48 protein-coding genes and 1 tRNA gene (1 of these 49 only partly in view) are annotated in these 57,186 nt (G+C 73.8%); 41 read left to right on the top strand and 8 right to left on the bottom strand.

What is annotated here, in order from left to right; translation table 11 throughout:
* On the bottom strand, positions 1-913 hold the 5' portion of the coding sequence (locus ACFWJO_RS12875) for an ATP-binding protein (protein ID WP_384408794.1). It extends 74 nt beyond the left edge of the window; only the first 913 of its 987 coding nucleotides appear in the window; the start codon lies at positions 911-913; its stop codon lies beyond the left edge, outside the window.
* 102 nt (positions 914-1,015) lie between these two features.
* Between ACFWJO_RS12875 and ACFWJO_RS12870 the strand changes: the two genes are divergently transcribed.
* Positions 1,016-1,834, top strand: coding sequence for a Fic family protein (locus ACFWJO_RS12870; protein ID WP_386864745.1), 819 nt, complete (start codon positions 1,016-1,018; stop codon positions 1,832-1,834).
* Between the two features lie 399 nt (positions 1,835-2,233).
* Here ACFWJO_RS12870 and ACFWJO_RS12865 read toward each other — a convergent pair whose 3' ends face one another.
* A complete protein-coding gene (locus ACFWJO_RS12865) occupies positions 2,234-3,106 on the bottom strand; it encodes an HAD family hydrolase (RefSeq protein ID WP_386864744.1) in 873 nt (290 codons plus the stop codon).
* A gap of 544 nt (positions 3,107-3,650) precedes the next feature.
* Between ACFWJO_RS12865 and ssd the strand changes: the two genes are divergently transcribed.
* From ssd to ACFWJO_RS12830, 7 genes are all read left to right on the top strand, one after another.
* A complete protein-coding gene (gene ssd / locus ACFWJO_RS12860) occupies positions 3,651-4,694 on the top strand; it encodes a septum site-determining protein Ssd (RefSeq protein ID WP_386864803.1) in 1,044 nt (347 codons plus the stop codon).
* Positions 4,691-5,842, top strand: coding sequence for a TadA family conjugal transfer-associated ATPase (locus ACFWJO_RS12855; protein WP_386864743.1), 1,152 nt, complete (start codon positions 4,691-4,693; stop codon positions 5,840-5,842). Before ssd ends, ACFWJO_RS12855 begins: the two co-directional genes overlap by 4 nt.
* Positions 5,839-6,702 carry a type II secretion system F family protein gene (locus ACFWJO_RS12850; RefSeq protein ID WP_386864742.1) on the top strand — a complete coding sequence of 288 codons (864 nt, stop codon included), beginning with the start codon at positions 5,839-5,841 and terminating at the stop codon, positions 6,700-6,702. The genes ACFWJO_RS12855 and ACFWJO_RS12850 overlap by 4 nt, the downstream gene beginning before the upstream one ends.
* A gap of 14 nt (positions 6,703-6,716) precedes the next feature.
* Positions 6,717-7,463, top strand: a complete 747-nt coding sequence (locus ACFWJO_RS12845; RefSeq protein ID WP_386864802.1) for a type II secretion system F family protein — start codon at positions 6,717-6,719, stop codon at positions 7,461-7,463.
* Between the two features lie 178 nt (positions 7,464-7,641).
* Positions 7,642-7,779: a DUF4244 domain-containing protein gene (locus tag ACFWJO_RS12840; protein ID WP_361585035.1), complete on the top strand. Its 138-nt coding sequence runs from the start codon at positions 7,642-7,644 to the stop codon at positions 7,777-7,779.
* Between the two features lie 10 nt (positions 7,780-7,789).
* The gene (locus ACFWJO_RS12835; RefSeq protein WP_386864741.1) at positions 7,790-8,122 is read left to right on the top strand and encodes a TadE family type IV pilus minor pilin; all 333 of its coding nucleotides are present in this window, start codon (positions 7,790-7,792) and stop codon (positions 8,120-8,122) included.
* Positions 8,119-8,559 (top strand): Rv3654c family TadE-like protein, encoded by a 441-nt coding sequence (locus ACFWJO_RS12830; protein ID WP_386864740.1) that lies wholly within the window; start codon positions 8,119-8,121, stop codon positions 8,557-8,559. Before ACFWJO_RS12835 ends, ACFWJO_RS12830 begins: the two co-directional genes overlap by 4 nt.
* Here the strand turns inward: ACFWJO_RS12830 and ACFWJO_RS12825 are convergent.
* Positions 8,556-11,336 (bottom strand): DEAD/DEAH box helicase, encoded by a 2,781-nt coding sequence (locus ACFWJO_RS12825; RefSeq protein ID WP_386864739.1) that lies wholly within the window; start codon positions 11,334-11,336, stop codon positions 8,556-8,558. The two genes, ACFWJO_RS12830 and ACFWJO_RS12825, sit on opposite strands and share 4 nt — an antisense overlap.
* A gap of 80 nt (positions 11,337-11,416) precedes the next feature.
* On the opposite strand from ACFWJO_RS12825, the gene bldG reads away from it, so the two are divergent.
* The 15 genes from bldG (at position 11,417) to ACFWJO_RS12750 (ending at position 31,389) form a co-directional block, all read left to right on the top strand.
* Complete coding sequence (gene bldG / locus ACFWJO_RS12820) at positions 11,417-11,770, top strand: anti-sigma factor antagonist BldG (RefSeq protein WP_386864738.1); 354 nt, start codon at positions 11,417-11,419, stop codon at positions 11,768-11,770.
* 53 nt (positions 11,771-11,823) lie between these two features.
* On the top strand, positions 11,824-12,282 hold the full coding sequence (locus ACFWJO_RS12815; RefSeq protein ID WP_386864737.1) for an ATP-binding protein: 459 nt from the start codon (positions 11,824-11,826) through the stop codon (positions 12,280-12,282).
* A gap of 342 nt (positions 12,283-12,624) precedes the next feature.
* On the top strand, positions 12,625-14,979 hold the full coding sequence (locus ACFWJO_RS12810; protein ID WP_386864736.1) for a sodium-translocating pyrophosphatase: 2,355 nt from the start codon (positions 12,625-12,627) through the stop codon (positions 14,977-14,979).
* Positions 14,980-15,168: 189 nt separating this feature from the next.
* On the top strand, positions 15,169-15,822 hold the full coding sequence (locus ACFWJO_RS12805; protein ID WP_386864735.1) for a small secreted protein: 654 nt from the start codon (positions 15,169-15,171) through the stop codon (positions 15,820-15,822).
* A gap of 279 nt (positions 15,823-16,101) precedes the next feature.
* Positions 16,102-17,649: a methyltransferase gene (locus ACFWJO_RS12800; protein WP_386864734.1), complete on the top strand. Its 1,548-nt coding sequence runs from the start codon at positions 16,102-16,104 to the stop codon at positions 17,647-17,649.
* Positions 17,646-18,656, top strand: a complete 1,011-nt coding sequence (locus ACFWJO_RS12795) for an ArsR/SmtB family transcription factor (RefSeq protein WP_386864733.1) — start codon at positions 17,646-17,648, stop codon at positions 18,654-18,656. The genes ACFWJO_RS12800 and ACFWJO_RS12795 overlap by 4 nt, the downstream gene beginning before the upstream one ends.
* 60 nt (positions 18,657-18,716) lie before the next feature.
* The gene (locus tag ACFWJO_RS12790) at positions 18,717-19,799 is read left to right on the top strand and encodes an ATP-binding cassette domain-containing protein (RefSeq protein ID WP_386864732.1); all 1,083 of its coding nucleotides are present in this window, start codon (positions 18,717-18,719) and stop codon (positions 19,797-19,799) included.
* The gene (locus tag ACFWJO_RS12785) at positions 19,796-20,578 is read left to right on the top strand and encodes an ABC transporter permease (protein ID WP_386864731.1); all 783 of its coding nucleotides are present in this window, start codon (positions 19,796-19,798) and stop codon (positions 20,576-20,578) included. Before ACFWJO_RS12790 ends, ACFWJO_RS12785 begins: the two co-directional genes overlap by 4 nt.
* A 10-nt stretch (positions 20,579-20,588) precedes the next feature.
* The gene (locus tag ACFWJO_RS12780) at positions 20,589-21,383 is read left to right on the top strand and encodes an ABC transporter permease (RefSeq protein WP_386864730.1); all 795 of its coding nucleotides are present in this window, start codon (positions 20,589-20,591) and stop codon (positions 21,381-21,383) included.
* Positions 21,384-21,549: 166 nt separating this feature from the next.
* Positions 21,550-21,747, top strand: coding sequence for a hypothetical protein (locus ACFWJO_RS12775; protein ID WP_386864729.1), 198 nt, complete (start codon positions 21,550-21,552; stop codon positions 21,745-21,747).
* A gap of 262 nt (positions 21,748-22,009) precedes the next feature.
* Positions 22,010-24,847 (top strand): type I DNA topoisomerase, encoded by a 2,838-nt coding sequence (topA, locus tag ACFWJO_RS12770; RefSeq protein WP_386864728.1) that lies wholly within the window; start codon positions 22,010-22,012, stop codon positions 24,845-24,847.
* A gap of 106 nt (positions 24,848-24,953) precedes the next feature.
* Positions 24,954-28,301: a dTMP kinase gene (gene tmk, locus ACFWJO_RS12765; RefSeq protein WP_386864727.1), complete on the top strand. Its 3,348-nt coding sequence runs from the start codon at positions 24,954-24,956 to the stop codon at positions 28,299-28,301.
* 60 nt (positions 28,302-28,361) lie between these two features.
* The gene (locus ACFWJO_RS12760) at positions 28,362-29,564 is read left to right on the top strand and encodes a DNA polymerase III subunit delta' (protein WP_386864726.1); all 1,203 of its coding nucleotides are present in this window, start codon (positions 28,362-28,364) and stop codon (positions 29,562-29,564) included.
* Positions 29,565-29,705: 141 nt separating this feature from the next.
* Positions 29,706-31,241 carry an alpha/beta hydrolase gene (locus ACFWJO_RS12755; RefSeq protein WP_386864725.1) on the top strand — a complete coding sequence of 512 codons (1,536 nt, stop codon included), beginning with the start codon at positions 29,706-29,708 and terminating at the stop codon, positions 31,239-31,241.
* Positions 31,242-31,315: 74 nt separating this feature from the next.
* A tRNA-Thr gene (locus ACFWJO_RS12750) sits at positions 31,316-31,389 on the top strand.
* Positions 31,390-31,499: 110 nt separating this feature from the next.
* On the opposite strand, the gene ACFWJO_RS12745 is transcribed toward ACFWJO_RS12750, so the two are convergent.
* Genes ACFWJO_RS12745 through ACFWJO_RS12735 form a run of 3 tightly spaced genes read right to left on the bottom strand, consistent with a single transcriptional unit; the run spans position 31,500 to position 36,965 of the window.
* A complete protein-coding gene (locus ACFWJO_RS12745) occupies positions 31,500-33,602 on the bottom strand; it encodes a protein kinase (RefSeq protein WP_386864724.1) in 2,103 nt (700 codons plus the stop codon).
* Positions 33,603-33,629: 27 nt separating this feature from the next.
* Positions 33,630-35,855, bottom strand: a complete 2,226-nt coding sequence (locus ACFWJO_RS12740; RefSeq protein ID WP_386864723.1) for a PQQ-binding-like beta-propeller repeat protein — start codon at positions 35,853-35,855, stop codon at positions 33,630-33,632.
* Between the two features lie 9 nt (positions 35,856-35,864).
* Positions 35,865-36,965, bottom strand: coding sequence for a serine/threonine protein kinase (locus tag ACFWJO_RS12735; RefSeq protein ID WP_386864722.1), 1,101 nt, complete (start codon positions 36,963-36,965; stop codon positions 35,865-35,867).
* 476 nt (positions 36,966-37,441) lie between these two features.
* On the opposite strand from ACFWJO_RS12735, the gene ACFWJO_RS12730 reads away from it, so the two are divergent.
* From ACFWJO_RS12730 to ACFWJO_RS12655, 16 genes are all read left to right on the top strand, one after another.
* Positions 37,442-40,546, top strand: coding sequence for a BTAD domain-containing putative transcriptional regulator (locus tag ACFWJO_RS12730; protein WP_386864721.1), 3,105 nt, complete (start codon positions 37,442-37,444; stop codon positions 40,544-40,546).
* A gap of 329 nt (positions 40,547-40,875) precedes the next feature.
* Positions 40,876-41,922: a LuxR C-terminal-related transcriptional regulator gene (locus ACFWJO_RS12725; RefSeq protein ID WP_386864801.1), complete on the top strand. Its 1,047-nt coding sequence runs from the start codon at positions 40,876-40,878 to the stop codon at positions 41,920-41,922.
* A complete protein-coding gene (locus ACFWJO_RS12720; RefSeq protein ID WP_386864720.1) occupies positions 41,919-42,674 on the top strand; it encodes a pyridoxamine 5'-phosphate oxidase family protein in 756 nt (251 codons plus the stop codon). The genes ACFWJO_RS12725 and ACFWJO_RS12720 overlap by 4 nt, the downstream gene beginning before the upstream one ends.
* Positions 42,675-42,773: 99 nt before the next feature.
* Complete coding sequence (locus tag ACFWJO_RS12715) at positions 42,774-43,646, top strand: diiron oxygenase (protein WP_386864719.1); 873 nt, start codon at positions 42,774-42,776, stop codon at positions 43,644-43,646.
* A complete protein-coding gene (locus ACFWJO_RS12710) occupies positions 43,643-44,599 on the top strand; it encodes a hypothetical protein (protein WP_386864718.1) in 957 nt (318 codons plus the stop codon). The genes ACFWJO_RS12715 and ACFWJO_RS12710 overlap by 4 nt, the downstream gene beginning before the upstream one ends.
* Entirely contained in the window at positions 44,596-44,994 is a 399-nt protein-coding gene (locus tag ACFWJO_RS12705) for a holo-ACP synthase (protein ID WP_384408571.1), read from the top strand. Before ACFWJO_RS12710 ends, ACFWJO_RS12705 begins: the two co-directional genes overlap by 4 nt.
* Before the next feature lie 10 nt (positions 44,995-45,004).
* Positions 45,005-45,298 (top strand): acyl carrier protein, encoded by a 294-nt coding sequence (locus ACFWJO_RS12700; protein WP_386864717.1) that lies wholly within the window; start codon positions 45,005-45,007, stop codon positions 45,296-45,298.
* A 21-nt stretch (positions 45,299-45,319) separates the two neighbouring features.
* Positions 45,320-46,144, top strand: a complete 825-nt coding sequence (locus ACFWJO_RS12695; RefSeq protein WP_386864716.1) for a class I SAM-dependent methyltransferase — start codon at positions 45,320-45,322, stop codon at positions 46,142-46,144.
* A complete protein-coding gene (locus ACFWJO_RS12690) occupies positions 46,144-47,202 on the top strand; it encodes a 3-oxoacyl-[acyl-carrier-protein] synthase III C-terminal domain-containing protein (protein ID WP_386864715.1) in 1,059 nt (352 codons plus the stop codon). Before ACFWJO_RS12695 ends, ACFWJO_RS12690 begins: the two co-directional genes overlap by 1 nt.
* Positions 47,199-47,465, top strand: coding sequence for an acyl carrier protein (locus tag ACFWJO_RS12685; protein ID WP_384408563.1), 267 nt, complete (start codon positions 47,199-47,201; stop codon positions 47,463-47,465). The genes ACFWJO_RS12690 and ACFWJO_RS12685 overlap by 4 nt, the downstream gene beginning before the upstream one ends.
* Positions 47,462-48,292, top strand: a complete 831-nt coding sequence (locus tag ACFWJO_RS12680) for a hypothetical protein (protein ID WP_386864714.1) — start codon at positions 47,462-47,464, stop codon at positions 48,290-48,292. Before ACFWJO_RS12685 ends, ACFWJO_RS12680 begins: the two co-directional genes overlap by 4 nt.
* The gene (locus tag ACFWJO_RS12675; RefSeq protein ID WP_386864713.1) at positions 48,289-49,659 is read left to right on the top strand and encodes a condensation domain-containing protein; all 1,371 of its coding nucleotides are present in this window, start codon (positions 48,289-48,291) and stop codon (positions 49,657-49,659) included. Before ACFWJO_RS12680 ends, ACFWJO_RS12675 begins: the two co-directional genes overlap by 4 nt.
* 14 nt (positions 49,660-49,673) lie before the next feature.
* The gene (locus tag ACFWJO_RS12670; protein ID WP_386864712.1) at positions 49,674-50,819 is read left to right on the top strand and encodes a polysaccharide deacetylase family protein; all 1,146 of its coding nucleotides are present in this window, start codon (positions 49,674-49,676) and stop codon (positions 50,817-50,819) included.
* Positions 50,820-50,825: 6 nt separating this feature from the next.
* Entirely contained in the window at positions 50,826-52,199 is a 1,374-nt protein-coding gene (locus ACFWJO_RS12665; RefSeq protein WP_386864711.1) for an MFS transporter, read from the top strand.
* Positions 52,180-52,989 (top strand): 4'-phosphopantetheinyl transferase family protein, encoded by an 810-nt coding sequence (locus tag ACFWJO_RS12660; protein WP_386864710.1) that lies wholly within the window; start codon positions 52,180-52,182, stop codon positions 52,987-52,989. The genes ACFWJO_RS12665 and ACFWJO_RS12660 overlap by 20 nt, the downstream gene beginning before the upstream one ends.
* A gap of 53 nt (positions 52,990-53,042) precedes the next feature.
* Positions 53,043-53,732 carry a pyridoxamine 5'-phosphate oxidase family protein gene (locus ACFWJO_RS12655; RefSeq protein WP_386864709.1) on the top strand — a complete coding sequence of 230 codons (690 nt, stop codon included), beginning with the start codon at positions 53,043-53,045 and terminating at the stop codon, positions 53,730-53,732.
* 61 nt (positions 53,733-53,793) lie between these two features.
* Here the strand turns inward: ACFWJO_RS12655 and ACFWJO_RS12650 are convergent, their stop codons facing one another.
* A complete protein-coding gene (locus tag ACFWJO_RS12650; RefSeq protein ID WP_386864708.1) occupies positions 53,794-54,633 on the bottom strand; it encodes a sigma factor-like helix-turn-helix DNA-binding protein in 840 nt (279 codons plus the stop codon).
* 4 nt (positions 54,634-54,637) lie between these two features.
* Positions 54,638-55,039, bottom strand: coding sequence for a DUF6479 family protein (locus ACFWJO_RS12645; protein ID WP_384408881.1), 402 nt, complete (start codon positions 55,037-55,039; stop codon positions 54,638-54,640).
* 178 nt (positions 55,040-55,217) lie between these two features.
* On the opposite strand from ACFWJO_RS12645, the gene ACFWJO_RS12640 reads away from it, so the two are divergent.
* Together ACFWJO_RS12640 and ACFWJO_RS12635 are read left to right on the top strand one after the other, a co-directional pair.
* Positions 55,218-55,727 (top strand): SigE family RNA polymerase sigma factor, encoded by a 510-nt coding sequence (locus tag ACFWJO_RS12640; protein ID WP_386864707.1) that lies wholly within the window; start codon positions 55,218-55,220, stop codon positions 55,725-55,727.
* A gap of 69 nt (positions 55,728-55,796) precedes the next feature.
* Complete coding sequence (locus ACFWJO_RS12635) at positions 55,797-57,080, top strand: hypothetical protein (RefSeq protein WP_386864706.1); 1,284 nt, start codon at positions 55,797-55,799, stop codon at positions 57,078-57,080.
* The last annotated feature ends 106 nt before the right edge of the window (positions 57,081-57,186 follow it).

Here is a 57,186-nt window from a genome sequence, read left to right as displayed (position 1 = left end):
CCGTCTTGGCGTTGCCCCAGCTCTCCGCGTTCCGCAGGTGGAAGTGGACCATCTGGTGCGTGTAGCGCTCCCAGTCGCGGTGGGCGTACGAGTCGTCCGCCGCGTTCTGGAGGGTCTGCAGGGCCGTGCGGTTGGCCGCCTCGAGGAGATCGAAGCGGGGCGGGCGGCCCTTCTCCATGGAACGGACCCAGTCCGAGTGGCCGACCGTCACCAGCAGGTCCTCGCCGACCTCGGAGCGCAGGAAGTCGACGTCGTCCGCGCCCTGCACCTTGTTGCCGACGACCTTCAGGGCGACTCCGAAGTCCCGCGCGTACTCCTTGTACTGGCGGTAGACGGAGACGCCCTTGCGGGTCGGCTCGGCCACCAGGAACGTCATGTCGAAGCGGGTGAACATGCCGGAGGCGAAGGAGTCCGAGCCGGCCGTCATGTCGACCACCACGTATTCGTCCGGCCCGTCCACCAGGTGGTTCAGGCACAGCTCCACCGCGCCGACCTTGGAGTGGTAGCAGGCCACACCGAGGTCGGACTCCGTGAACGGGCCCGTCGCCATCAGCCGCAGCTCGCCGTCGTCGAGCCGTACGGGCCGTGCGCAGGCCTCGTACACCGGGTTGTCCTCACGGACCCTGAGCAGCCGCGAGCCCTCCCCGGGCGGCGTCGTCTTGATCATCGTGTCGGCGGAGGCGATCCGCGGATTGGAGCCCCGCAGGTACTCCTTGATCAGCGGCAGGTGCGCTCCCATCGCGGGCAGCGCGGAGGCCTCTTCGTCGCTGAGGCCGAGTGCGGCTCCGAGGTGCTGGTTGATGTCCGCGTCGACCGCCATGACGGGGGATCCGGCGGCGGCGAGATGGCGGATGAAGAGCGAGGACAGCGTCGTCTTGCCGCTGCCGCCCTTCCCTACGAAAGCGATCTTCATGTTCACCTAGCGTAGTGGCATGAATGCCGCGCGTGGTCAAGGTGCGTGAAGAAGACCACTCCAACGTGGGGTGCGGGCCGTGGGCGCGTAGCCTCGCTACTTATGAGTACGCACGCCTCTGACCCCCTGGCCGCCCTCGGCTCCCTGCCGGGCGTCGCCGACTCGGTGGACTCCGTACGCAAGGCCGTCGACCGGGTCTACGGCCACCGCGTGATGCGCCGCCGCAGCAACGAGATCACCTCCGAGGCGGCGCTGCGCGGAGCCCGCGGCTCGGCCGCCCTCGCGGGCGCCGACTGGGCCCTGGAGGAGGTCCGCCGACGTACCGACTTCGGCGCGGACCCGGAGGCCCGCACCGTCGGCGCGGCGCTGCGGCTGACCGCCGAATGCGGACAGCTGCTCTCCATCTGGCGCCAGTCGCCGCTGCGGGTGCTCGCCCGGCTGCACCTGGTCGCCGAGGGCGAGCCGCTCGACTCGACGGGGCGGCCGCGGCAGGCGGGCGAGCCGGTCGACGACACGCTGGTCGAGGCGCCGCTGCCGGACCCGGCCGAGGTGTCCGGCAGGCTCGACGGGCTCGCCGACCTGATCATCGCGGGCGGCAACGCCCCGGCGCTGGTCACGGCCGCCGTGGTGCACGGCGAGCTGCTGGCCCTGCAGCCCTTCACCTCCCACAACGGCCTGATCGCGCGGGCGGCTGAGCGGATCGTGCTGATCGGCAGCGGTCTCGACCCGAAGGCGATCTGCCCGGCCGAGGTCGGTCACGCGGAGCTGGGGCGGGCGGCCTATCTGGCGGCCTTCGACGGCTATCTGTCGGGGACGCCGGACGGCATGGCCGCCTGGATCGCGCACTGCGGGCGCGCGGTGGAGCTGGGTGTCCGCGAGTCGACGGCCGTCTGTGAGGCGCTGCAGCGCGGCGCGGCCTGAGAAGCCCCTGACATGGGTTGCGGCGGTACCAGACTTCGGTACCGCCGCTGGCACGTCCACCCAGTTACCAAGCGTCCTCGATATGTGCCCATCAGGCGGGGAACTTTGCCCTTCGCCTGGTGCGGCTGGCCCTTAATCGAAGGGTCGACGTCGCGTGGGTGCCAGGTTTCTGTGCGTCAGGTCCGTGGGGCCGTTCTGCTCAACAGGTGATCCTCTCGGATGTCCTAGGTCTCGCGGGCCTGATTCCTTTCTACTCCTGTCGGCGAGGAAGCGAAAGTCCTGGCTCCGCTTCTTTGCGTTCCGTTCAAATCCGGGCAAAGCGAGTGGCAAGTTCCGAGGTCGGGGCGCCGGCCGGGCGGCGGGGGCGCCGGCCGGTGAGGCGCCGGCTCAGGGTGCGGTTCAGGCGGTGGCCCCGGCCGCGAGCCTCGCCAGTGCGGCCTGCCGGCGGCGGCTCGCGTACCAGACGAGCCCGGCGGTGGCGGCCGCCGCGCCCACGGCCGCCGCGGCGACGAGTGCCGGGCGCGGCGGCAGGCGGAACTCGGGCAGTCGCTGCTTGAGCCGCACCGGCCGGTCGAAGACGAGGACCGGCCAGTCCCGGGCCGTCGCCTCGCGCCGCAGGGCCCGGTCGGGGTTCACCGCGTACGGGTGGCCCACCGCTTCCAGCATCGGCAGATCGGTCGCCGAGTCGCTGTACGCGTAGCAGCGGGACAGGTCGTAGCCCTCGGACTCGGCGAGCTCCCTCACCGCCTCCGCCTTGGTCGGGCCGTACGCGTAGTACTCCACCTCACCCGTGAAACAGCCGTCCTCGCCGACCACCATGCGGGTGGCGACGACGCGGTCCGCGCCCAGCATCTCGCCGATGGGCTCGACGACCTCGGCCCCGGAGGTCGAGACGATCACGACGTCGCGGCCGGCGGCGTGGTGGTCCTCGATGAGCGAGGCCGCCTCGTCGTAGATGAGCGGGTCGATCAGGGCGTGCAGGGTCTCGGCCACGAGCTCCTTGACCTGGGCGACGTTCCAGCCTTTGCAGAGCGCGGACAGATATTCGCGCATCCGCTCCATCTGGTCGTGATCGGCGCCGCCGATCAGGAACACGAACTGGATGTACGCCGTCCGCAGTGCGGCACGGCGACTGATCAGTCCGCCCCGGTAGAAGGACTTGCTGAAGGTCAGCGTCGAGGACTTCGCAATGACCGTCTTGTCCAGGTCAAAGAAGGCGGCTGCGCGCGGCATCGAGTGGTTTTCCACGAGCTGAGCATAGGTGCCCGCCATTCGGCGTACGCTGGGGCGCGTGGGTTTGCCTGAGAAGGCTCTCGGGTACACCATGGAAGTCACGGATCGTTCGCGACCGTGCTAACCCGGACCGGCTCCTCCCCCCCCCGAGTCGGCCGGAGAGACGACCCCCGCTCTCCCCCCCGGCGGGGGTCGTCGCATGTCCGGACCTGGTCCGGACCTGTTTTCTCCTCGGCCTTCCCTCATCTCTGCCCCTCCTTGCCCGACTGTGTCACCGCGCGGCCGGGTGGACGCGCGACACCCGTTTTCGTCACTCAGCGTAGTCGAGAGGCTGCTCTCCGGGCAGTACCGGTTCAGGTGGCGAAGTTATTCACAGGCGGCGGGTTATCCACAGTTTTTGACCAAGATCCACAAGTTTTTCCCGATGGCTGCACGGTGATTCCGGTCGCGAAGTCCGCGAACCGCAGGAATCACGTGAGGGGTGTGTGCCGTGGAGGGACCGAAGACTTCCGGAACGCCGACGCGAGGCGCGGCGACGGAGCGGGCGGTCGCGGGAGAGGGAGGCGGGCGGGCAGCCCGGCCGCTGCTCGTCACCGAGGACCTGGCACTCCTCGACGACCTGCTGCGGCTGTGCGCCGCCGCAGGCGCCGAGCCCGAGGTGCACCACACCGTGCCCGAGCGCCGCGCGGCCTGGACGGACCCGCCCCTGGTCCTTGTCGGAGACGACGCGGCGGCCCGCTGCCGCGGCGCCACGCGAAGGCCCGGAGTGCTGCTCGTGGGACGTGACCCCGACGACCCGGGCGTATGGCGGCGCGCTGTCCGGATCGGCGCGGAGGACGTGCTGACCCTGCCCGACGACGAGGGCCGTGTCGTCGACCTCATCGCCGACGCCGTCGAGGGCGTGGGGCGGCAGGCGCTGACCGTCGGCGTCATCGGCGGTCGAGGCGGCGCCGGAGCGTCCACGCTGGCCTGCGCGCTGTCGCTCGCCGCCGTCCGGGCCGGGCAGCGCACCCTCCTCGTCGACGGCGACCCGCTCGGCGGCGGACTCGACGTGCTGCTCGGCGGCGAGCGCGCCGAAGGGCGGCGGTGGCCCGACTTCGCCGCGTCGAAGGGACGGGTGGCCGGCGCGGCCCTGGAGGAGTCGCTGCCGTCGGTGCGGGGGCTGCGGGTGCTGAGCTGGGACCGGGGTGACCCGGTGCCCGTGCCGCCCGAGGCGATGCGCTCGGTCCTCGCCGCGGCCCGGCGGCGCGACGGAGTCGTCGTGGTCGACCTGCCCCGCCGGATCGACGACACCGTCACCGAGGCCCTCGCCCAGCTCGACCTCGGCCTGCTTGTCGTCCCCGGCGAGCTGCGGGCCGTCGCCGCCGCCCAGCGGATGGCCGGAGCCGTCGGCACGGTGCTGCGCGATCTGCGCGCGGTCGTACGCGGGCCCTACGCGCCCGGGCTCGACGAGCAGTGGATCGCCGACGCCCTGCGGCTGCCCCTCGCCGGCGAACTTCCCTGCGACACCGGCCTCGCGACGACCGGGGACGGCGGACCTCCGCCCGGCTCCGAGGTCCGCGGCGGCCTCGCCCGCTTCTGCTCCGCCTTCTGGGAGCGCGTTCTCGTACCGGAGCGTGCGGCATGAGCGGCACGGGACTTCTCGACGCCGTGCGCCAGCGGCTCGCGGAGAGCGGCGCCGAACCGACCCCGGCACGCGTCGCGGCGGCACTGCGGGCCCAGGGGCGGCTGCTCGGCGACGCCGAAGTGCTGGGCGCGGCGGAGGAACTGCGCTGCGAACTGATCGGCACGGGGCCGCTGGAGCCGCTGCTCGCCGACCCGAGGGTGACCGACGTCCTGGTCTCCGCGCCCGACCGGGTCTGGGTGGACCGCGGCGCCGGCCTGGAGGCGACCGGCGTGACGTTCCCCGACGCCGCGGCGGTACGGCGCCTGGCGCAGCGGCTCGCGGCGGTCGCGGGGCGCCGGCTCGACGACGCCAGGCCCTGGGTGGACGCACGGCTCCCGGACGGCACACGCATGCACGCCGTCCTGCCGCCGGTCGCCGTCGGCTCGACCTGTCTTTCGCTGCGAGTGGTGCGGCCGAGGGCGTTCTCCATGAGCGAGCTGGCCGAGGCGGGCACCGTCCCGCCGGGCGGCGAGCCGGTGCTGCGGGCACTGGTCGAGGCCCGTGTCTCCTTCCTCGTCAGCGGCGGCACGGGCTCGGGCAAGACGACTCTCCTGTCCACCCTGCTCGGCCTGGTCGGTCCGCGCGAGCGGATCGTCGTCGCCGAGGACTCGGCCGAACTGCGCCCCGACCACCCGCACGTCGTGCGACTGGAGGCTCGACCGCCCAACCAGGAGGGCGCGGGGCTCGTCACCCTGCGGGACCTGGTGCGGCAGGCGCTGCGGATGCGGCCTGACCGGCTCGTGGTCGGCGAGGTCCGCGGCCCGGAGGCGGTCGACCTGCTCGCAGCCCTCAACACGGGCCACGAAGGAGGCTGCGGCACGGTCCACGCCAACACGGCCGCGGACGTGCCCGCCCGGCTCGAGGCGCTGGGCACGGCCGCCGGGCTCGACCGTGCCGCCCTGCACAGCCAGTTGGGCGCCGGGCTCTCGGCGGTGCTGCACGTGGTGCGGGACCGATCCGGACTCCGGCGGATCGCCGAGGTGCACGTCCTCGAACGCGACCCGCAGGGCCTGGTGGTGACGGTTCCCGCCCTGAGCTGGGCACCGGGCGGCTTCCGGCGGCAGCGGGGCTGGGAGCGACTGCGGTCGCTGACCGGAGGCGGACGATGACGACGACGGGCGCGGCGGCGCTGTGCGCGGTTCTCGCGCTGTGGTGGACGGCTCGTCAGGAGCGGGCGGCCCGCAGGGACCGCGCGGTCCTCGCGGCGCCGGGAGGACCGGTGGAGAGCTGGACCTGGACCTGGGCCGCGGCGCCCGCGGTCGCCGCGGGGTGGTGGAGCGGGCTGCGCGGCCGGCCGGAGTGGTTGTGCCTGCCGGTGGCGGCGCTGGTCGCCCTGCTCGGCTCCTCACCGCTGCCGCTGCTCGCGGGGGCGGTCGGGGTTCCGCTGACCGGACGCCGGCTCCGGGCGGCGAGGGCGCTACGGGAGCGGAAGGCACGCGCCGACCGGGTCGTCGCCCTGTGCGGGACGGTCGCGGGAGAGCTGAGAGCCGGCTGGCAGCCCGCCCAGGCACTGGCGTTCGCCGCGCGCACCACGGGCGCGCTCGGCGGCCAGGAGGCGGCGGTTCTCGCAGCGGCCCGCTTCGGCGGGGACGTGCCGGAGGCGCTGCGCCGGGCGGCCCGCGATGAGGGTGCCGAGGGCCTGGCCGGGATGGCCGCCTGCTGGCAGGTCGCCGTGGACGGAGGTGCGGGCCTCGCCGCCGGCCTCGACCGGCTGGAGGCCGCGCTGCGGGCCCACCAGGACCAGCGGGAGCGGCTGCGGGCCCAACTGGCCGGGGCCTGGGCAACGGTGGCCGTCCTCGCCGTCCTGCCCGTCGCCGGACTCGGCCTCGGCGCCGCACTCGGTGCCCGCCCGCTGTGGGTGCTGCTCCACACGCCCGCGGGTCTCGCCTGTCTTGCCGTCGGCGGTGCCCTGGAGGCGGCGGGGTTGTGGTGGGCGGCCCGGATCGTGCGGGGAGGCGAGCGGTCGTGACAGCCGTCCTCACCATGCTGTGTGCCCTCGCGGCGGCGGCTCTGGCCCTGGCCGGCCGACGCCGAGACCGGCGGGCCCGCGCCCGGACGGCGGCCCTGCTGGGAGTGGGGAAGCCGCCAAGGAAGTCGGCGGATAACAGACGGAGACCGGTTCTTCCGGCTCGGGTACGGGCCTGGGGTGTGCCGTGTGCGGCGGGCCTCGCCGGGTTCGCGCTGATCGGCGGCCTTCCCGGGTTCCTGGTCGGAGTCGGCGTGGCCTGGGCGCTGTGGCGGTGGCGAGCACAGCGGCCGCACGCAGAGCACGAGGAACGGGACGAGGAGACGGCACGTCAGCTTCCCCTTGCTGCAGACCTTTTGGCGGCGTGCGCCTCAGCTGGGGCGCCGCCCGGGGAGTCGGCGGACGCGGTGGGCCGGTCGCTTGGCGGCCCGGTGGGCGAGCGGCTCGTCCGCGCCGCTGCCGAGCTGAGGCTCGGCGGCGAACCGGCCGATGTGTGGCGGAGGTTCGGCGAGATACCCGGTGCGGAAGGGCTGGCCCGCTGTCTGGAACGCGCGGCCTCTTCCGGGGCGCCCGCGGCCGATGCCGTGGCACGCCAGGCGGAGGCACTGCGCGCGGCCCGCGCCCGAACGGCGGCAACCCGGGCACAGCGCGCCGAGGTGCTGATCACCGCGCCGGTGGGGCTGTGCTTCCTGCCCGCGTTCCTGGCGGTCGGGGTGGCTCCGGTGGTGATCGGCCTGGCGAGCGGACTGCTCGGAGGCCGGTGAGAACGAAGTGGACGAGAGATCACGAGGAGGTACGGAAATGAAGCTCAGCGAGTCCAGGGAGTGCAGGAAGCACAGGGAGTCCAGGAAGTGCAGGAAATGCGAGAAAGGCGGGGGCTCGGGGAGCCGGCTGCTCGGATGGTGGCGGGACCGGACGGCGGCGGCACGCCGCGACACGGGCATGAGCACGACGGAGTACGCGATGGGCACGATCGCCGCCGCGGCCTTCGCGGCCGTGCTCTACAAGGTGCTCACCAGCGGCACGGTGAGCAAGGCGCTGGAATCGGTGATCGGGAAGGCTCTCGATGCGCCGTTCTGACCGGGGATCGGTGACCGCGGAGACGGCGGTCGCGCTGCCCGCCCTCGTCCTCTTCACCGCGGCCCTGCTCTGGGGACTGGCCGCAGCCGCCGCACAGATCCAGTGCGTCGACGCGGCCAGGGCCGGGGCACGGGCGGTCGCCCGCTCCGAGCCCGTCCCGGCCGCCGAGGCAGCGGCCCGGGCCGCGGCTCCCGAGGGCGCGAACGTCACGGTGGTACGGGAGGGCGAGCTCTGGCGGGTGGACGTCGAGGCGACCGCACCGGGGCCTGGTGGACTCGGGCTGACGTTGCGGGCCGGGGCGGCGGCGCTCGCCGAGGACACGGTAGGGGAGGCGATCCCATGAGGAGCGCCCGCCGGACCCGTCAGGCCGACAGGGGTGCGGCCACGGTGTGGACCGCGTTCGCGGCCTGCGCGCTCTGCGTCGTCTTCGGCGCGGTGCTGGCCCTCGGCCAGGCCGTCGCGGCCCGTCACCGCGCGGGCGCGGCCGCCGACCTGGCGGCCCTGGCCGCTGCCGGCCGCACGTTGTGGGGCGAGCAGGACGCCTGCGCGGCCGCGGCCCGCGTCGCGGCGGCGCAGGGCGCCACCCTGGTCCACTGCCACGTCCGCGATGACATCGCCGACGTCACCGCGCGCGTGGCGCACCCTCCATGGCATCCGCAGTCCCGCGCCCGCGCGGGCCCGCCTGCCCGCCCACCGGCCGGAAGCGCCTCTCCGGTCGTCCCTGCCCCTCCGGCCGTCCCTGCCCCTCCGACCGGCCCTGACCCGCCGGGAACGCCTTAGCTGCCGCTCGCCCGCCGGGGCCGGCCGGGCTCGTCCGTGGTCTCGGAAGAGGCGGCCTCCGCAGATGCGGTGTCCCCAGACGTGGCGGCCGCAGACGCCTCGGCCGCAGACGCCTCGGCCGCAGACGCCTCGGACGGAGACGCCTCGGACGAAGACGCGCCGGCGGCAGACGCGCCGCCTGCGGCCCCACCGTCCCGGGCCCCACCGTCTCCGGACCCGTTGCCCCGGGCCCCACCGTCTCCGGACCCGTTGCCCCGGCCCCCACCGTCCCCGGACCCGCTGCCCCGGGCCCCACCGTCCCCCGACAGGTTCTCCTGCGCCGCGGACTCCTCGGGGGCGCCTCGCAGGAGTTCCGTGAGGAGGCGGACGGCGCCGCGTTTGTGGAGGGGGTCGTTGCCGTTGCCGCATTTGGGGGACTGGATGCAGGAGGGGCAGCCGGCGTCGCACTCGCAGGAGGCGATGGCCTCGCGGGTGGCGGTGAGCCAGGCGCGGGCGGTTTGGAAGGCGCGTTCGGCGAAGCCGGCGCCGCCGGGGTGGCCGTCGTACACGAAGACGGTCGGGAGCAGGGTGTCGGGGTGGAGCGGGACGGAGACGCCGCCGATGTCCCAGCGGTCGCAGGTGGCGAAGAGCGGCAGCATGCCGATGGAGGCGTGTTCGGCGGCGTGCAGGGCGCCGCCGAGGATCTCCGGGTTGATCCGGGCGGCGTCGAGCTGGTCCTCGGTGACCGTCCACCACACGGCCCGGGTGCGCAGGGTGCGGGGCGGCAGGTCGAGCTTGGTCTCGCCGAGCACCTCGCCGGTGATCAGACGGCGGCGGAGGAAGGAGACGACCTGGTTGGTGACCTCGACGGAGCCGTAGCAGAGGCGGCCGGCTCCCCAGGGGATCTCGGTGTCGGTGGACAGGACGGAGATGGAGGTGGTGTCGCGGGCGGTGGTCGAGTAGGGCGGGTTCGCCTCCTCGACGAGGGCCACGGAGTCCTTCAGGTCCAGCTCGCGGACCAGATAGGTGCGGCCCTGGTGGAGGTGGACGGCGCCCTCGTGGACGGCGGCGTGGGAGGCGGCCTCGTCGACCGTGCCGAGCAGCCGGCCCGTGCCGGCCTCGACGATCCGTACGGGGCTGCCGCCGCCGCCCCGGATGTCGGCGAGGTCGGCGGCGCGCTCGCGGCGGGTCCAGTACCAGCCGGTGGAGCGGCGGCGCAGCAGGCCGGCGGACTCCAGCTGGGGCAGCAGCTCGGGTACGGCCGGGCCGAAGAGCGCCAGGTCGGACTCGGTCAGCGGCAGCTCGGCTGCGGCGGCGCACAGATGGGGGGCGAGGACGTAGGGGTTGTCGGGGTCGAGGACGGTCGACTCGACGGGCTGCTGGAAGATCGCCTCGGGGTGGTGGACCAGGAAGGTGTCCAGCGGGTCGTCGCGGGCGACGAGGACCGCGAGCGCGCCCTCGCCGGAGCGCCCGGCGCGGCCGGCCTGCTGCCACAGGGAGGCGCGGGTCCCCGGGTAGCCGGCGATCACGACGGCGTCCAGGCCGGAGACGTCCACGCCGAGCTCCAGGGCGGTCGTTGCGGCCAGGCCGAGGAGTTCGCCGGAGTGCAGGGCCCGCTCCAGGGCGCGCCGCTCCTCGGGCAGGTAGCCGCCCCGGTAGGCGGCGACCCGGCGGGCGAGGGTGCGGTCGACCTCGGCGAGGCGTTCCTGGGCGATCACCGAGATCAGTTCGGCGCCGCGCCGGGAGCGGACGAAGGCGACCGAGCGGACGCCCTGCACGGTGAGGTCGGTCAGCAGGTCGGCGGTCTCGGCGGTGGCGGTGCGGCGGACCGGGGCTCCCTGCTCGCCGTGGAGCTCGGTCAGCGGCGGCTCCCACAGGGCGAAGACCAGTTCGCCGCGCGGGGAGGCGTCGTCGGAGACCTCGGTGACCGGCAGCCCGGTGAGCCGGCCCGCGGCGCGGGCGGGGTCCGCGGAGGTGGCCGAGGCCAGCAGGAACACCGGCTCGGAGCCGTAACGGGCGCAGACGCGGCGCAGCCGGCGCAGCACCTGGGCGACGTGGGAGCCGAAGACGCCCCGGTAGGTGTGGCACTCGTCGACGACGACGTAGCGGAGGGAGCGCAGGAACGAGGACCAGCGGGGATGGGACGGGAGTATGCCCCGGTGGAGCATGTCGGGGTTGGTGAGGACGTAGTTCGCGTACTGGCGGACCCACTCGCGCTCCTCGACCGGCGTGTCGCCGTCGTAGACGGCGGGGCGGATCCGGTTGCCGAGCGGGGCGGCGAGTTCGCGTACGGCGCGCCGCTGGTCGGCGGCGAGGGCCTTGGTCGGGGCGAGGTACAGGGCGGTGGCGCCGCGACCGTTCGCGGCCTCGCTGCCGTCAAGGAGAGTGGAGAGGACGGGGGTGAGATAGGCGAGCGACTTGCCCGAGGCCGTTCCGGTGGCGATCACCACGGAGGTGCCGTCCAGGGCGTGCTCGGCGGCTTCCGCCTGGTGGGCCCAGGGGTGCTCGATCCCGGCCTTCTCGACTGCCGCGATCACTTCCGCCCGGATGCGGTGCGGCCAGACGGCATGGCGACCCGCACGGGCGGGCAGATGCTCCGTATGAGTGATGCGCGCGGCCCGGCTCTCGCCTCGCGAAAGCCGGTCGAGGACCTCGCCGGGAGAGGGGCGGCTGCCCGTGTCTCCGGCGGGTCGGCTGGGGCGGTGATTCTCTGCCATCGGCACCGAGTGTGTCACCGGCGTGACGGACAATGCTCCCAAGGCGTCGTGCATGGCTGCCGGTAAGTGATTGAATGCCATCGCGGCCGGCGATCCGTCCCGTGGCTCCGCCCGGGAGACCCCGAGGGACGGCCGCTCGATAGCTAGGTGCTGGAGGACCCGTGGACCTGTCTCTGTCGACTCGCACTGTGCCCGGCCCCAACGGCGACCGTACGGTCGTCGAGGTCGGTGGCGAGATTGATGTGTATACCGCGCCCAAGCTGCGCGAGCAGTTGGTCGAGTTGGTGAACGACGGCAGCTACCACCTGGTTGTCGACATGGAAGGCGTGGACTTCCTCGACTCGACCGGCCTCGGCGTGCTGGTGGGCGGTCTGAAGCGCGTGCGCGCGCACGAGGGATCGCTGCGACTGGTGTGCAACCAGGAGCGCATTCTCAAGATCTTCCGGATCACCGGCCTCACCAAGGTGTTCCCGATCCACACGTCGGTGGAAGAGGCCGTCAACGCCGCTGACTGAGGCCACGCGCAGCCGTCGCCCCGTTCAGCAGCCGAGAATCGCAGGGGGATCACATGGCCACCGTTGAACTCCTCTTCAGTGCCCAGCCCGAGCACGTCCGCACGGCCCGCCTGGTGGCCGCCGCGGTGGCGCGCCGGGCCGGGGTCGACGACGCGGTCCTCGACGAGGTCCGGCTCGCCGTCGGCGAGGCCTGTTCCCGCGCGGTCGGTCTGCACCGCAGCAACGGCGTCACCACTCCCGTCCGGGTCGTGCTGACCGAGGAGGAGAAGACCTTCTCCATCGAGGTCGGCGACGAGGTGCCGGGCGCGGGTGTGGCGGCCGCCGACGCCGTCGGGGTGCCCGGCGCGCGCGAAGCGGCTCCGGCCGAGGACTTCGACGATGCCGGTGGTGAGGACGAGATGGGTCTCGCGGTGATCCGTGGGCTCGTCGACGACGTGGAGGTGAGCGCCGGCGAGGACGGCGGCACCATCAGGATGAGCTGGCCCGCCAACCCGGACGCCGCGCTCGGCTGACCCCGGGACCGGCGCGAGGCCCCGGGTAGGACGTGGGGCCGGCGGAGGCCGCAGGGCTTGCGGAGGCCCGCGTCGGCACGAAGGTGCCGGGCGGCGGTTGCGTCGTGGCGCGCCCGTAGGGTGCGGCATCCGAGAACATCAGAACGTGAGAAGAGGCCCTGCCCCGCAGGGCCTCTTTTCATTCCCCGGTGCCGAAATCGGCCACGAATGCTTTGGGCCCATTACCGCATTCGGCCGCACTTGTGAGGTATTCGGGAATTACCATTGCGGCGCCCTGTTTTGATCAGGTTTCCCTCCTTACAATCCGCCTTGTCTTGACCCCTCGACGTCAAGGAGGACGGAATGGCGGGTCTAGCAGCCGCGGTGCTCACCGAGGAGAACCGCGTGATCGTGATCGTCGTCGCGGCCGTCGCGCTCGCGGCGCTGGTCGTGGCACAGCTCCTCGTACGACAGGTCCTCGCGGCGGGCGAGGGCACGGAGACGATGCGGAAGATCGCGGCCGCCGTGCAGGAAGGCGCGAACGCCTATCTCGCCCGGCAGCTGCGCACCCTCGGCGTCTTCGCCGTCGTCGTGTTCTTCCTGCTGTTCCTGCTGCCGGCCGACAACTGGTCGCAGCGGGCCGGACGCTCGCTGTTCTTCCTGGTGGGCGCGCTTTTCTCGGCGGTCACCGGATATGTGGGAATGCGGCTCGCCGTACGCGCGAACGTACGGGTGGCCGCGGCGGCGCGGGAGGCCACCCCGGCCCAGGGCGAACCGGAGAAGGACCTGACCTCGGTCTCCCACAGGGCGATGAAGATCGCCTTCCGCACCGGCGGAGTGGTGGGCATGTTCACCGTGGGACTCGGCCTGCTCGGCGCGTCCTGCGTGGTCCTCGTCTACGCCGCCGACGCGCCGAAGGTGCTGGAGGGATTCGGGCTCGGCGCCGCTCTCATCGCCATGTTCATGAGGGTCGGCGGCGGCATCTTCACCAAGGCCGCCGACGTCGGCGCCGACCTCGTCGGCAAGGTCGAGCAGGGCATCCCCGAGGACGACCCGCGCAACGCCGCCACCATCGCCGACAACGTGGGCGACAACGTCGGCGACTGCGCCGGCATGGCCGCCGACCTCTTCGAGTCCTACGCCGTGACGCTCGTCGCCGCGCTGATCCTCGGCAAGGCCGCCTTCGGCGACCTCGGCCTCGCCTTCCCGCTGATGGTGCCGGCGATCGGCGTGGTCACCGCGATGATCGGCATCTTCGCGGTGGCTCCGCGGCGCGCCGACCGCAGCGGGATGACCGCCATCAACCGCGGCTTCTTCCTGTCCGCGGTGATCTCGCTCGCGCTCGTCGCCGTCGTCGTCTTCACCTACCTTCCGTCCTCCTACGCCGAACTCGAGGGCGTCACCGAGCCCGGCATCCCCGCCCACGACGGCGACCCGCGTGTGCTCGCCCTGGTCGCCGTCGCCATCGGCATCGTGCTCGCCGCGCTGATCCAGCAGCTCACCGGCTACTTCACCGAGACCGGCCGGCGCCCGGTCCGCGACATCGGCAAGTCCTCGCTGACCGGCCCCGCCACCGTCGTCCTCGCCGGCATCTCCATCGGCCTGGAGTCGGCCGTCTACACGGCGCTGCTGATCGGCCTCGCCGTCTACGGGGCCTTCCTGCTCGGCGGCGCGTCGATCATGCTCGCGCTGTTCGCGGTCGCCCTCGCCGGCACCGGGCTGCTCACCACCGTCGGCGTGATCGTCGCCATGGACACCTTCGGCCCGGTCTCCGACAACGCCCAGGGCATCGCCGAGATGTCGGGCGACGTCCAGGGCGCCGGCGCGCAGGTGCTGACCGACCTCGACGCCGTCGGCAACACCACGAAGGCGATCACCAAGGGCATCGCGATCGCCACCGCCGTCCTCGCGGCGTCGGCGCTGTTCGGCTCCTACCGGGACGCCATCGCGACCGCCGTCGCCGACGTCGGGGCGAAGGCGAGCGAGACGAACCTCTCCATGGACATCTCCCAGCCCAACAACCTCTTCGGCATGGTGCTCGGCGCCGCCGTCGTGTTCCTGTTCTCCGGGCTCGCGATCAACGCCGTGTCCCGGTCGGCCGGGGCCGTGGTGTACGAGGTGCGGCGGCAGTTCCGCGAGCATCCCGGGATCATGGACTACACCGAGAAGCCCGAGTACGGGCGGGTCGTCGACATCTGCACGAAGGACGCCCTGCGTGAGCTCGCGACGCCCGGTCTGCTGGCCGTGATGGCCCCGATCGCGGTCGGCTTCACCCTCGGCGTCGGCGCGCTCGGCGCGTATCTCGCCGGTGCCATCGGCACGGGCGCGCTGATGGCCGTGTTCCTCGCCAACTCCGGCGGCGCCTGGGACAACGCGAAGAAGCTGGTCGAGGACGGCCACCACGGCGGCAAGGGCAGCGACGCGCACGCCGCCACGGTCATCGGGGACACCGTCGGCGATCCCTTCAAGGACACCGCTGGACCGGCGATCAACCCGCTCCTGAAGGTGATGAACCTGGTGGCGCTGCTGATCGCCCCCGCCGTCGTGCAGTTCGCCTACGGGGCCGACGCCAACCCCTGGCTGCGGGCGCTGGTCGCCCTGCTCGCGTTCCTCGTCATCGTCGCGGCGGTACGGGTCTCCAAGCGGCGGTCCGTGGCCGTCGGGGACGGCTCGGCGGAGCGGGACGGTTCCTCGAAGGACGCCGCCGTCACTCCTTAAGGGGACGTCGGGCGAAGCTTGATGATGAGCCGTCAAAGAAGGGGGGGCGGCACGTTCTGACGTGACGTCCGCCCCTGTCTGCTTGGTTCAAACGGCTGCAATATCGGATGAATCGGTCGCACGATCGGTGGATGGCGTCCGTGCGGCGTGTATGTTCCGGGGCCGAGAGCCTTGGAAGGGACCGATCCGGTGAACAAGAAGCTTGCGGCCGCACTGTCCGGCGGCGCGGTACTGGTGCTCGTGCTGTCTGGTTGCAGCGACGACGAGGGCGACAAGGTCAACGACTGGGCCAAGACGTTCTGCGACCAGGCGCAGCCGCAGATCCAGAAGCGGGCCAACGCCAACCAGCTGATCATCTCCACGGCCGCCGACAGCAAGCCGGAGGCGATCAAGGCGGCCGACTCGAAGGCCTTCCAGGACATCGCCGCCGCCGACCGGGCCCTCGCCAAGGCCGTCGAGAGCTCCGGGGCGCCGCCGGTCGAGAACGGCGAGAAGGTCCAGCAGGACGCCATCAAGGAGCTCAACGCCACGGCCGTGGCCTACGACGGACTGAAGAAGCAGGTCGACGCGCTCGACACGTCGAACCAGCAGAAGTTCGCCGACGGCCTGAAGGTCGTCTCGGACAACCTGGCGAAGATCCAGAACATGGACCAGGACGCGGTCGCCAAGCTCCAGGCCGGCGAACTCGGCCAGGCCATGGCCAAGCAGCCGGGCTGCCAGACGCCCAAGGCGTCGGTGCCGCCGAGCGCCTCCCCGAAGGCCGGCGCCCCGGCGACCGGCTCCACCGCGCCTTCGGCCAAGCCGTCCGCGAAGCCCTCGGCCTCGGCCAAGAGCGAGGAGTAGGCGCCCGAGGCGCTGCCGCCACGGCGCGCGAGGCCCGTCCGGCGTTCCGCCGGCCGGGCCTCGCCGCAGTCCGGCCCCCGGCCCCCGGCCCTGGGCCCTGCCCCCGGCCCGGCCCTGCCGTGCCTGGCGGCCTGCCCGCTCGGCCCGGCCTGTTCGGCCCGACCCGCCCGCCCGCCCCGCCCGTCCGGTCTGCCGATCGCGTCCCGTCCCGCCCCTCCGGCCCCGCGGAGGCGGGCGCGGTGACGTCGGTGGCTGCCGTTGTCGGTGGCGGCCGTCACAATGGGGCACGTGAGTACGACCAGCACGACCCCCAGCCTTCCGGTGCCCACGCACGCCGCCCGACTGCGCGAGGCCCTGCTCGCCGCCGACTTCACCGCCGACGGTCTGCTCGACCTGCTCGGCGCCCAGGCCTACGCCGCCCTCGCGCGCAGCGAGACCGTGCCCGCGCTGCGGGCCACCCGCGGGGACTCCCCGCTGGAGACCCTCGTCCGCCTCTTCCTGCTCCAGCGCGCCGTCGAGCAGGAGCGGGCCGCCGCCGCGCTGCCCCTGGAGGACGCGCTCGCCGACGGCTGGCTGGTCCGCGAGGACGACACCGTGTACGCCACGGTCGACGTCCGGCCGTACGGCGGACCGGACGGCGAGGACTGGTTCATCGTCTCCGACCTCGGCTGCGCCGTCGGCGGCGCCGGCGGCATCGGGAAGAAGGACGAAGGAGTCGTCCTCGGGGTCGGCGGGGCGTCCACCACCCTCGCCGGCATCACCGTCCGCACCCCGGTGGCCACCGCGCTGGACCTCGGCACCGGCTCCGGCATCCAGGCGCTGCACGCCGCGCAGCACGCCACCCTGGTCACCGCCACCGACCTCAACCCGCGCGCCCTCGACTTCACCCGGCTCACCCTCGCCCTCTCCGGGGCCCGCGGCGCCGAGCTGCTGCAGGGCTCCCTGTTCGAGCCCGTCGACGGCGACACGTACGACCTGATCGTCTCCAACCCGCCGTTCGTGATCTCCCCCGGCGCCGGGCTGACCTACCGGGACGGCGGCATGGGCGGCGACAACCTGTGCCGCACCCTGGTGCAGCAGGCCGGGGACCGGCTCAACGACGGCGGCTACGCCCAGTTCCTCGCCAACTGGCAGCACGTCGAGGGCGAGGAGTGGCAGGACCGGCTCCGCTCCTGGGTGCCGGCCGGCTGCGACGCCTGGATCGTGCAGCGCGAGGTCCAGGACATCACCCAGTACACCGAGCTGTGGCTGCGCGACAGCGGCGAGCACCGCGGCGACCCGGCCGAGTACCGGCTGGCGTACGGGCGCTGGCTCGACGAGTTCGAGGCGAGCAAGACCAAGGCCATCGGCTTCGGCTGGATCACCCTCCGGAAGAACGCGGCCGTCGCCTCGGGCCGGGTGGAGCCCTCGATCGTCATCGAGGAGTGGCCGCATCCCGTCGAGCAGCCGCTCGGCGACACCGTCCGGGCCCACTTCGAGCGTCAGGACTACCTGCGCGGCCACGACGACGCGGCGCTGCTCGCCGGCAGTTTCGTCCTCGCGCCCGAGGTCGTGCAGGAGCAGGTCGGCCTGCCCGGCGCGGAGGACCCGGAGCACGTCCTGCTGCGGCAGAACCGGGGCATGCGCCGCGCCACCCGCGTCGACCACGTCGCCGCCGGGTTCGCGGGCGTGTGCGACGGCACCCTCAGCGCCGGCCGGATCCTCGACGCCATCGGCCAGCTCACCGGCGAGGACCCGGTGCTGCTGCGGGACCGCACGCCGCAGGCCATCCGGCTCCTGGTCGAGGAGGGCTTCCTGCTGCCCGCGACGGGAGAGGAGCCCGCTTGATACGGATCGAGCTCGACGAGGCCGCGCTCGGCGCGACCCGGATCGCGATGAGCCCGCTGCGGGACGCGTTCTGCGCCCTCCACCTGCAACTCCCGCAGCGCAACCCCTCCTGGCCGTACCAGGAGTGGGTCGGGCGCGCGCGGGAGGTGTGGCGCGAGGACGACCGGCTTCGGCCGCTGTGGGACCTGTTCGCCGAAGGGCGGTACGAGGTCTCCGACTTCCTGATGCCCCGGCCGGTCGGCACCGCCGACGTGTACGAGGAGCTGGACCTGCTGCGGTCCACCGACCCGGCGTTCGTCCGCGCCCAGGCCGCCGTCTGCTACCCCGGCATGGCCGAAGCGCCCTTCCTGCGCCCGTATCTGACGGATCCGCAGGCCGCCTGCGCGGCGCTCGCCGACGCGTACGCCGCCTGGTGGGAGGAGGCCATCGCGCCGTACTGGCCGGTCATGCGCCGGCTGGTGGAGGACGAAGTCCTCGTCCGGGCCAGGACCTTCGCCACCGAGGGCGTCGACGCGCTGTTCGGAGGGCTGGAGAGCCGAGGCCGCTGGGAGCGGCCCGTGCTCGAACTGACCAAGTACCTCGACGCGGAGTACGCGGCGGGGGAGCGGCGGCTCGTGCTGGTGCCGCTGGTCTTCGCCGAGGGCTGCCGGCTCTACTCGACCGACGACCCCGAGGTGCTGACCGTCTCCTTCCAGGCCAGGGGCGCCGGAGTGCTGCGGGAGCGGCAGGCCGGGCCCGCCGACGGCGGCGACCGGCTCGGACTGCTCCTCGGCCGGGGCCGGGCCGCCGTGCTCAGGGAGCTGGACGGGCCGCTGACCACGCACGGCCTCGCGGACCGCCTCGGCCTCGCGCCCAGCACCGTCTCCGAGCACCTGTCGCTGCTCACCGGCGCGGGTGTGGTCACCCGCCACCGGGTGGGACGCTCGGTCTACTACCAGCTGACGGACACCGGGCGTTCGCTGCTCGCGCTGCTCGCCGGCGAAGGGGTGCTGACCGAGGCCGCCTGACGATTCGGGGGTTCCCGAATCGTTCGCCCGGCTGCCGGCCGCGCTCCTACCGTCCGGCGCATGCTTGCGATCGAGGCGGACGCGCTGCGCCGCACCTACACCAGCCGGACCGGATGGCTCCGGCCGCGCCGTACCGAGACCGAGGCCGTGCGCGGTGTCACGTTCGACGTGGCGCCCGGGGAGCTGTTCGGGCTCCTCGGGCCGAACGGCGCCGGGAAGACCACCACCATCAAGATGCTCAACACCTTGCTCCTGCCGACCTCCGGCACGGCCCGGGTGTTCGGGCACGACGTGGCCCGCGAGCCCGTGGCCGTACGGCGGCGGATCGGGTACGTCTTCGGCGGTGACCGAGGCCTGTACGAGCGGCTCAGCGCGCTCGACAACCTGCGCTACTTCGCCGAGCTGTACGGGGTCGAGGCCCGCGACCAGAAGCGGCGGATCGCCGGACTCCTCGACCTGGTCGGTCTCGCGGGCCGCGAGCGGGAGCGCGTCGAGGGCTACTCGCGAGGCATGCGGCAGCGGCTGCACATCGCCCGCGGGCTGCTGCACCGGCCCGACGTGCTGTTCCTCGACGAGCCGTCCATCGGCGTCGACCCCGTCGCCGCCCGCGACCTGCGCCGCACCGTCGCCGGCCTCGCGGCCGCCGGCACCACCGTGCTGCTCACCACGCACTACATGGCCGAGGCCGACGAACTGTGCGACCGCGTCGCCGTCATCGCGGGCGGCCGGATCCGGGCCCTCGGCACGCCCGAGAGCCTGAAGTCCCGGGTCGGGGACCGGGACGTCCTGGAGTTCGAGGTGTACGGCGTCGACGAGGAGCTGCTCGGCCGGGTCCGCCGGATCCCGGGCGTACGCGGCGCCGCCGTCGAGGAGCGCGGGACGGCGCAGGCCCTGACCGTGCAGAGCGACCGCGGCGCCGAACCGCACGCGCGGGTCCTTGCGGCGCTCGACGGCGTGCGCGTCGGACGGGTCGTCAGCCGCGAACCCTCCCTGGAGGACGCCTACATCGCGATCGTGGAGGACGCGGTCCGACGCGAGCCCACGGACGCCGCGGAGGCGGAGGCGGAGACCCGGGCGGAGTCCCAGGCGGAGTCCCAGGCGGAGTCTCCGTCCGAGTCGTCGGCGCCGGAGGTGGCCGCGTGATCCGCGCCCCACGGCTGCTGCGGCTCGTCGTCGTCGGCGTGCGCACGCACGTCTCGTACATGTCGCGCTCGCCGATCGAGATCACCTTCGCGGTGCTCGTCCCGCTCGTCTACGCCACCCTCGCCGTCTACCTGTTCCGCGCCGCCGGCGACCCCGACCGGCTCCTCACCGCCTCCGTCGGCGCCGGACTCATGGGCATCTGGGGCTCGGTGCTCTTCGGCTCGGGCGGTGCCGTGCAGAACCAGCGCTGGCTCGGCACCCTGGAGACCCTGGTCGCCGCGCCGACCCCGCTCGCTCTCGTCCTGCTGCCGATCACCCTCGCGACCGCCGTCATCGGCACGTACGCGATGGGTGCGACCGTGCTGTGGGGCGTGGTCCTCTTCGGAGTGCCGCTGGACTTCGCGCATCCGCTGCTGTTCCTGCTCGCCGTGCCGGTCTGCGTGCTGGCCCTCGGCATGACGGGGCTGCTGCTGGCCGCGACCTTCGTCCTGCTGCGCAACGCCAACGCCCTGGTCAACCCGCTCGACACGCCCGTCTGGCTGCTGTCCGGGCTGCTCGTACCGGTCACGGTGCTGCCCTCCTGGACGCACCCGCTCTCCTGGGCGCTGCCCACCACCTGGGGCGCGCGGGCCGTGCACGCGGCGACCTCCGGCGGTGACGTGCTCACGCCGCTGCTCGCCGCCGTGGCGCTCGGCACCGGCTACGCCCTGGCCGCCGTCCTCGTCCTCGGCCGGGTGGAGCGCCGGGCGCGCGCCGCCGCGACCCTCGCCCTCGTCTGAAAGGCCCGCCGTGCTGTTCCGCTTCCTCTCCTCCGCGCGGCTCGTCGTCGTCGGCGGGGCCCTCTCGTACCGCGCCCTGTTCAACTGGACGACGCCGCCCATGTTCATCGGAACTCTGCTGGTCGGCCCGCTCCTTCAGGTTTTCTTCTTCGTCTTCCTCGGGCGGGAACTCGGAGTCGCCGACGACCGTTTCCACCTTGTCGGCAACGCCGTGCTCGCAGCTTCCGCCTCCTGCGTGTACGGCGGCACGATGGCCGTCGCCAACGAGCGCCGGTACGGCACCCTCGGGGCCGTCCTGCTCTCACCCCGGCACCGGGTCCCGCTGTGGGCGGGTCGCGCTCTGCCGTACGTCCTCAACGGGCTGCTCGTCAGCGCGTTCGTGCTCGCCGCCGCCACGGCCGTGCTCGGGCTGCCCGTACCGGCGGAGGCGCTGCCCGGACTCGGCCTGGTCCTGCTCGCCGGAGCCGCGGCCTGCTCGGCGTTCGGGCTCGTGCTCGGAGCGTTCGGGCTGCGCTTCCGCGACGTGTTCCTGGTGTCGAACGTGGCGAGCTCGGCACTGCTCCTCCTGACGGGCGCCGCCGTGCCCCGGGACACCCTGCCCGGCTGGATGCGCACCACCGGGGAGCTGCTGCCGCTGACCCACGCGGCCGACGCGGCGCGCCGGCTCACCGCGGGCGGCGGTCTCGACGGCCGGCTGCTCGGGACCGAGCTGCTGGTCGGTTCCGGCTACGCGGTCGTCGCCGTCGCGCTGCTCGCCGTCTTCGAGCGGGGCAGCCGGCGCCGCGCCACGCTCGATGTGATGTGAGTGACGTGACGAAAGAAGAGAGGAGGAGGGGGGACTACCGGCCATCCTCGTGAAACCGTTCGGGACCGATCGCGCCGTTCACCGGGAATTCGCCCTGATGACGCCGGAAGGTGCCAGCCTCGGCTCCGGGGCCGAAAAGCCATGGGCGAGGGAACGGGGTACGGGCATGGAGAGCGGGCCGGCGATCTTCGCGGGGACGGCGTTCGCGCTGTTCGGAGCCGCGCTGCTGCTCTGGACGGGCGTGCGCGTGCGCTACGGCGAGCCCGTCGCGCTCGGCGTCGCGCCGCGGACGGCCGCGGTGCTCACGACCCTCTTCGGGGCCGGCTTCCTCCTCCTCGGGATCTGGTGCTTCGGGCGGCTGTGACGCGAGCCCGGCCGGATGGCCCGCCCGGTCCGTCCGGGAGTCCGGGCGGCAGGAAGGGCAGGAGTCGGGTTACCGTTCGAGTGGCCGTTGCGGGCTTTTGCCGTTTGACACGGGGGCGGGTTGTACCGTCACACTCCGCAGCGACGACAGCGTCACCGTCCGTGTCGCTGCCGTGCGTGCCAGCGCAGCCCGTACGCAGTGCGTCGTACGGTCGCAGTACGCAGTACGTGCCAGAGAGCGTCGACCGGAGAGAAGAGCGAAGTTGTCCCCGACCAGCGAGACCGCACAGGGCGGCCGCCGACTCGTCATCGTCGAGTCGCCTGCCAAGGCGAAGACGATCAAGGGCTACCTCGGCCCCGGCTACGTCGTCGAGGCGAGCGTCGGGCACATCCGCGACCTCCCGAGCGGCGCCGCCGAGGTGCCCGAGAAGTACACCGGCGAGGTGCGCCGTCTCGGCGTCGACGTCGATCATGACTTCGCGCCCATCTACGTCGTCAACGCCGACAAGAAGGCCCAGGTCAGGAAGCTCAAGGAGCTGCTCGCCGAGTCCGACGAGCTCTTCCTCGCCACCGATGAGGACCGCGAGGGCGAGGCCATCGCGTGGCACCTCCAGGAGGTCCTGAAGCCCAAGGTCCCGGTCCACCGGATGGTCTTCCACGAGATCACCAAGGACGCGATCCAGCAGGCCGTCGCCAACCCCCGCGAGCTGAACAAGCGGATGGTCGACGCCCAGGAGACCCGCCGCATCCTCGACCGGCTCTACGGCTACGAGGTCTCGCCGGTCCTCTGGAAGAAGGTCATGCGCGGCCTGTCCGCCGGCCGCGTCCAGTCCGTCGCCACCCGGCTCGTCGTCGAGCGCGAGCGCGAGCGCATCGCCTTCCGCTCCGCCGAGTACTGGGACCTCACCGGCACCTTCGCCACCGGCCGTGCCGGCGACCCGTCCGACCCGTCGTCCCTGGTCGCGCGGCTCGCGACGGTCGACGGCAAGCGGGTCGCGCAGGGCCGCGACTTCGGCGCCGACGGGCAGCTGAAGACCGCGAACGTGCTCCACCTCGACGAGGAGAAGGCCCGCGCGCTCGCCGCCTCCCTCGCCGACACGCGCTTCTCCGTCCGCTCGGTCGAGTCGAAGCCGTACCGCCGCTCCCCGTACGCGCCGTTCCGCACCACCACCCTCCAGCAGGAGGCCAGCCGCAAGCTCGGCTTCGGTGCCAAGGCGACCATGCAGGTGGCGCAGAAGCTGTACGAGAACGGCTTCATCACCTACATGCGTACGGACTCCACCGTGCTGTCCGACACCGCCGTCTCCGCGGCCCGCGCCCAGGTCACCCAGCTCTACGGCGCCGACTACCTGCCGGAGAAGCCCCGCGTCTACGCGGGCAAGGTCAAGAACGCCCAGGAGGCGCACGAGGCGATCCGGCCTTCGGGTGATCGTTTCCGCACCCCGGCGGAGACCGGTCTGACCGGCGACCAGTTCCGGCTCTACGAGCTGATCTGGAAGCGGACCGTCGCCTCCCAGATGAAGGACGCGACCGGCAACTCGGTCACCGTGAGGATCGGCGGCACCGCCGCGGACGGCCGCGACGCCGAGTTCACGGCCTCCGGCAAGACGATCACCTTCCACGGCTTCATGAAGGCCTACGTCGAGGGCGCCGACGACCCGAACGCGGAGCTCGACGACCGCGAGCGGCGCCTGCCGCAGGTCGCCGAGGGCGACGCGCTCGCCGCCGAGGAGATCACCGCCGACGGCCACGCGACCAAGCCCCCGGCCCGCTACACCGAGGCCAGCCTGGTCAAGGAGCTCGAAGAGCGCGAGATCGGCCGCCCGTCGACGTACGCCTCGATCATCGGCACCATCCTCGACCGCGGCTACGTCTTCAAGAAGGGCACGGCCCTCGTGCCGTCCTTCCTGTCCTTCGCCGTCGTCAACCTCCTGGAGAAGCACTTCGGGCGGCTCGTCGACTACGACTTCACCGCCAGGATGGAGGACGACCTCGACCGCATCGCGCGCGGCGAGGCCCAGGCGGTGCCGTGGCTGAAGCGTTTCTACTTCGGCGAGGGCGGCGGCGAGGGTTCCGGCGCGGCCGACGCCGGCAACGGCGACGGCGACCACCTCGGCGGCCTCAAGGAGCTCGTCACCGACCTCGGCGCCATCGACGCCCGGGAGATCTCCTCCTTCCCCGTCGGCGAGGGCATCGTGCTGCGCGTCGGCCGCTACGGCCCGTACGTCGAGCGCGGCGAGAAGGACCAGGAAGGCCACCAGCGCGCCGACGTGCCCGGTGACCTGGCGCCCGACGAGCTGACCGTCGCCTACGCCGAGGAGCTGCTCGCCAAGCCGAGCGGCGACTTCGAGCTGGGCACCGACCCGGTCAGCGGCAACGTGATCGTCGCCAAGGACGGCCGCTACGGCCCGTACGTGACGGAGATCCTGCCCGAGGACACCCCGAAGACCGGCAAGAACGCGGTCAAGCCGCGTACCGCCTCGCTCTTCAAGTCGATGTCGGTCGACACGGTGACCCTCGAGGAGGCGCTCAAGCTGATGTCGCTGCCGCGCGTCGTCGGCACCGACGCCGAGGGCGTCGAGATCACCGCGCAGAACGGCCGCTACGGCCCGTACCTGAAGAAGGGCACGGACTCGCGCTCCCTGACGGACGAGGAGCAGCTGTTCACGATCACGCTGGAGGAGGCGCTGGCGATCTACGCCCAGCCCAAGCAGCGTGGCCGGGCCGCCGCCAAGCCCCCGCTGAAGGAGCTCGGCACCGACCCCGTCAGCGAGAGGCCCGTGGTCGTCAAGGACGGCCGCTTCGGCCCGTACGTGACCGACGGCGAGACCAACGCGACCCTGCGCACCGGCGACAGCGTGGAGACGATCACGCCCGAGCGCGGCTACGAGCTGCTCGCCGAGAAGCGGGCCAAGGGCCCCGCGAAGAAGACGGCCAAGAAGGCGCCCGCGAAGAAGACCGCCGCCAAGAAGACGGCGGCCAAGAAGACGACGGCGGCCAAGACGACGGCGGCGAAGAAGACCACCGCCGCCAAGAAGACCACGACGGCGAAGAAGACCACCGCCGCTGCCAAGAAGACGGCGGCCGCGAAGCCGGAGTGACGCTCGCGACACCGCGGGGAGGGCAGGGGCCACGGCGCCTGCCCTCCCCGCTTCTTTGTTCGGGCGAAGGCCACGGGGAGCAAGGCCGTCCGGATAGGGTGGACGGATGACGCGAGCAGAGCAGCCAGACACCGACGCCGCACTCGTCGCCGATTCCCGGGAGCGTGCCGTACGGGCCCTCTTGCGCCATCAGCCCCTGCGGAGGCTGTGGAGCGCCCAGTTCGTCGGCGGCACGGGCGACGCCCTCGCCCTCCTCGTCCTCGTCCTGCTCGGCCGCCAGGCCTCCGTCGTCAGCGGCGCGCTCGGCGGCGGTTACCGGGGCGCCGCGCTCGCCGTCGCTGCCGTCATCGGCGTACGGATGCTCGCGGCGGTCCTCTTCGGCGCCGTCCTGCTCGGCCCGCTCACCGCGCTGACCGCGGCCGGCGGCCCGCTCGACCGCCGCTGGACCATGATCGGCGCCGACGCCGTACGGCTCGCGCTGCTCGTCGTCGCCCCGCTGTGGATCGACTGGACCCCCGACAGCGCGCTCTGGTTCCTGCTCGGCACCGTCTTCGTCGCCGGCGCCGCCGAACGCCTGTGGACGATCGCCAAGGAGGGCGCGGCGCCCGCGCTGCTGCCCGCCCCGCCGATCGAGGGCGAGGCCGTCCGGCCGCTGCCCGACCACCTCGGCGCGCTGCGCACGCTCAGCCTGCGCACCGGATTCCTGGCGGTGCCCGCGGCCGCCGCCGTCCTGCTGCTCGCGACGCTGGTGGGCAACCTGCTCGGCAGCGGCATCGACTGGTTCGGCGAGCACCAGGCCGCCCTCGGCTCGTACGTCGCCGCCGGCCTGTTCTCGGCGTCCGTCTCCGTCCTGTGGTTCGTCGAGCTGCCCGGCAGCCACACCCCGCGCCCCCGCTCGCCCCTGGAGGGCCTGCGCCGTCCGTCGAGCGGCGGCCAGGGCCCCGAGAAGGGCCGCACCGGCGCGCTCGGACTGATCGTGCTCGCCTCCGCCACCGTCGCCGGCGCCATCGCCGCCGCGGCGGCCGTCGCCGTGCTCCACGCGTACGACCTGGGCGGCGGGCCCGTCACGTACGCGCTGCTGATCCTCGCGCTCAGCGGCGCCACCGCCGTCGGCATCCGCACCGCCGGATCCGTCCTCACCGTGCTCTCGCGGCGCCGGCTGCTCGCGCTCGCGGTCGCCGTCACCGGCATCGCGCTGCTCGCGATGGGCCTGGTGCCCGACACCGCGACCGTGCTCGCGCTCGCCGTCCTCGCCGGCTACGCCGCCGGAGTCGCCGCCCGCACCGGGCACAGCCTCGCCGACCAGGAGACCGAGGAGGCCCGCAGGCCCCGGGTCACCGCGCACCTCCAGGCCGTCGCCCGCGTCGGCATGGGCGTGGGCGCGCTCGGCGCGCCGCTGCTCGCCGCCGCGATCGGCCCGCACCGGCTCGCCTCCGGCAGCTTCGTCTTCGCCCACGGCGGCGCCGCCTTCACCCTGATGCTGGTCGGCGCCCTGCTGCTGCCGGTCGCCGCGCTCGTCCTCGCCAGGACCGACGACCGGTCCGGCGTCCCGCTCCGCCGCGACCTGCGCGACGCGCTGCGCGGCGCCGACCCGGCCCAGGCGCCCGCGCCGACCGGCTTCTTCATCGCCCTGGAGGGCGGCGACGGCGCCGGCAAGTCCACCCAGGTCGAAGCGCTCGCCGAGTGGATCCGCGCCAAGGGCCACGAGGTCGTCGTCACCCGCGAGCCCGGCGCCACGCCGATCGGCAAGCGGCTCCGCTCGATCCTGCTCGACGTGTCGTCGGCGGGCCTCTCGAACCGCGCCGAGGCGCTCCTGTACGCGGCCGACCGCGCCGAGCACGTCGACTCGCTGGTCCGGCCCGCCCTGGAGCGCGGCGCGGTGGTGATCTCCGACCGGTACATCGACTCGTCCGTCGCCTACCAGGGCGCCGGCCGCGACCTCTCCCCGACCGAGATCGCCCGCATCAACCGCTGGGCGACCGGCGGGCTCGTCCCGCACCTGACCGTGCTCCTCGACGTCTCCCCGGAGACCGCCCGCGAGCGCTTCACCGAGGCGCCCGACCGGCTCGAGTCCGAGCCGCCCGAGTTCCACGCGCGCGTGCGGGCCGGTTTCCTCGCCCTCGCCGCCGGCGACCCCGGCCGCTACCTCGTCGTCGACGCCGGCCAGGAGCCGGCCGCCGTCACCACCGTCGTACGCCACCGGCTCGACCGGATGCTGCCGCTCTCCGCCGCCGAGGTGAAGGCCCAGGAGGAGGCGCGGAAGAAGGCCGAGGAGGAGGCCCGGCGCAAGGCCGAGGAAGAGGCCGCCCGCAAGGCCGAGGAGGAGCGCCTGGAGCGCGAGCGCCAGGAGCAGCTCGCCAAGCTGCGCGCCGAGGAGGAGGCGCGGCGCAAGGCTGAGGAGGAAGAGGCCCGGCGCCTGGAGGCCGAGCGGCAGGCCGAGGAGGCCCGCCGGCGCGCCGAGGAGGCCCGGATCGCGGCCGAGGAGGAGCGCAGGCGGCGCGAGGCCGAGGAGAAGGCCCGCCGCGAGGAGGAGGAACGGCGCCGCAAGCAGGCCGAGGAGGAGGCCCGCCTGCGGGCCGAGGCCGAGGAGCGCCTCAAGGAGAAGCAGCGCAAGGCCGAGGAGGCCCTGCTCCGCGCCGAGGAAGCCCGCCGGCTCGCGGAGGCCGCGGCGGCGAAGGCGGCGGAGGAGGTCGCGGCGCGCAAGGCGGCCGAGGAGGCTGCCGCTCGCGAGGCGGCCGAGGAGAAGGCGGCGGCCGAACGGGCGGCTGCGGAGAAGGCCGCAGCTGAGCGTGCGGCGGCCGAGAGGGCCGCGGCGGAAAAGGCTGCCGCTGAGCGGGCCGCCGCCGGGAAGGCGGAAGCCGAGCGCCAGGCGGAGGCCGAGCGTCGGGCGGAGGCCGCGCGCCGGGCCGCCGCCGAGGCGAAGGCCCTGGAGGAGTCGGCGAACGAGATCACGGTCGCGACGCCGATCGTGAAGCCGGACCCGCGGTCGGGCGATCTGGGGTCGGGCGACCGGCGGTCGGGCGATCCGCGGTCGGGTGTGCAGCCCGCCCCGGAGCCGGACGACGCGCCGACCGTGTCGCCGAACGAGATCACCGTCCCGACCCCGGTCGTCCGGCTCGATGAGGAGACCACGGTCATCCCGCGGATCCGGGAGACCGGACCACGCGAGGTCGACGAGACGGCCGTGCTGCCGGCCGTACGGAACGGCGCCCCGGCCGACCGGGTGCCGCAGGGCTTCTTCCGCGACGAGCGGGACGAGCACGCCGAGCCGGGCGAGCCGGCGGGGGCGAACGACCGCACCCGTGAGCTGCCCCAGCTCGACGAGCAGGGCCGGCCCCGGCGCCGCTCCGACTGGGCCGAGGAGACTCCGCTCGACGACCTGCCGACCCTCGCGGACGAACTGCTCGGCTCCTTCGGCGACGACGACGAGGACGGCCGCGGCCGCCGCCGCTGAGAGCCTGCTGTCAGCGGGGTGCCCCACAATGGAGGGCGTACCTGAGGAGGGGCAGCAGACATGGCCGTATGGGACGACCTCGTGGGGCAGCCGCGGGTCGAGGAGCAGCTGGCCGCCGCCGCGCGCGACGCCGACGCGCTCGTGACCGCGCATGCCGCCGGCGAGCCCGCTCCCGAGGCGTCCAAGATGACGCACGCCTGGCTGTTCACCGGGCCTCCCGGGGCCGGGCGGGACACGGCGGCGCGGGCGTTCGCGGCGGCGCTGCAGTGCGTCAGCCCGGACCGGGCGCTGGGCGGCGCGCCGGGCTGCGGTTTCTGCGACGGCTGCCACACGGCCCTCGTGGGGACGCACGCGGACGTCGAGGTGGTGCGGACGGACCTGCTCTCCATCGGCGTGAAGGAGACCCGCGACCTGGTCCGGCGGGCCCAGCTGTCGCCGGCGGGCGGACGCTGGCAGGTCATCGTCCTGGAGGACGCGGACCGGCTCACCGAGGGCGCGGCGAACGTGCTCCTGAAGGCGGTGGAGGAGCCCGCGCCGCGCACGGTGTGGCTGCTGTGCGCGCCGTCCCTGGAGGACGTGCTGCCCACGATCCGCTCCCGTTGCCGGCACCTGACGCTGACCACGCCGTCGGTGGCCGCGGTCGCCGACGTGCTGATCCGCCGCGACGGTGTCGAGCCGGAGGTGGCGCACGCCGCAGCCCGCGCCACGCAGGGCCACATCGACCGCGCGCGGCGGCTGGCCACCGACGAGCGGGCGCGGGCCCGCCGCTCGGTCGTGCTGAAGCTGCCGCTGCGGGTGGGGGACGTCGGCGGCGGGCTGCGCGCGGCGCAGGAGCTGATCGACGCGGCGGCCGAGGACGCCAAGCAGGTGGCCGAGGAGATCGACGTCAAGGAGACCGAGGAGCTGAAGGCGGCCCTCGGCGCGGCGCAGGGCGGCCGGATGCCGCGGGGCACGGCCGGTGCGATGAAGGAGCTGGAGGAGCGCCAGAAGCGGCGCCGTACGCGGACCCAGCGCGACAGCCTGGACCTCGCGCTCTCCGACCTGACCGGCTTCTACCGTGACGTGCTCGCCCTGCAGCTGCGCGCCACGACACCGCTGGCCAACGAGGACGTCCGGGACTCCGTGGAGCAGATCGCCCGCGACACCGCACCGGAGCGCACCCTGCGCAGGATCGAGGCGGTCCTGGCCTGCCGGGAAGCCCTGGACCGGAACGTGGCGCCGCTGCTGGCGGTGGAGGCGATGACGATGGCGCTCCGCGACTAGACCGTCTCCGGGCCGGCCACGGTCACGTCGTGCTCGGAGTTGTCCACAGGTGGAGGACAACGACGGTGATCGCCTGTGGTTGTCCACAGCCCGACGAGGTGGATTGGACACGATACGTACTCGTGCCGATACGCTCCGGACATGGACTCCCGGCGGTTGCTTCGTAACTCCGCCACCGCCCTCGCGGTCGGTGGCCTCGTCCTTTCCGGCTGTACGGACAGGAGCGGCGCCGTCGCGCCGTCGTCGAGTGCGTCCGGCGCGGCCGGCCCGGCCGCTCTGGGCGCGTACTACGGGCAGAAGGTCACCTGGCGGGACTGCGGGGTTCCGGACTTCCAGTGCGGCACGGTGCGGGTTCCGCTCGACTACGCGAAGCCCGACGGCGAGCAGATCGAGCTGGCCGTGTCGCGGGCGAAGGCCACGGGCCCCGGGAAGCGGCTCGGCTCGCTCCTGGTGAACCCGGGCGGGCCCGGCGGCTCCTCCGTCGGCTACGTGCAGGGTTACGCGGGCATCGGCTACCCGGCGCCGGTCCGGGCGCGTTACGACATCGTGGGCGTCGACCCCAGGGGCGTGGCCCGCAGCGAGCCGGTCGAGTGCCTCACGGGCCCGCAGATGGACGCGTACACGCAGGTCGACGTGACGCCCGACACCGCGGCCGAGCAGGACGCGCTGGCGGGCTCGTACAAGGGCTTCGCGGCGGCGTGCAAGAAGCGTTCGGGCAAGGTGCTGCCGCACGTCTCCACGGTGGAGGCGGCGCGGGACATGGACATCGTGCGGGCGGTGCTCGGCGACGAGAAGCTGACGTACGTGGGGGCGTCGTACGGCACGTTCCTGGGCGCCACGTACGCCGAGCTGTTCCCGGGGCGGGTCGGGCGGCTGGTCCTCGACGGGGCGATGGACCCCTCGCTGACCGCGGAGCAGCTCAACCGTGAGCAGACGGCCGGCTTCGAGACCTCGATCAACGCCTTCGCCGCCGACTGCGTGAAGAAGGCCGACTGCCCGCTCGGCACGGAGTCGGTCCCGGCGGCCCTCGACGCGCTGCGGGGCTTCTTCCGCGAGACCGACGCCAAGCCGGTGCCGACCGGCGAGAGCCGGCAGCTGGGCGAGTCCCTCGCCACGACCGGCGTGATCGCCGCCATGTACGACGAGTCGGCCTGGCCGCAGCTGCGGGAGGCGCTGACCCGGGCGATGGGCGGCGAGGGCTCGGCGCTGCTCGCGCTGGCCGACTCGTACTACGAGCGGGAGTCGGACGGCACGTACGCGAACCTGATGTTCGCGAACGCGGCCGTGAACTGCCTCGACCTCCCGCCCGCCTTCCCCGGCCCGGCGTCCGTCGAGAAGGCGGTGCCGTCCTTCGAGAAAGCCTCCCCGGTCTTCGGCCGCAACCTGGCCTGGGCCGCCCTCAACTGCACCTACTGGCCCGCCCCGGCCACCGGCCGCCCCCACCGCATCACGGCCGAGGGCGCCGCCCCGATCGTCGTCGTCGGCACCACCCGCGACCCCGCCACCCCGTACAAATGGGCCCGCTCCCTCGCCGAGCAGCTCTCCTCCGGCACCCTCCTCACCTACGACGGCGACGGCCACACGGCGTACGGCCGGGGCAGCGACTGCATCGACACGGCGATCAACACCTACCTCCTGGAAGGCACCCCGCCCCAGGACGGAAAGCGCTGCTCATAGGGGTGGTCAGAGCACTCCCGGAAACTGTGTAGACTTGGCGACGCTGCTGCACCCACCATGGGGAGCACGGCGGTGCCGCCTTAGCTCAGTTGGCCAGAGCAACGCACTCGTAATGCGTAGGTCTCGGGTTCGAATCCCGAAGGCGGCTCAGATAAAACCCCAGGTCAGATCCAATCTGACCTGGGGTTTTCTGCTTTCTGAGGGTCCGGTGTGGACGGGCGGTGGCACCCGGGCTTGGGTTGGCCGGGTGCCACGGTGTCAGAACACCGGCAGGGCGGTCAGTGAGGTGCCGTCCAGGAGGAAGACGCGGTTGGCGTCGCCTGTGATCCAGTAGCGGTCGGGGGTCTTGATGATCGGGAAGACCCAGGGCGGACGGTTCTCGGTGGAGAGGTCGGTGACGTTGATGCCGCCCTGCTTCGCGTTGACGGCGACCGACCAGAGGCCGTTTCCCTGGACGACGAGGGGGCTGGGCGGGTCGCACTGGAAGAGGCCGTTGTAGGCCCAGTCGCTCGGTCTGCCGGTGCGGAGGTCGTGGCGGAACGGGTAGGAGAGGACGGACGCGTAGACGTGGGGGCCGTGGATGGTCGGTGGGCCCCAGGAGACGATCTCGGCGTTCGGTACGCGTGGTTGGGCGGCCGTCCAGAGGGGCTTGCCCGTGACGACGTCGACGGCGGCGAGTTCCTTGCCGGTGATGCAGAGGGTGCGGCCCGAGAGGGCGAGCAGGGCTCGGCCGCCCTCGGCGCGGCGGCCGGCGGTCCAGGCCTTGCGGCCGTCGGCGGTGTCGAGGGCGAGGACGGTGCCGTCCGAGGCGTTGAGGACCAGGCGGCCGTGGGCCGCGAGGCCGCGGGTCGCGGCGTTCGTGCCGAGGTCGGCGGGGACGTCGACGGTCCAGCGGATCCCGGCGTCGGCGCGGCCGATGCTCCGGACCCGCCGGTCCTTCGTGATGACGTAGACGGCGTCGTCGTCCGCGGCGAGGAGCGAGGCGGCCTCGGCGGGGGCGGTCCACTTGGGGGCGCCGGTGGAGGCGACGAAGGTCACGAGGGTGCCGTTTCTGTCGGTCGCGGCCACCAGCCGGTCGGAAAGGGACAGATAGCGCCCGCCGGCCACCGTGTCCGGTGCCGACCAGCGCACGGAGCCGTCGACGACGCTGCGCGCGGCGATGCCGCCCTTCGGGGCGCCGGTGATGACGACGTCCCGCACCGGGAGGGGCGCGGGGGTGTCCTCCGCGACGCCCCCGGGGACGCTCCAGAGCGGTTCGGGCGTCGAGCCCAGGAGGTAGTCGCCCTTCTTCGCGTCGAGGACACGGGCCCGCGGGGCCCTTGCGGCCGGCGGGATGTCGAAGGGGCCGCCCCGGCGCCCGTCCCGCAGGTTCCACCACGCGGCGGTGCCGCCGCCGACCGCGAGGACGGAACCGCCGACCGCGAGGCCGGTCAGCAGCCGGCGCCGGGACACGGAGCCCGGCGCGACGCCGCCGGGCACGGTGGTCAGCCGGTGGAGGCCGGTCGCGCGGGTCGTGATGTCCTCGGCGAGCGGGCCCTTCCGCCAGGCCCGGTCCGCGCCCTGCGGCGGGGCCGCCTGCCGCGCGATCTGCTCGGGCAGCGGCCGGGCCGCCGGATCCTTCGCGAGGCACGGGCCGATCAGCGGCTGCAGCGCGGGCGGCACCCGGTCCAGGCGGGGCAGGCCGTGCACGACCTCGTACTGCACGGCCGCGACGTGGGCGCCCTCGAAGGCCGGCCGCCCGCTCGCCGCGTACACCAGGACCGCGCCCAGCGAGAACACGTCGGCCGGCGGGCCGACGCGCTGCCCGAGGACCTGCTCGGGCGCGCCGTAGCCGGGCGTGACCGGGACCTGGCCGCTGGTGGTGAGGGTGAGGCCGTGCTCGGGGCGCGCGATGCCGAAGTCGATGACGTGCGGACCGGCCGCGGTGAGCACGATGTTGGCGGGCTTCAGGTCCCGGTGGACGAGACCTGCGGCGTGGATCTCGCGCAGCGCGTGCGCGAGCGCCGCCGCCAGGGCCCGTACGGCCGGCTCGTGCAGCGGACCGTGGGCGGCGACGGCTTCGGCGAGGGTCGGTCCGGTCAGGAACTCGGTCGCGATCCACGGCCGGCCGCCCTCCGTACGGGCGTCCAGGACGCGCGCCACCGACCCGCCGGTGACCGCGCGGGCCATCTGGGCCTCGCGGACGAAGCGCTGGGTGAGGTGCGGATCGTGCGCCAGGTGCGGGTGCAGCACCTTGACGGCGGCGGGCCGCCCCTGGCCGTCCTGTCCGACGTAGACCTTGCCCATGCCGCCCTCGCCGAGCACGGCGAGGATGCGGTACGGGCCCAGGCGGATCGGGTCTCCGGATTCCAGCGGCTTCATCGTGGGTGCGGCTTTCTGTGAGCTGGCTCAGGCGAGCGGGTATGCGGCGGTGTACTCCCTGCCGACGGCGATCAGCCGCCGCGCGGACGCGTCGATGAGGAACCGGGCTCTGGCCGCCTTCAGCGGGCGGGCCGAGGTGCCGGTGCGGAGGTCCGCGACGATCAGCCCGGACGCCGCCTTCCGGTACGCGTACACGCGCTCCGGTCCGACCACGGGCGGGAAGGCGAGGTCCTCGGCCGTGACCGGCTGTCCCCGCTCCGCCCACCGCGTCGTGCCGCCGGCCGCGTCGACGGCGACCAGGCCGCGGCCTTCCTCCTGCGCGTACACCACACCGCTCCGGACGGCCGCCGGGCTGAACCGCGCCCGCGGGCTCGCCCCGGCGAAGCGCCAGGCCCGCCTGCCGTCGGCCAGGCGGAGCGCGACGAGTTCTCCCGTGGACGGGTAGACGTGCCGGTCGTCGACGGCCGGGAAGGCCCGGACGAACTCCGGCTGTCCGGCGCCGAGCGAGGTGCTCCACCGTTCCCCGCCCGTCCGCGCGTCGTGGACGACCAGGCGCAGGGTGCCGTCGGCCGACTGCTGGACGAGGACCAGGTGATCGCCGGTGACCTGGGCGGACAGATAGTGCAGGCGGTCCGAATCGTCCGGCCGGGCGGGCAGGGGGTGCTGCCAGAGCCGCCGGCCCGAGCGGATGTCGACGGCCAGCAGGAACCAGGACTGGTCCTTGCGGAAGTTGCTGCTCTGCGAGACGGGACCGCGGCCGGCCGTCAGGTAAACGGTGCGGGGAGTCGCGCACAGCATCTGGTTCCCGTTCGAGATGACGTGCAGGTCCGGGAGTTCGGCGAACGGATCGTCCAGCTTCCCGGTGGCCGGGTCGACCGTGGCGAGGGAGAGGGGTTCCTTCTCGTCGGCGTACGTGTCGACCGCGTAGAGCCGCTTGCCGTCCGTGGTGAGGTGGCGCAGGAAGTAGAGCTGGGAATCCTTCCATCTCTCCGCGCCCGTCGCCGGGTTCAGACCCTTCACGCCGTTCTCGCCGACGACGGCCAGTCCGTCCAGGATGATCGGGTCCGACGGCGCCAGGGGTTCGACACTGCCCGTCCGCACCTGCCAGGACAGGTTCCACGCCGGTGCCTTCGACGCGGTGCCGGTGGGGGCGGCGGTGCCGGGCGCCTTCGCGCCGGCCGACGGTCCCCCGTTCCCCAGCCACGCCCACGCGCCGCCCCCGAGCGCTGCCGCGCCGAGGACGCCACCTGCCCCGGCGATGAGCAGCTTCCGGCGGCACGGGCCGGACGGGCGGGCCGCGGGCGTGGCCGGGGCCGGACCCGGGGCGGTCGCGGCGAGGTGCTGGTCCGGTGGGGCGGGAAGGCGCTGAGGACGGGCGTGCCAGACGCCGCCGACGCGGCGCGTGATCTCCATGAGCAGCGGCTCGGGGAGGTGGTCGGCGAAGGGGCGCTGCCCGGCGTGCAGGAGGGCGGCCAGTTCGCCGGTGGTCGGGCGGTCGGCCGGGTTCTTGGCGAGGCAGCGGGTCAGGACCGGGAGCAGGGCCGCGGGGACCCCGGTGAGGTCGGGCTCGGCGTAACGGACCCGGTAGACGAGGTCGGCGTGCTGCCCGGTGCCGAAGGGACCGTGGCCGGTGGCCGCGTGGACGAGGACGCCCGCGAGGGCGAAGACGTCGCCGGCCGAGGTGTGTTCCTGGCCGGTCGCCTGCTCGGGGGACATGTAGGCAGGCGTGCCCGCGGCGGTTCCGGTACGGGTGAGGTGGTCGTCGCCGATGGCCCGGGCGATGCCGAAGTCGATGACCTTGGGGCCGTCCGTCGTGATCATGATGTTGGAGGGCTTGAGGTCGCGGTGGACGACGTCCGAGGCGTGGAGCTGTGCCAGCGCCGCGCACAGCAGGGCTCCCAGCGCGCGTACGGCGGTCTCGGGGAGCGGCCCCGCGAGGGAGACGGCCTCGTCGAGGGGCGGGCCCAGGACGTACTCGGTGGCGAGCCAGGGGGTTTCGGCGAGCGGGTCGGCGTCGAAGACCCGGGCACCGTGGACGGGGCCGATGACGCGGGCCGCGTCCACTTCGAGCCGGAAGCGGGCGCGGACGGCGGGGTCGGTGGCGAGGTGGGCGTGCATGGTCTTCAGCGCCGCGGTGCGGCCGGTGGCCGAGCGGGCGAGGTAGACGGTGCCCATGCCGCCGCTGCCCAGGCGGGCGATGAGGTGGTACGCGCCGATCCGGTGCGGGTCGTCGTGGGTCAGTGGGGAGAGCATCGGCCGCCGTCAGAACAGGGAGAGGGGAGCGGGGAGTTCGGCCGCGAGGACCTGCGCCGACTGGCGCGCGAGCGCAGTGACCACGGAGGCCGGGAGCGGGACGGGGGCGGCCCCGTCCAGGACGGTGGGTCGGTGGGGCGGCGCCGGGTGGTGGGGTGCCGGGTGGTGGGGTGCCGGGTGTGCGGACGGGGGCGCCGACGGCGCCAGCTGGGCGAGGGCGTGGTGGGGCGGCGTCGGGTGGTGGGGTGCCGGGTGGTGGGGTGCCGGGGGTGTGGTCGGGTCCAGGACGGTGGGTCGGTGGGGCGGCGCCGGGTGGTGGGGTGCCGGATCGTGGGGTGCCGGGTGTGCGGACGGGGGCGTCGACGGCTCCAGCTGGGCGAGGGCCTGGTGGGCCTGCGGTCGTCTTCCGGGGTCCCGGGACAGGCACGCGGAGACCAGTTCGCGGAGGGAGGCGGGGAGTTCGTCGCGTTCCGGGACGGTGTGGCCGGTCACCGCGTACGCGAGCACTGCCCCCAGGCCGTAGACGTCGCCCAGCGGGCGGGGTCGTCCGCCGGTCGCCTGTTCCGGGGCGAGGCTGCCGGGCTCGAGGCCCGGCAGGCCGCTGCGCGCCACGCCGTCCGGGGCGGCGGCCCGTGCCGCGCCGAAGCAGCTCAGGCGGGGGCCGTCGGGGGTGAGCAGGACGGCCGCGGGCGACAGGCCCGCGTGGGTCACGCCCTGGGCGTGGGCGGTGGCCAGGGCCCGGGCGAGGGCGGCGCCCAGGGCGCGGACGACCGGCTCGGGCAGCGGACCGCCGTGGGCCCGCAGGGCGGCGGGGAGCGGAAGGGCAGGGACGTACGGCGAGGCACACCAAGGGAGTTCGGGCGTGCCGCCGACCTCTTCGACGGTCAGGAATCCGGGCAGCGGGAGCCGGCGGGCGGCCTCGGCCTCGATCGCCCAGCGGGTCGGGTCGACGTCGACGCGCGGGAGGCAGACGAGGAAGTCGCGGGCGCCGTCGGCGCTGCGCGCGACGAACCGGCGGACCGGAAGGGTGTGTTCGGGCTCCGTGTCGAGCCGGCCCAGGGTGATGTGAGGCCCGCTCCGGGGAGGGTCGTCAGGGCGCAGCAGTTCCATGCGCGTTTCCCCCCGGTCGTCGACAAGCCTGGCCAAGCCTACTCACGTGCCGGTCGGGGAGCGGAGGGAGGCCACGGGGCGACGGCTGGGGCCGGGGCCGGCCCTCACCGGCCCCGATCAGGCCTCGCCCGGCCCCGATCAGCCTCGCCCGGCCCTGACCCACCTCTGACCCGGCCCTGACCCACCCCTGACCCGGCCCTGACGCGCCCCTGACCCGGCCCTGACGTCGGCCCTGCCCCCGCCCTGATCGGCTGGACACGCCACGGCCTGTCCGTGCTTTCACGCCGCCTCGATGCGCCTCCTCCGGTGGTCCCCGAGGGCCGGCGCGCGCGGCCCTCCGCGGGCGTCTGTCAGTTGTCATGTCCCCTTGCCTGTGGCATTGGTCTAGTCCAAACTGATCAATCGACGAAGCCTCCGCAGAGTCGGTCGCTCGTGGGCCGCGACGGGGCCGCCGGTCATGGGATGAGGGGGATGCCATGTCAGAGAGGACGACCGGCGCGGGGCTATCCGGAGGAGGGCAGGCCGGGGAGGGCGGGGCGTTCGGAGGGCGGCTGCAGGCGTTCCGGAGGCGGGCCGGGCTGAGTCAGGAGGCGGCCGCGGCGCGCGCCGGGATCAGCACCCGGGCCCTGCGCGACATCGAGCGCGGGCGCGTGCGACGGCCGCAGGCGCGGACCCTGCAGCAGCTGGCCGAGGCGCTCGGGCTCAGCGGCGGTGAGCTGGCCGACCTGCTGGTGGCCGCGCGCACCGGGCCACCGCGCGGTGCCGCCCGGCCGCGACTGCTGATCCTCGGCCCGCTGTCCCTCCAGCACGGCCGGACCCCCGTCCCGGTCACCAGCCCGATGCTGCGCCGTCTGCTCGGTCTCCTCGCGCTCAAGCACCCCGAGTCCGCCAACCAGCAGGAGATCATCGACATCCTGTGGCCGTCCGGGCCGCCCACCTCGCACCAGAGCCTCATCCACACGTACGTCAGCCAGGTCCGCCGGCTCCTCGGACCGGGCGGCGCGCGGACCGGCCCCCGGACGACCGACCCGCCGCCGACCGTCGCCCGGACCCCCACCGGATACCTCCTCGAGGCCGCCCGGAACCAGATCGACCTCGGCCACTTCGACGAACTCCTCGCCCAGGCGGAGCGCCTGCACCGCGCGCCCGACCCGAGGGCCGCGTACGAGTCGCTGACACAGGCCCTGCGGTGGTGGCGGGGCCCGGTGCTCGCCGACGCCGACCCGGTGCTGAGCCGGCATCCGGCCGCGGTCGTGGCCAACGAGCGGCGGGTCAAGGCCGTGCTGCTGCACGCCGACACGGCGCTGCTGCTGCGCCGGCCCGAGGACGCCGTCCCGGTGCTGTGGGACATGGTGAACGCCGAGCCGCTGCACGAGGGTCTGCACGCCCGGCTGATCCTCGCCCTCGCCAGCTGCGGCGAGCAGGCCGCCGCGCTCAACGTGTTCAACCGGCTGCGCGACCGGCTCGACGACGAGCTCGGCATCGCGCCCAGCGCGGAGGTCCGTGACGCCCACCTGCGGGTGCTGCGCCAGCAACTGCCCCTCGCTCAGCGCACCGACCACCAGGCGCTGGCCGGGCACGGGGCGCTGGCCGGGCACGGGGCGCTGGTCGACCACCAGGCGCTGGCCGGCCACGGCGCGCTGGCCGGGCACGGGGAGGCCGGCCACCCGGCGCTTGCCGGCCACGGGCCGCTTGCCGACCACCGGGCCCTGGCCGACCACCGGACGTCGGCCGGCCTCGGGGTGCCGGTCGGCCCCGGAGCGCCGGCGGGCCTCGGGGTGCCGGCCGGTCTCGGGGCGTCGGCCGAGCGTCCCGCGCCGGGCGACCGCGCCGCGCCCGTCGGGCCGCTCCCGGCCCAGCTGCCCGCCATGGCCGGTTCGTACGTCGGCCGGCGGCGGCAGATGCGGGAGCTCGACGCCCTCGTCTCGCCCGACCCGGCGCGGCGCGCGCACGTGGTGGCGGTGGTCGGCGCGCCCGGCGTCGGCAAGACCGCCCTCGCCAAGCACTGGGCGCACGCGCGGCGCGAACACTTCGAGGACGGGCAGCTCTTCGTCGACCTGCGCGGCCACTCCCCGCTGCCGACGCTGCGCCCCGGCGACGTCCTGGCGCAGTTCCTCCGGGCCCTGGGCGCGCCGCCCGGGCGGGTGCCCGCCGACGAGGACGAGGCCGCCGCGCTGTACCGCACGCTCCTCGCCGACAAGCAGATGCTGATCGTCCTGGACAACGCGCGCGACGCCGAGCAGGTCAGGCCGCTCATCCCGGGCGCCCGGGGCTGCGCGGTGGTGATCACCAGCCGCAGCCGACTGGTGGGCCTGGTCGCGAGCGACGGCGCCCGGCAGCTCGCCCTGGACGTGCTCGCTCCCGACGAGGCCCGCCAGCTGCTCGCCGGCACCATCGGCGAGAGCCGCGTCGCGGCCGAGGAGGAGGCGGCCCGCAGGCTCGTGCGGGTGTGCGGCGGTCTGCCGCTGGCCATCCGGATCGCCGGGGCCAACCTGCTCGCCCGTAACGTCGGCATCGCCGACTACTGCGACGAGTTAGCCGGTGACGACATGCTCAGCCGGCTGCACATCGAAGGGGACCGGCGCTCGACGGTGCGGGCCGCGTTCGAGCTCTCGTACCGTGCGCTCCCGGCCGCCGCCCAGCGGATGTTCCGGCTCCTGAGCGTGGTGCCCGGGCCCGATCTCACGGCGGACGGCGCCGCGGCGCTCGCGGACTCGACCTCGGCCTGCGCGGCCGGGCTCCTGGTGAGCCTGACGGACGCCCACCTCGTACGGGAACGGGCTCCCGGCCGGTTCGGGCTGCACGACCTGCTGCGCTCGTACGCCCGCGAGCTGGTCAGCAGGGAGGAGGCGCACGCCGCCCGGCAACGGCTGTTCGACTGGTACCTGTACCACGCGGACGCGGCGGCCCGGCTGCTCTACCCGGTGGGCCCCGGAGCCTCGGACCCGTGCGCCGGGTCGGGGCCCTCGGCCGCGCTGGTGTTCTCGGACCAGGGCCAGGCCTCGGAGTGGCTGGACAGCGAGCGGGAGAACCTGGCCGGCGCCGTCCTGCAGGCGTCCGGCGCCGGTTTCACGACCGTCGCCTGGCGGCTCGCGGAGAGCCTGCACGGCTATCTCGCGCAGGGGATGTACACCGGCGACTGCCTGAAGGTCGCGACGGCCAGCCTGTTCGCCGCCACCGCCGACGGCGAGCTGCGGGCCCAGGCGTCCGCCCAGTTGCGGCGGGCGGAGTGCCATCGGTCCCTGGCGAACGCCGCACAGGCCCTGGAGCTGTTCGGCAGCGCACTGGAGCTCGCGCGGCAGGCCGGCTGGCACAACGGACAGGTGCTCGCGCTGCGCGGCATCGGCGCCGCGCACCAGGAGAACGGGGCCGGACGGCTGGCCCGCGACTACCTCTCCCAGGCCCGTGAACTCGCCCGGCGCGGCAGCGCGGCCGCGGGCACCACCGACGAGAACGGCGGCGAGAACAGCGACGGGAACGGCGACGGGAACGGCGGCGAGAAGGGCGACGGGAACGGCGGCGAGGACAGCGGGGAGAGCAGCGCCGAGAACGGCGGGGAGAGCGGGGAGAACAGCGGCTAGAACAGCGGTCCCGGTCTGTTCTGTCGGGCTCAGAGGCGGCAGCACAACTCCTGCGGAAGTGATACCAGTTCTGCCGGTCCCTACGGCTCCTCCCGCGGCGCCCGGCGTAACCGCAGCTCAGCGCCGGTGCGAACGGCCGGGACCGGCATGCCGACGGGTTCCCGGCCCTCTGGTCCGGCTGTAGGCACCGGACCAGGTCTGGACCATACGGTTGCCGCCGCAAGGCCTTTCCACGCCCGAAGCACCGCATCCGCACCATCCGCACCATCCGTACGTCCGCATCCGTACGTCCGCATCCGCAACGTCCGCGCACGCAGATTGAGGTGACGATGGAATCCGCGGCACTGACCCCACGCCAGGGCCCCCTGGGAACCCAGGGGGCCGCCGAAGTCGACGAGTTCGTGGTCCTCTTCTACGAACACACCGTCGGCCGTGCCGACTTCAGCCCGTCCGGCGTCGCCGAGGAACTGGGCGTCCCGCGACAGCGCGTCGAGCACGCCGTCGGCGTGCTGAGCGAACTGCGCCTGGTCAAGCCGGCGGAGGGCCGCGCCGGGCGGCTGGTCGCCGTCAGCCCCGAGGCCGCCCAGATGGAACTGCTCGTCCCGCTGGAACGGGAGATCCTCGACAGCCGTCGCCGGCTCGCCGGGTTCAAGGGGCAGCTGAGCTCGTTCGTGGCGGCGTTCGAGAAGCAGTCGCAGTCCAGGGCCCGCACCGACCCGGTGGTGATCACCGACGACCGGGAGGAGATCGAGCTCCGGCTGCTCCAGGCCGCGCAGAGCTGCACCACCGAGGTCCTGGTCGTCCAGCCCTGCGTCGCCCGCGAGACCCGCGAGCTGCGCCTCGCCCGCCCGCTGGTCCTGGACGCGCTGCGGCGCGGCGCGCAGGGCCGGATCATCTACCCCCACACCGCCCGCGGCGACTCCGACACCCGCGCCCACCTCGGCGAACTCCTCTCCGTCGGCGGGCAGGTGCGCACCATCAAGGAGGTGCGCGACCGCTTCCTCGTCTTCGACCGGAAGACGGCCTTCATCCCCGCCGGCGAGGGCGAGGCGATCGCCGTCGTCTACGAGGGCGCGGTCGCGGCCTTCCTGGCCGGACTGCACGGCCGGCTCTGGGAGTCCGCGTTCGACTTCGACTCCGGCGCGGCCGGTTACGCCGGAACGCTCGAGGACCTCAAGGCGACGCTGCTCGACCTGCTCGCCTCCGGCGCCAAGGACGAGGTGATCGCGCGCCGGGTGGGCATGTCCGAGCGGACCTTCCGCCGGCACGTGGCCACGATCATGCAGGAACTGTCGGCCACCAGCCGCTTCCAGGCGGGCGTGCTCGCCGCACGTACCGGCCTGGTCGACCCGGCCCCGAGGAGCGATGCCGCATGAGCCGCTACGACCGGATCGCGTACACCCCGTCGGTGCGCCGGGTCCAGGAGGAGATGGGCAGCGCCACGGCGGGCGACCGTCGGCTGGGGGACCCCATGGGGGAGGCCGAGCCGCTCACCGGCGCCGCGGCCGGCTTCATCCGCAGCCTCGACGGCTTCCTGTTCGCGAGCGTGAGCGAGACCGGCTGGCCGTACATCCAGTTCAGGGGCGGGCCGCCGGGCTTCGTCCACGTCCTCGACGAGCACACCCTCGGCTACCTGGACGTGCGGGGCAACCGGCAGTACATCACCACCGGCAACGTGCGCGGCGACGGCCGGGTCGCGCTGTTCTTCCTCGACCAGGTCCGGCAGGCCCGCCTCAAGCTGTACGGCCACGCCACCGCCGTGCCGGCCGACGAGGACCCGGCGCTCGCCGAGCGCCTGAGCTCGCCGCGTACCGACGGCACGGTCGAACAGCTCGTCACCATCCGGGTCGAGGCCTTCGCCTGGAACTGCCCCAACCACATCACGCCCCGCTACAGCGAGCGCGAACTCTCCGACGCCCTGGCGCCGTTCCGCGACCGCCTCGCCCGCCTGGAGCAGGAGAACGCCGGCCTGCGCGCGGAAATCGCCGCGCAGCGCGACACCGTGCGTCCGGATTCCGCGCACCGCGACTCCGCGCACCCCGATACGGCGCACCCCGATACCGTGCATCCCGATACGGCGCACGCCGACGCCGACGCCCACGCCGCCGGCGCGCGGACCGCCCGCTGACCGAATTCGGCAGCCGGTTCCGGTCATTGATGAACCGCCCGGGGAATTTCTAGGCTGGATCCAGCAAAGAGCCCCCGAAGCAGACGGAGACATCACGCGATGGTCAGCGACGTGATCGACCGGAACGACCGGTTCCGGGGAATTCTGGACCGACTCGCCACCAAGTCCATCGACGACTACTACAACCCGTACCGGCTGTTCGAGTGGCCGGACCGGCTCCCGGAGGACATGTGGTGGATGAGCCCCGAGCTCACCACCACGTACGGGACGGAATGGGCCGAGAAGCTCACCCCGCAACAGCTCCACACGCTTTCCAAGCACGAGAGCATAAACTTCTACAGCCTCAATGTGCACGGAATCCGGGAACTGCTCGTCGAGGTGGTCAACCGCATTCACACCGCCGGTTTCGAAACGCCGTCGGAGTTCTTCCACCACTTCATCGGTGAGGAGAACGAGCACATGTGGTTCTTTGCCGAATTCTGCCTTCGTTACGGCAAGAAGATCTACAAGCAGCCCGCCGGCGGCGCGGAGGGCGCCGCCCCGTCGGAGAAGATCCAGAGCCTGCTGGTGTTCGCCCGCATCCTGATCTTCGAAGAGCTCGTCGACCACTTCAACTCGGCGATGGCCGAGGACGAGCGGCTGCACGAGACGATCCGCGGCATCAACCGGATCCACCACCAGGACGAGTCCCGGCACATCGCCTTCGGCCGCGAACTCGTCGGCCTGCTCCACCAGGACCTCAGGCAGACCGCCACCGAGCAGGAACTGGACGACGTCTCCACCTACCTGCGCCGCTACATGAAGCACAGCTTCGAGTCCCTCTACCACCCGCAGGTCTACCGCGACGCCGGCCTGGAGAACCCGCACGCGGTGCGCCGGGCCCTCCTGGAGTCGCCCGCCCGGGCCGAGGCCGAGCAGCGCACCTTCCGCAAGACCGCCAGGTACCTCGAGAAGACGGGAATCATCCGATGAACCGCCTGACCGGGAGCGACGGCGCCCCCGCCCTGGCCATCCTCGGGCCGGGGGCCACCCGCCTCGTCAAGGAGCTCGACCGCGTCTTCGCCGGCTGGGGCCTCGCCGCCGGCGCCGAGGAGATCAGCGCACCGCCGCTCTTCCCGGTGCCCGACCTGGAGAAGTTCGACGTCTACACCAACTTCCCGCACCTCGCCTGGGTGGCCGGCTCGCTCGACCTGACGGAAGAGCAGTTCAAGCCGGTGGAGGGCCGCTTCGGACCCGGCGCCGTGTCCGAGGCGCGGTACGGGCTCCCGCACGCCACCTGCTACGGCGCGTACCTCTTCCACGAGGGCGGGCAGGTCGCCGACGACACCCTGGTGACCCTGGTCAACCGCTGCTTCCGCAACGAGGACCACTACGGCGGCCTGCGCCGCCTCGCCAGCTTCCAGATGCGCGAGATCGTCGCCCTCGGCAGCTTCCCGCACACCCAGCAGGTCCTCGCCCGCTTCACCGGGCGCATCCAGGCCTTCGCCGCCGCGCTCGGCATCGAGCTCGCCAAGGTGCCGGCGGGCGACCCGTTCTTCCGTAACGACGGCGGCCGCGCCCTGATGCAGAAGCTCAGCCCGGTCAAGTACGAGTTCCAGTACGGCGGCGACCTGGCGATCGCGTCGGTGAACACCCACCGCAACTTCTTCGGCGAGCGCTGCGGCATCCGCCTGGAGTCCGGCGAGCACGCCTACACCGCCTGCGTGGCCTTCGGCCTGGAGCGCTGGCTCGCCGTCCTGACCGAGCACTTCGACGCGGACCTCGACGCCGCGCTGGCCGCCGTACGCGCCGCCGAGGCGACCACCGCCGAGGCCGCAGCCGAGGACGGCACCTCCGAGGGCACTCCCGGGGACGGGGCCGCCGAGGCCACCGCCGAGGCCGCGCCCCGCGACACCGACACCGACGCCGCCGTCGGCGCGTCGTGACCCAGCCCCTGATCGGCGTCGACATCGTGCCGCTCGCCCGGGTGCGCGAGCTGACCGCTCCCGGCGCCGGGCCGCTGCTCGGGCGCTACCTCTCCGCCGACGAGCTGGACGCCTCCCGGACCCCGGACGGCGCGGCCGACGAGGCCGGCATCGCCGGCCGGCTGGCCGCCAAGGAGGCCGTCTTCAAGCTCTTCGGGGCCGTCCGCAGACCGGTTCCCTGGCGGGGCATCGAGGTCCTGCGCGGCCCCGGCGGCCGGCCGGGCGTCCGGCTCTCCGGCAAGGGCGCCGAGCTGGCCAGGCGCGCCGGACTCGGCCCGATCGACGTCAGCATCAGCCACGACGCCGGCTTCGCCATCGCCGTCGCCGCGGCCTCCACCTCTCTTGACCGTCTCTGAAGGGAATGCCATGAGTTCCGCAGGTACCGACTCCGCAGGTGTCTCCTCCGCAGGTGTCTCCTCCGCAGGTGTCTCCTCCGCGGGTATCGACAAGGTCCGGGACTGGATCCTCGGCCGTCACCCCGAGCGCACCGAGCTCGCCGCCGACGTCGACCTCATCGAGAGCCGGCTGGTCGACTCGCTCGCCTTCGTCGAGCTCGTCTACACGATCGAGGACGCCGCGGGCGTCGAGATCGACTTCGACAACATCGACATCGAGGACTTCCAGACCCTCGCGACCATCGAGAAGGCGTTCTTCGCCTGATCCCGAGGAGGGATCTTCACCATGGATGCAGTCTCCTACACCGCACAGTGGATGGCCGCGGCCCGCGCGCAGGAGTCCGAGCGCGAGGACGCGCTGTTCGTCGACCCGCTGGCCCGTGACCTGGCCGCGCCCCGAGGCTTCGAGCTGATCGAGCGCTACGCCGGCGGCGGTCTGCTGCCCTTCATCTCCATCCGGACCCGGTTCCTCGACGACGCCATCCGGGACGTCCTCGCCGAGAGCGGGATCCAGCAGGTGGTGCTCATCGCCGCGGGCATGGACACCCGCGCGTTCCGGCTCGACTGGCCCGAGGGCACCGAGCTGTACGAGGTCGACCACGCCCTGCTGATCGCGGAGAAGCGCCGCCGGCTGGACGCCCTCGGCGCCGAGCCGCGCGTCGACCGGCGCGAGGTGTCCGCCGACCTCACCCAGGAGTGGATGCCCGCTCTGGAGGCCGCCGGCTTCGACCCCGACCGCCCGACGCTGTGGGTCGCCGAGGCGCTCACCTTCTTCCTCACCGAGGAGCAGGCCGCCGGACTGCTGCGGCTGCTCGCCTCCGCCTCGGCGCCCGGCAGCCACCTGGCCTTCGACATCCTCGGCCGCGCCCTGCTGCGCAGCCCGTTCTCGAAGCGCTTCCTGGACACCCTCGCCGCCGACGGCACGCCGTGGATCTTCGGCACCGACGAGCCCGAGGAGTTCCTGACGGCGAACGGCTGGAAGACCACCGACCTGCGCGAGCCCGGCCAGCCCGGCGCCGGCGAGGGGCGCTGGCCGTACGACGTCCAGCCGAGGGACCGCCGCGGCGCCAACCGGCTGTGGCTGATCCGCGCCGAGGTCGTGACGGCCTGATGAGCCTGCCGACCACGGACCGCCGGATCACCCTGGAGCGGATCGAGTCCTACCTGCCCGAGCGCAGCGTACGGATCGAGGAGCTGGGCGAGCGGCTCGGTCTGCGCCGGGCCGAACTGGGCGTGTTCCGCAAGTTCTACGGCCTGGACACGCTCCGCTTCGACCCCGAGCTGCCGCTGCTCGACCTGCTGCGGCCCGCCGCGCGCGGCGCCCTGGCCGCCCTGCCCGAGGGCGGCCGGGTCGACTACCTGGCCTACGCCCACGTCACCCAGGCGGTCGCCCCCGCCGACGTGGACGTGGCCCGTGAGGTCGGCGACGCCCTCGGGCTCTTCGACACCGAGGCCTTCGGCCTCAGCCACCAGGCCTGCGTCAGCAGCCTGGGCGCCATCGAGGTGCTCGGCGAACTGCTGCGCGCGGAGGGCGCCGAGGGCGCGTACGCGCTGATGATCACCGGCGAGCAGGCGTACTCGCCGATCGTCCAGCACGTGCCCAACACCTCGATCATGGCCGACGCCGCCGCCTCCTGTCTGATCACCCTGGACGGCGAGGGCGACGAGGTCCGGTCCTTCGCCACCCGGACCCTGGGCGAGTACGCCCAGTGGCTGGAGCTGACCGCCGAGCAGAACACCGAGTTCGGCGAGCAGTACGGCCGGCGGATCGCCGAGGTCATCCACCGGGCGGTGGCGGAGGCCGGGCTGACGCTCGACGAGATCGACCTGGTGATCCCGCACAACGTCAACAAGCTGGCCTGGCGGCAGACCATCAAGGAGCTGGAGGTGGCGCCGGAGAAGGTCTTCCTGGACAACGTCCCCCGCTACAGCCACACCTTCGCCTCCGACGTGTTCGTCAACTACACGACCCTGCGCGACGCCGGCCGCCTCGTGGACGGCGCGCACTACCTGCTGGTCTCCGTCGGCCTCGGCGCCACCTTCGGCGCGATGGTCATCACCCACCGGGCCGACCGGGCCGCCGGTGCCGCCGGGGCCGACCAGGCCTCCAAGGCCGCCGGGGCCGACCGGGCCGATGCGCCCACGCCGGCAGGAGGTGCGACCCGATGAACCGTCAGGAAGTGCTCCTCACCATCGAGAAGGCGCTCAGCGAGGTCCTGGAGCGGCCCGTCTCCGGGCTCACCGAGGAGACCGCGCTCTTCGACGAGCTGCAGCTCACCTCCCTCGCCGTGCTCGGCCTGCTGATGACCGTCGAGGAGACGACCGGGATCTCCATCGACCCCGAGCAGCTCGACATCGACCACCTGCGGACCATGCGTTCCTTCGCCGACTACGTCGAGGCCGCACTCCGCGAAGCAGAGGGGACGTCATGAGCGGACTCGCCGTCCGGGCCGCCACCGCGGTGCGCTCGCCGCAGGGCCGGGGGCCGGCCGACGACCCGGCCGTGCTCGACTACTACCGCGACCTGCTCACTCCCTTCGGCGAGAAGCCGGACGAGGAGCTGCTCGGCCGCGGCGCGCACGTCCACCACCGCGACCTCGCGGACCTGCTCGTCGCCGACGAGGGCGTCGGCCGCAGCAGGCCCGAGCTGCTGATCGTCACCCACGCCCTGCCGGACGTCGTGCCGTTCACGGCCGTCGCGCCGCACCTCACCGACCGCCTCGGCGGCCGGGCGGCCAACTTCGCGATCGCCCAGCAGGGCCTGGCCGCGCCCTTCACCGCGCTGCGGATCGCCGCGGCGTACCACCGCGCGGGCCGGGCCGCGGAGGTCGTGCTCGCGGTCCTGGAGCAGACCACCCTTCCGACGGCCTTCCCGCTGGTCCAGGACACCCCGCTGACCGACTCGGCCGCGGCACTCGTCCTCGGCGCCGGCGACGGGCCCGGTCTGCGCTTCGTCCGGGCGCACTCGGCCGGTTCGGCGGCGGCCGCGCTCGACGGGTACGGGCCGGGGCGGGAGCTCGACGAGGACGGCACGCTCCTCGTGCTCGGGCCCTGGGTGACCGAGGACCTCCCCGAGCGCACCGCGGTGCACCGGGTGGCCCCGGGCAGCTACTGCACCAGCCTCTGGCTGGAGCTCGCCGACCACTGGCAGGAGTGGCAGCGGTCCTACCGGCGGGTCGTCCTGTGCGACACGGACCCGCGCTCCGGCCGCAGCCACGTGGCGCTCTTCGCAACCGAGGGAAAGGCGGCAACACGATGACCACCGCTGAGGAGCCGGCCGTCAGGCTGGTGTCCGCGAGGTCCGGCAGCGGCCCGGCCACCTGGGGGCAGCGGGCGATCTGGGGCGTCGTCACCCGGCTCGGCGACGACGCGCCCCGCTACAACGTGCCCGTCGACCTCCCCGTCGCCCCGCCCCGTCCCGTCGCCCGCGTCCTCGCGGACCTGACGGAGCTGCTCCTGCTCCACGACAGCCTGCACACCAGGTGGCTGCCGGCCGGAGAGGACGGTCTGGAGCAGGTCGTCGACGGCAGCGGCGAGCTGCCCGTGGAGGTCAGGACCTCCCCGGAGGAGAAGGCCGCGGAGGTGAGCGCGGGACTCCTCGCCGAGCTGGCCGGCCGCTCCTTCGACCACACGCGGGAGTGGCCCCTGCGGATCGGCCTGGTGGAGAGCGAGGGCCTGGTCCACCGGCTGGTGATCGTCGGCGCGCACACCGGGATGGACTACTGGGGCCTCGGCCGGCTGCTGCGCGACCTGGAGTCGATCCAGGCGGGGGAGACCGCCGCGTCGCTGCGCCAGGCCCGCCCGGCCCAGCAGCCCCTCGAGGCCGCCGAGGTCCAGGCCTCCCCGCTCGGCCGCCGCCGCGACGAGGCCGCCCGCCGCTACTGGTGCGAGCAGCTGACCGCCGGCCCCCGGCGGATCTTCCGCAACCCGGCGGCGCCGCAACTCGCGGACGACCCGGCCCGGATGTTCCCCAACGCCCTGCTGCGCTCTCCCGCCCTCGCGGTCGCCGTCGGGCGGGTCGCGGCGGAGCTGGAGGTCAGCGACGCGGCGGTGCTGCTCGGCGCGGCGTCCCACCAGCTGGCCAGGATGTCCGGGAGCAGCGACGTGCTGTTCCAGGTCGTGGTGGGCAACCGCTTCCAGCCGGCCGCCGCCGCCTCGGTGAGCACGGTGGCGCAGGAGGCCCTGTTCCGGCTGACGGACGCGGACCGGGACTTCGCCGACGCGGTGCGGCGGACCCGGTCGGTCGCGCTGAACGCCTTCCGGCACGCCGCGTACGACAAGTGGGCGCTCGACCGCGAGGTGGCGCTGCTCGTCGAGAAGGGCGAGGCGGCGGACCACTCGTACTGGTGGAACGACACCCGCGACCCGGGCGTCGGGCCCTTCGACACGGTCGAGCGGCCACGGGCCGCGCTGAGCGAGCTGATCGGCCGGACCGAGCTCAGCTGGCCGACGGAGTTCCTGCCCCGCAGGAACGTGTCGATGGCGGTGGACGTGCTGACCGCCCCGGGCGCCCTCGACCTCGCCATGACCGCCGACCCGGCGGTCGTCGACCGCGCGGGGATGGAGCGGTTCCTGCGGGGGGTCGAGCGGCTGGTCGTCGCCGAGGCGATCGCGCTGGGGGACTGATGACCACGGGACCGATGAGCACGGGAGCGGTGAGCACGGGAGCGGTGAGCACGGGACCGATGGCCACGGGAGCGATGACCACGGGAGCGGTGACCACCGCGCGGTACGCGGGAATCGCCTGGACCGGCTCGGGCTACCGGGTCCACGTCGTGGACGGCACGGGGCGCCGGGTCGTCGAGCCGAGCAGCTGGGGCGGCGCCCAGGTCGCCGAACTCGTCGCCTGGCTGCGGGACCTGGACGGCGGCCCGGCCCCGGCCGTGGTCCTGGAGAGCACCAACGGCCTGCTCGACGGCCCGATGACGGCCGCCGGCCTGGAGGTGTACCGCGCGGATCCCTGGCTGCTGCCGTCCCGGCCGCGGTTCGGCTCCGTCCCGGCGGAACGGCTCGCGGAGCAGGCAAGGACCGCGCCCGGCTCGCTGGCCCGGGTGACCGCCGAGGGCGGCAGTCTGACCGGCCGTGCCGAGGAGTACTTCGACGGCGTACGGCGCGGCGAGCCGATCGTCGCCGAACTGACCGCCTCCGGGCGGTGCTTCGAGCACGGCAGCCGTGAACTCCCGCGCGTCGCCCTCACCTTCGACGACGGTCCCGACCCGGTGTACACCCGGCAGGTCCTGGAGATCCTGGACCGCTACGGGGCCCGGGCGACGTTCTTCTGCGTCGGCCACCACGTCGCGGCGCTGCCCGACGAGGTGCGCCGGATCGCCGCGGCCGGCCACGAACTGGGCAACCACTCCTGGTCGCACCCGTTCCTGTTCGACCTGACGCCGGACGAGCTGGGCGAGCAGATCGACCGTACGGCGGAGGCCCTGGACGGGCTGACCGGCGTGGCCCCGGCATGGTTCAGGCCGCCGTACGGGGCGCTGAGCCCCGAGGTGCTCGCCGCCCTGGAGAAGCACCCGGTCGCCCTGACGATGTGGGACGTCGACGCCCGCGACTGGTCGCGGCCGGGAGCGGAGCGGATCGCCGCGACCGTCCTGGAGGGCGCCGGCCCGGGCTCGGTGGTGCTGATGCACGAGGGCGCCGGCGATCGCGGCCAGACCGTCCAGGCCCTCCCGTCGATCGTCGAGGGCCTGCTCGAACGCGGCCTGGAACTGGTCACGGTGAGCGAACTGGCTGCCGGCGCGGCCGCTGACGACCACGATCAACGACGGAAGGGCTGAACGGTCATGGAAGAACGCTTGGCGGACCCGCCCGCGGCGGCGACGCCCCCACCGGCGCAGGACGGCCACGACGGCGCGCCGCCGCCGGCGGAACCGTCGTCGGACACACCGGCCTCCGGGGGCGGGTCTAAGGGAGGCCCGTCCTCGGGAGGCGCGTCCTCGGGAGGCCCGTCCTCGGGCGAGCCGGCGATCTGGTCCCGGAACTTCCGGTTCTATTTCGTCGCCCGCAGCGCGGGCCTGCTCAGCTGGGCGATGCTGCCGGTCGCCGTCTCCGCCGGTCTGCTCAGCGGCGGCTACGGCCTGGACGCCGCCGGCTACTCGATGGCCTTCCTCGTCGCCCCGTTCGCCAGCCTGGTGCTGTTCGGCGGCGTGCTCGCCGACCGGTTCACCGCCCGCCGGATGATGATCCTGGCCGACCTGGCCAACCTCACCGCCCACGTACTCCTCGCCCTCCTCTTCATCCACGGCATCGACCACCTCTGGCAGCTGTACGCGCTCCTCGTGGTGGCCGGCACCGCCAACGCGCTGTTCCAGCCGGGCGCCTCCTCGACCGTGCCGCTGATCTCCCGTGACGTGCAGGGCGCCAACGGCGTGCTGCGCACCTCCGAGGCGATCACCGGCCTCGGCGGCCCGGCGCTGGCCGGCGCCATGGTCGGCTTCGGGTCCACCGGCTGGGTGATGGTGATCTCGGCCGTCTGCTACGGCACCAGCGCGATCTGCCTGTTCGTGCTCCGGCTCGGAGCGGTGCCCGCCCCGCCGGCCGGCCAGAGCCTGTGGCGCAACCTGGTGGTCGGCTGGCAGGAGTTCCGCTCCCGCAGCTGGCTCTGGGGCGTGATCCTCATCTGGATGTTCTACGCGGTGCTCTCCTGGGGCCCGCAGCTGTCGGTGGCCGCCGGCGTCATCGTGCCGGAGCACGGCGCGAGCGCCTTCGGCGTGATCAACGCCGCGCTGGGCGCCGGCACCGTGGCCGGCGGACTCCTCGCCATCCGCTACAAACCCGCGCGGCCGCTCGCCGCGGGCGCGGTGGCGATGATGGCGTACCCGGTCTACCCGCTCGGCATCGTGCTCGGCTGGCCGGTCTGGCTGCTGGCCGCCGCCCAGGTGCTGGTCGGCATCGGGATCGGCGTCTGGGGCGTCATGTGGGCCACCAGCGTGCAGACCCAGGTGCCGGGGGAGGTGCTCAACCGCGTCCACGCCTACGAGGTCGCGGGCTCCGTCGGCATGTACCCGATCGGCAGCGCGCTGGCCGGCCCCGCCGTCGACTCGTTCGGCACCGACACGGTGCTCGTCGTGGGTGTCGTGGTCGGCTTCCTCACCTCCGCCGCCCTGCTCGCCACCCGCCCGATCCGTACGCTGCGCCGTGTCCCGGACCGCGCCTGACCGGCGGACCTGGCGGCCGCGCACGGCCACCGACGGCGTGTACTACGCGGTCGCCCGGAGCGAGGAGGTCCTGCGCGCCCTGCCCGTGGCCGCGGCCGACCGGGCGGCCGCCTCGGGTCTGCCGCCCTGGCGGGCCGCGGAGCACACCGCCTCGCGGACACTGCTGCGCGCCCTGCTGCGGGAGACCGGGGAAGGCCTCACCGACGAGCTCGGCGAGGCCTTCGCCGGCGGTCTTGGGCGGGGCTTCGCCGCCGGCCTCGGCGGGGGCCTCACCGACGAGGCCGCCGGGGGATCCTCCGGCGTGGACTTCCCCGGCGTGGATCTCCCCGGCGTGGATTTCCCCGGCGGGCCGGTCGCCGCGCGTCCCGGCGGCCGGCCGTACCTTCCCGGCCGGCCCGACCTGGGCGTGAGCCTTTCGCACTCCGCCGGCTGGGTCGCCGCCGCCGTCGGCCGGAACCGCGACGTCGGCGTCGACGTGCAGGTCCCGGCCGCCGTCGGCGACCGGCTGCTGCGGTTCTGCTGCGCGCCCGCCGACGCCGACGCGCTGACCGTCATGGCCGAGGACCGGCGCCGACGGGAGTTCGCCTGGATCTTCACCGCCCAGGAGGCCTGCGTGAAGGCCGTCGGCGCCGGTTTCGCCGCTCGCCCCTGGACCGTTCCCGTGGCCCTGGGGCAGCGGGCGGGCACCTGGGAGGGGGTCCGCTGGAGCGCGCCTCGCGAGCGGCAGCCGGTGCCGGTCGCCTGCGCGTGGACCGAGCGGGCCGGACCGGCCGGGACGCGCGTTGCCTAGGATGCGTGCGTCCGTGCGCGGCCGCGCACGGCGAACGGGGAGGGACGCACGTGATGAGTGGGACGGCCGGGGAGTTCGAGGTCACCGAGCGGACGCGGTTGCGGCGGATGCGGCACAAGGGGAGCCACCGGCGGGCGGACCTCGACGCCGTCTTCGGGGCGGGCTTCCTCTGCCACCTCGGCGTCGTCGTCGACGGCGCGCCGATGGTCGTGCCGACCGTGTACGGGGTCGACGGCGACACGCTCTACGTCCACGGGTCCGTCGCGAGCCGCAGCCTGGTGCGGGCGCCCGACGGCGTGGTGTGCGTGAGCGTGACGCACGTCGACGGGCTCGTCCTCGCGCGTTCGGTGTTCGAGCACGGGGTGAACTACCGCAGCGCCATGGTCTACGGCGTGCCGCGGACGGTGACCGACCCGGAGGAGAAGCTGCGCGGGCTGCGGGCGCTCACCGAGCAGTCCGCGCCCGGGCAGTGGGAGTACGTGCGGCAGCCGAGCCGCAAGGAGCTGGCGGCGACGGCGCTCGTGGCGCTCGAACTGACCGAGGCGTCCGTGAAGGTCGCGAGCGGGCCGCCGGACGACGGCGAGAGCCCGGACGCCGAGCTGGGACTGTGGGCCGGGGTGCTGCCGGTCGTCACGCGGTTCGGCGAGCCGGAGGCCGACCCGCTGCTGCCCGCCGGGACCGAGCCGCCCGCGCACATCGCCGGGCGGGCCGGACGCGTGCTCGGCGAGCACCACGGCGGCTGAGGCCCGCCTCGCGCTCGCCTCGGGGATGCGGAGGCGCCGGCGTGCGGAGGGGCCGGCTGCCTCACGGGGCGTCGGCGTCCAGCGGGTCCAGCTCCAGACGGTCGAGGTGCGACCCGTCGGCCAGGGCGTCGACGGCCGTGACGCGGCCCTCCAGGACGGTGAACCGGAGCACCGCCTTCGGTTTCCCGTCCGCCGCGGCCCACATCAGGCCCGCCGCGCCGTCCACCAGCGCCAGCCGGGCCTCCTGCCCGCGCCCGGCGACGCGGTGGGCGACGGCCGGTGCGCCGTGCGCGGGCGCCGCACCGTTGCGTACGGCCTGGGCGTCGGCCCGTAGCACCGCGTCCGGGTCGAGGAGGGCGACCAGTGCCTCGACGTCGTCCGCGCGGGCGGCGGCCAGGAACGCCGTCACCACCTGCCGCTGGCGCTCCGGGTCGGGCTCGGGCATCTCCTCCGTGCCCTCGACGCGGCGCCGGGCGCGGGCCACCAGCTGCCGGGTGGCCGCGGGCGTCCGGTCGACGACCGGGGCGATGGCGTCGTACGGGACGCCGAAGTCCTCGTGCAGGACGAAGGCGAGCCGTTCGGAGGGCGTCAGGGTGTCCAGGACGTCGCCGCCCGGGGCGCCCGGGGCGTCCAAGGGGTCCCGGACGGCCGGGCGCCGGGACTCGCGCGAGCGCAGCCGGTCCAGGCAGAGCCCGGCGACCTCGCTCAGCCGCCCCGCGTCCGTCGCCGTCCGCAGGACCTCGTCCGCGGCCTCGGCCTCGGAGGAGCCGAGCAGGCGGAGTGCGACGGTCCGCATGGGCGCACCACGGGCGGGGCTGCCGGACAGGCTGCCGGGCGCGCCGGATCCCGCGCGGCCCGGCGCGGGATCCGTCTCGGTGCGGTCGTCCACCGGTGTGCCCACCGGCTCAGTCCCCGTGGCCCGGTCCGCCGCTGCCGAAGCCGCCGCTGGAGATGCCGCCCCACTTGCGCTTCTCCTCGCTCGGTGGCTCGGGCGAGGTCTCGGTCCCGGACGTGCCGCCGTCCTTCAGCTGGTACGGCATGAGCCGGTGCTCGCCGTCGGTCTGCGGCATCTCGGCCGGTCGGCGGTACTCGGACATCTCACCGGGCGGCCGTTCGGTCTCGGGCCGGTGCGGCTGCTCCTCAGGGTCGGGAGGCGGGAGTTCCTTGTTCCGGACCCGGATTCCGAGAATGAAGGCGCCGATGAGGACGGCGACCACGATCAGCCCGCCCAGCACCTGGGCGAGGCCCGACTGCCAGACACCGGCCGCCGTGGTGACCTGGGCCGACTCCACGAGGAAAGTGTTCATACTCAAGGATTACCCCGTTTCGTCTGAATTGTTCCTCCTCTTTCTCGCCGCCGGCGAAGAGGGGCCGGAGAACCGGCCGGAGACCGGTCGGAGAAGGTCTGAAACATTTCCCCGGGGGCGCCGCGTCATGGAGGTGTACCAGGCAAACGGCCTCGTGACAGCGACGGAGGGGAGGGACATGAGAACGTCCCGCGCGGACGAGTTCCTGGAGTTCGCCTCGGCGAGATCGGGGCATCTGTTCCGCTCGGCATGCCTGCTGACCAGCGGCGACACCCATCTCGCCGAGGACCTCGTGCAGGAGACGCTGGGACGCATGTACGCCGTGTGGGGCCGCATGGCCCGCGTCGGCAACCCGGCCGGCTACGCCCATTCCGTCCTCGTACGGACCTTCCTCAGCCACCGGAGACGCCGCTCGGCCACCGAGCGCCCCCTCGGTGAGCTGCCCGACCACGCCCCCTACACCGGCGAGGACCCGGCCCTGCGCATCGCCCTCCTCGACGCCCTGGCCGGGCTCGCGCCCAAGGACCGGGCCGTGGTGGTGCTGCGGTACTGGGAGGACCGCAGCATCGAGGAGACCGCCGACGTGATGAACACCAGCTCCGCCGCCGTGCGCACCCGCAGCACGCGGGCGCTGGCCACCCTGCGGAAGCGGCTCGGCGGCAGCATCACCGAGTTCGCCGCCCGCTGATCCCCGCCCCTCGACCCGGGGGCCCACCCCACTGTTTTTCGCTCACTGACCCGGAACGGTGATCCCGCCATGCCTCAGCACGGAGAGCACGACCCGACGAACGGACGATTCGAGGAGGAACTGGGCGCGGTCCTGCGCCGCACCGGAGAGGGCTTCGCCCTCGACGACCGCCGCGAACTCGTCAACGGCGGCCTCGTCCGCGGCCGCCGCCGACTCGTGCGCCGCCGCGTCGCCGCCGTCGGCGGCGCCCTGGCCCTCGCCGTGATCGGCGTGGGCGGCGTGTACGGCGGCTCGCTGCTCGGCCCGGCCGGCGGCGCCGAGCAGGTCTCGGTCGCCGGGCCCAAGCCGCTGCCCCGGCAGCCGGACGCGGCGCAGATCCCGGTCGCCGACCTGGCCGCCGTCCTCAAGGCCGCGACCCCCGCCGGCGAGTGGCAGATCGACAACCCCGACGGCACCGGCCAGTCCGTCCTCGGCGTCTACGACGACGGCAAGGGCAAGGCGGCCGTCTCCGTCGGCCTGTACCGCGCCGGCAAGACGGAGGAGAGCAGCCTCGGCCAGGTCACCTGCCCGGACGAGAAGGCCGTCCCGTTCGACGACTGCACCAGCGAGCGGATCCCCGGCGGCGGGCGGCTCATGGTCATCCAGGGGTACGAGTACCCGGACAAGCGGGTGGAGACGAAGAACTGGCGAGCCGTGCTGCTCACCGCGGACGGCTTCCTCGTCGACGCGAGCGAGTACAACGCGCCGAGCGAGAAGGGCTCCGCGATCAGCCGCGAGAACCCGCCGTTCGACCCGGCGCAGCTGAAGGCCCTGGTCACGGCCGAGGGCTGGCGGCCGCTGCTCAAGCAGATCCCCGTTCCCAAGCCCGTGAAGTCCGCGCCCGGTGCCTCCTCCGGCGCGACGGCGCCGGAGGACCGCGGCCCCGACGTCGTCGAGACGCTGCGCTCGCTCCTGTCCCCGCGGCCGGGCATGAAGATCGTCGACAAGGGCGTCGACGGCAGCGGTTACGGCTACGTCGTCCTCGACGACGGCAAGGGAAGGAGCCTGCTCCAGGTCAACGTCCAGCCGCAGATGGACGACATGCGCCTCCAGCACTTCAGCGGCGGCGACGTGACCTTCGCGGCCGACGGCACGCGCGTGAAGCTGACGAAGCAGGTCGGCGAGAAGGGCGGCTCGGGCGTCGTCTGGTGGAGCGCCGACACGCTGGCCGAGGACGGCCTCCGGGTCGTCGTCTCCTGCTTCAACACCGGCGACCAGCACAAGGCGGCCACGCGCGAGGAGCCGGCGCTGACGACGCAGCAGCTGAAGGACATCGCACTGAGCCCGAGGTGGCGCGAGTCGTCGGCGCGATAGCGCGGGACCGGCACCGAGCATGACGGGACGGGGGGGGGGGGGGGGGGGAAGCCAGCCAAAACCCCCCCCCCTCTTCGGGTGACACTTTAATCAGCCATCCCTCGAA

The organism is Streptomyces sp. NPDC127092, assembly GCF_042722475.1.
Classification (GTDB): Bacteria; Actinomycetota; Actinomycetes; order Streptomycetales; family Streptomycetaceae; genus Streptomyces.
The sequence above is the reverse complement of the archived record's forward strand: the minus strand, read 5'-3'. Positions and strand labels throughout refer to the sequence as shown.

Coding starts and splice junctions, on each gene's coding strand:
- ACFWJO_RS12870 (WP_386864745.1), top strand. CDS start 1,016: ATGAGTACGCACGCCTCTGACCCCCTGGCCGCCCTCGGCTCCCTGCCG.
- ACFWJO_RS12865 (WP_386864744.1), bottom strand. CDS start 3,106: ATGGCGGGCACCTATGCTCAGCTCGTGGAAAACCACTCGATGCCGCGC.
- ACFWJO_RS12855 (WP_386864743.1), top strand. CDS start 4,691: ATGAGCGGCACGGGACTTCTCGACGCCGTGCGCCAGCGGCTCGCGGAG.
- ACFWJO_RS12850 (WP_386864742.1), top strand. CDS start 5,839: ATGACGACGACGGGCGCGGCGGCGCTGTGCGCGGTTCTCGCGCTGTGG.
- ACFWJO_RS12845 (WP_386864802.1), top strand. CDS start 6,717: ATGCTGTGTGCCCTCGCGGCGGCGGCTCTGGCCCTGGCCGGCCGACGC.
- ACFWJO_RS12840 (WP_361585035.1), top strand. CDS start 7,642: ATGAGCACGACGGAGTACGCGATGGGCACGATCGCCGCCGCGGCCTTC.
- ACFWJO_RS12830 (WP_386864740.1), top strand. CDS start 8,119: ATGAGGAGCGCCCGCCGGACCCGTCAGGCCGACAGGGGTGCGGCCACG.
- ACFWJO_RS12825 (WP_386864739.1), bottom strand. CDS start 11,336: ATGGCATTCAATCACTTACCGGCAGCCATGCACGACGCCTTGGGAGCA.
- ACFWJO_RS12815 (WP_386864737.1), top strand. CDS start 11,824: ATGGCCACCGTTGAACTCCTCTTCAGTGCCCAGCCCGAGCACGTCCGC.
- ACFWJO_RS12810 (WP_386864736.1), top strand. CDS start 12,625: ATGGCGGGTCTAGCAGCCGCGGTGCTCACCGAGGAGAACCGCGTGATC.
- ACFWJO_RS12800 (WP_386864734.1), top strand. CDS start 16,102: ATGGGGCACGTGAGTACGACCAGCACGACCCCCAGCCTTCCGGTGCCC.
- ACFWJO_RS12790 (WP_386864732.1), top strand. CDS start 18,717: ATGCTTGCGATCGAGGCGGACGCGCTGCGCCGCACCTACACCAGCCGG.
- ACFWJO_RS12775 (WP_386864729.1), top strand. CDS start 21,550: ATGGAGAGCGGGCCGGCGATCTTCGCGGGGACGGCGTTCGCGCTGTTC.
- tmk (WP_386864727.1), top strand. CDS start 24,954: ATGACGCGAGCAGAGCAGCCAGACACCGACGCCGCACTCGTCGCCGAT.
- ACFWJO_RS12760 (WP_386864726.1), top strand. CDS start 28,362: ATGGCCGTATGGGACGACCTCGTGGGGCAGCCGCGGGTCGAGGAGCAG.
- ACFWJO_RS12755 (WP_386864725.1), top strand. CDS start 29,706: ATGGACTCCCGGCGGTTGCTTCGTAACTCCGCCACCGCCCTCGCGGTC.
- ACFWJO_RS12745 (WP_386864724.1), bottom strand. CDS start 33,602: ATGAAGCCGCTGGAATCCGGAGACCCGATCCGCCTGGGCCCGTACCGC.
- ACFWJO_RS12740 (WP_386864723.1), bottom strand. CDS start 35,855: ATGCTCTCCCCACTGACCCACGACGACCCGCACCGGATCGGCGCGTAC.
- ACFWJO_RS12735 (WP_386864722.1), bottom strand. CDS start 36,965: ATGGAACTGCTGCGCCCTGACGACCCTCCCCGGAGCGGGCCTCACATC.
- ACFWJO_RS12730 (WP_386864721.1), top strand. CDS start 37,442: ATGTCAGAGAGGACGACCGGCGCGGGGCTATCCGGAGGAGGGCAGGCC.
- ACFWJO_RS12725 (WP_386864801.1), top strand. CDS start 40,876: ATGGAATCCGCGGCACTGACCCCACGCCAGGGCCCCCTGGGAACCCAG.
- ACFWJO_RS12720 (WP_386864720.1), top strand. CDS start 41,919: ATGAGCCGCTACGACCGGATCGCGTACACCCCGTCGGTGCGCCGGGTC.
- ACFWJO_RS12715 (WP_386864719.1), top strand. CDS start 42,774: ATGGTCAGCGACGTGATCGACCGGAACGACCGGTTCCGGGGAATTCTG.
- ACFWJO_RS12710 (WP_386864718.1), top strand. CDS start 43,643: ATGAACCGCCTGACCGGGAGCGACGGCGCCCCCGCCCTGGCCATCCTC.
- ACFWJO_RS12700 (WP_386864717.1), top strand. CDS start 45,005: ATGAGTTCCGCAGGTACCGACTCCGCAGGTGTCTCCTCCGCAGGTGTC.
- ACFWJO_RS12695 (WP_386864716.1), top strand. CDS start 45,320: ATGGATGCAGTCTCCTACACCGCACAGTGGATGGCCGCGGCCCGCGCG.
- ACFWJO_RS12690 (WP_386864715.1), top strand. CDS start 46,144: ATGAGCCTGCCGACCACGGACCGCCGGATCACCCTGGAGCGGATCGAG.
- ACFWJO_RS12685 (WP_384408563.1), top strand. CDS start 47,199: ATGAACCGTCAGGAAGTGCTCCTCACCATCGAGAAGGCGCTCAGCGAG.
- ACFWJO_RS12680 (WP_386864714.1), top strand. CDS start 47,462: ATGAGCGGACTCGCCGTCCGGGCCGCCACCGCGGTGCGCTCGCCGCAG.
- ACFWJO_RS12675 (WP_386864713.1), top strand. CDS start 48,289: ATGACCACCGCTGAGGAGCCGGCCGTCAGGCTGGTGTCCGCGAGGTCC.
- ACFWJO_RS12670 (WP_386864712.1), top strand. CDS start 49,674: ATGAGCACGGGAGCGGTGAGCACGGGAGCGGTGAGCACGGGACCGATG.
- ACFWJO_RS12665 (WP_386864711.1), top strand. CDS start 50,826: ATGGAAGAACGCTTGGCGGACCCGCCCGCGGCGGCGACGCCCCCACCG.
- ACFWJO_RS12655 (WP_386864709.1), top strand. CDS start 53,043: ATGAGTGGGACGGCCGGGGAGTTCGAGGTCACCGAGCGGACGCGGTTG.
- ACFWJO_RS12645 (WP_384408881.1), bottom strand. CDS start 55,039: ATGAACACTTTCCTCGTGGAGTCGGCCCAGGTCACCACGGCGGCCGGT.
- ACFWJO_RS12640 (WP_386864707.1), top strand. CDS start 55,218: ATGAGAACGTCCCGCGCGGACGAGTTCCTGGAGTTCGCCTCGGCGAGA.
- ACFWJO_RS12635 (WP_386864706.1), top strand. CDS start 55,797: ATGCCTCAGCACGGAGAGCACGACCCGACGAACGGACGATTCGAGGAG.